Annotated in this window: 54 protein-coding genes, 1 pseudogene and 1 riboswitch (2 of these 56 running past the window's edge); of the genes and pseudogenes, 20 read left to right on the top strand and 35 right to left on the bottom strand. The window is 73.3% G+C overall.

From position 1 onward, the window contains the following. On the top strand, positions 1–286 hold the end of the coding sequence (locus I3F54_RS04785; RefSeq protein ID WP_240117309.1) for a GntR family transcriptional regulator. The gene continues 476 nt to the left of window position 1, outside the view; 286 of the gene's 762 nt are visible here — the last part of the coding sequence; the start codon falls outside the window, past its left edge; it ends in the stop codon at positions 284–286. A 289-nt stretch (positions 287–575) separates the two neighbouring features. Here the strand turns inward: I3F54_RS04785 and I3F54_RS04780 are convergent, their stop codons facing one another. Further along, entirely contained in the window at positions 576–1,733 is a 1,158-nt protein-coding gene (locus tag I3F54_RS04780; protein WP_240117308.1) for an ROK family transcriptional regulator, read from the bottom strand. 445 nt (positions 1,734–2,178) lie between these two features. Here I3F54_RS04780 and I3F54_RS04775 point away from each other — a divergent pair, with 445 nt between their 5' ends. Next, a complete protein-coding gene (locus I3F54_RS04775; RefSeq protein ID WP_240117307.1) occupies positions 2,179–2,619 on the top strand; it encodes a hypothetical protein in 441 nt (146 codons plus the stop codon). Between the two features lie 4 nt (positions 2,620–2,623). Here the strand turns inward: I3F54_RS04775 and mug are convergent, their stop codons facing one another. The 8 genes and pseudogenes from mug to I3F54_RS04735 all read right to left on the bottom strand — a co-directional run bounded on the left by mug (position 2,624) and on the right by I3F54_RS04735 (position 12,191). Then, positions 2,624–3,121, bottom strand: coding sequence for a G/U mismatch-specific DNA glycosylase (gene mug / locus I3F54_RS04770; RefSeq protein ID WP_240117306.1), 498 nt, complete (start codon positions 3,119–3,121; stop codon positions 2,624–2,626). A gap of 44 nt (positions 3,122–3,165) precedes the next feature. Further along, on the bottom strand, positions 3,166–4,608 hold the full coding sequence (gene purB / locus I3F54_RS04765; protein ID WP_240117305.1) for an adenylosuccinate lyase: 1,443 nt from the start codon (positions 4,606–4,608) through the stop codon (positions 3,166–3,168). Positions 4,609–4,681: 73 nt separating this feature from the next. Beyond that, complete coding sequence (locus I3F54_RS04760; protein ID WP_240117304.1) at positions 4,682–5,467, bottom strand: SGNH/GDSL hydrolase family protein; 786 nt, start codon at positions 5,465–5,467, stop codon at positions 4,682–4,684. Between the two features lie 203 nt (positions 5,468–5,670). Next, positions 5,671–6,687, bottom strand: a complete 1,017-nt coding sequence (locus I3F54_RS04755) for a hemolysin family protein (RefSeq protein ID WP_240117303.1) — start codon at positions 6,685–6,687, stop codon at positions 5,671–5,673. Beyond that, positions 6,684–8,027: a hemolysin family protein gene (locus tag I3F54_RS04750; RefSeq protein WP_240117302.1), complete on the bottom strand. Its 1,344-nt coding sequence runs from the start codon at positions 8,025–8,027 to the stop codon at positions 6,684–6,686. The genes I3F54_RS04755 and I3F54_RS04750 overlap by 4 nt, the downstream gene beginning before the upstream one ends. A gap of 221 nt (positions 8,028–8,248) precedes the next feature. Further along, a pseudogene (locus tag I3F54_RS04745) lies at positions 8,249–8,672 on the bottom strand (GNAT family N-acetyltransferase). 110 nt (positions 8,673–8,782) lie between these two features. Continuing rightward, positions 8,783–11,350: an ABC transporter permease gene (locus I3F54_RS04740; RefSeq protein ID WP_240117301.1), complete on the bottom strand. Its 2,568-nt coding sequence runs from the start codon at positions 11,348–11,350 to the stop codon at positions 8,783–8,785. Between the two features lie 4 nt (positions 11,351–11,354). Beyond that, positions 11,355–12,191, bottom strand: a complete 837-nt coding sequence (locus tag I3F54_RS04735) for an ABC transporter ATP-binding protein (RefSeq protein ID WP_240117300.1) — start codon at positions 12,189–12,191, stop codon at positions 11,355–11,357. 141 nt (positions 12,192–12,332) lie between these two features. Here I3F54_RS04735 and I3F54_RS04730 point away from each other — a divergent pair, with 141 nt between their 5' ends. After that, the gene (locus tag I3F54_RS04730) at positions 12,333–12,578 is read left to right on the top strand and encodes a toxin-antitoxin system HicB family antitoxin (RefSeq protein WP_240117299.1); all 246 of its coding nucleotides are present in this window, start codon (positions 12,333–12,335) and stop codon (positions 12,576–12,578) included. A 4-nt stretch (positions 12,579–12,582) separates the two neighbouring features. After that, positions 12,583–12,957, top strand: coding sequence for a fic family toxin-antitoxin system, toxin component (locus I3F54_RS04725; protein WP_240117298.1), 375 nt, complete (start codon positions 12,583–12,585; stop codon positions 12,955–12,957). An 18-nt stretch (positions 12,958–12,975) separates the two neighbouring features. Here I3F54_RS04725 and I3F54_RS04720 read toward each other — a convergent pair whose 3' ends face one another. From I3F54_RS04720 to bioB, 4 genes are all read right to left on the bottom strand, one after another. Further along, on the bottom strand, positions 12,976–13,662 hold the full coding sequence (locus I3F54_RS04720; RefSeq protein WP_240117297.1) for a class I SAM-dependent methyltransferase: 687 nt from the start codon (positions 13,660–13,662) through the stop codon (positions 12,976–12,978). Positions 13,663–13,802: 140 nt separating this feature from the next. Beyond that, complete coding sequence (gene bioD / locus I3F54_RS04715; RefSeq protein WP_240117296.1) at positions 13,803–14,528, bottom strand: dethiobiotin synthase; 726 nt, start codon at positions 14,526–14,528, stop codon at positions 13,803–13,805. Between the two features lies 1 nt (position 14,529). Continuing rightward, the gene (locus I3F54_RS04710) at positions 14,530–15,810 is read right to left on the bottom strand and encodes an adenosylmethionine--8-amino-7-oxononanoate transaminase (protein WP_240117295.1); all 1,281 of its coding nucleotides are present in this window, start codon (positions 15,808–15,810) and stop codon (positions 14,530–14,532) included. Further along, positions 15,803–17,020: a biotin synthase BioB gene (bioB, locus tag I3F54_RS04705; RefSeq protein WP_240117294.1), complete on the bottom strand. Its 1,218-nt coding sequence runs from the start codon at positions 17,018–17,020 to the stop codon at positions 15,803–15,805. The genes I3F54_RS04710 and bioB overlap by 8 nt, the downstream gene beginning before the upstream one ends. Before the next feature lie 149 nt (positions 17,021–17,169). On the opposite strand from bioB, the gene I3F54_RS04700 reads away from it, so the two are divergent. Further along, entirely contained in the window at positions 17,170–18,297 is a 1,128-nt protein-coding gene (locus tag I3F54_RS04700; RefSeq protein ID WP_240117293.1) for an 8-amino-7-oxononanoate synthase, read from the top strand. 51 nt (positions 18,298–18,348) lie between these two features. Here the strand turns inward: I3F54_RS04700 and I3F54_RS04695 are convergent, their stop codons facing one another. Both I3F54_RS04695 and I3F54_RS04690 read right to left on the bottom strand, forming a co-directional pair. After that, entirely contained in the window at positions 18,349–18,579 is a 231-nt protein-coding gene (locus tag I3F54_RS04695; protein WP_240117292.1) for a DUF397 domain-containing protein, read from the bottom strand. A 9-nt stretch (positions 18,580–18,588) separates the two neighbouring features. Then, on the bottom strand, positions 18,589–19,446 hold the full coding sequence (locus I3F54_RS04690) for a helix-turn-helix transcriptional regulator (protein ID WP_240117291.1): 858 nt from the start codon (positions 19,444–19,446) through the stop codon (positions 18,589–18,591). 214 nt (positions 19,447–19,660) lie between these two features. Between I3F54_RS04690 and I3F54_RS04685 the strand changes: the two genes are divergently transcribed. After that, positions 19,661–20,122, top strand: a complete 462-nt coding sequence (locus tag I3F54_RS04685; protein ID WP_240117290.1) for an ATP-binding protein — start codon at positions 19,661–19,663, stop codon at positions 20,120–20,122. A gap of 475 nt (positions 20,123–20,597) precedes the next feature. On the opposite strand, the gene I3F54_RS04680 is transcribed toward I3F54_RS04685, so the two are convergent. Continuing rightward, the gene (locus I3F54_RS04680) at positions 20,598–21,071 is read right to left on the bottom strand and encodes a C40 family peptidase (RefSeq protein ID WP_240117289.1); all 474 of its coding nucleotides are present in this window, start codon (positions 21,069–21,071) and stop codon (positions 20,598–20,600) included. Between the two features lie 3 nt (positions 21,072–21,074). After that, positions 21,075–21,277: riboswitch (cyclic di-AMP (ydaO/yuaA leader) on the bottom strand. Between the two features lie 962 nt (positions 21,278–22,239). Between I3F54_RS04680 and I3F54_RS04675 the strand changes: the two genes are divergently transcribed. From I3F54_RS04675 to I3F54_RS04650, 6 genes are all read left to right on the top strand, one after another. Further along, the gene (locus I3F54_RS04675) at positions 22,240–22,542 is read left to right on the top strand and encodes an urease subunit gamma (protein WP_240117288.1); all 303 of its coding nucleotides are present in this window, start codon (positions 22,240–22,242) and stop codon (positions 22,540–22,542) included. 10 nt (positions 22,543–22,552) lie between these two features. Beyond that, the gene (locus I3F54_RS04670; RefSeq protein ID WP_240117287.1) at positions 22,553–22,864 is read left to right on the top strand and encodes an urease subunit beta; all 312 of its coding nucleotides are present in this window, start codon (positions 22,553–22,555) and stop codon (positions 22,862–22,864) included. Then, positions 22,857–24,578 carry an urease subunit alpha gene (locus I3F54_RS04665; RefSeq protein WP_240117286.1) on the top strand — a complete coding sequence of 574 codons (1,722 nt, stop codon included), beginning with the start codon at positions 22,857–22,859 and terminating at the stop codon, positions 24,576–24,578. The genes I3F54_RS04670 and I3F54_RS04665 overlap by 8 nt, the downstream gene beginning before the upstream one ends. 21 nt (positions 24,579–24,599) lie before the next feature. Beyond that, complete coding sequence (locus tag I3F54_RS04660) at positions 24,600–25,274, top strand: urease accessory protein UreF (RefSeq protein WP_240117285.1); 675 nt, start codon at positions 24,600–24,602, stop codon at positions 25,272–25,274. A gap of 110 nt (positions 25,275–25,384) precedes the next feature. Then, a complete protein-coding gene (gene ureG / locus I3F54_RS04655; protein WP_240117284.1) occupies positions 25,385–26,062 on the top strand; it encodes an urease accessory protein UreG in 678 nt (225 codons plus the stop codon). Next, a complete protein-coding gene (locus tag I3F54_RS04650; RefSeq protein WP_240117283.1) occupies positions 26,050–26,823 on the top strand; it encodes an urease accessory protein UreD in 774 nt (257 codons plus the stop codon). The genes ureG and I3F54_RS04650 overlap by 13 nt, the downstream gene beginning before the upstream one ends. A gap of 131 nt (positions 26,824–26,954) precedes the next feature. On the opposite strand, the gene I3F54_RS04645 is transcribed toward I3F54_RS04650, so the two are convergent. The 6 genes from I3F54_RS04645 to I3F54_RS04620 form a co-directional block, all read right to left on the bottom strand. After that, complete coding sequence (locus I3F54_RS04645) at positions 26,955–27,674, bottom strand: 1-acyl-sn-glycerol-3-phosphate acyltransferase (protein ID WP_240117282.1); 720 nt, start codon at positions 27,672–27,674, stop codon at positions 26,955–26,957. Positions 27,675–27,859: 185 nt separating this feature from the next. Further along, positions 27,860–29,089 carry a PP2C family protein-serine/threonine phosphatase gene (locus tag I3F54_RS04640; RefSeq protein ID WP_240117281.1) on the bottom strand — a complete coding sequence of 410 codons (1,230 nt, stop codon included), beginning with the start codon at positions 29,087–29,089 and terminating at the stop codon, positions 27,860–27,862. A 36-nt stretch (positions 29,090–29,125) separates the two neighbouring features. Further along, positions 29,126–31,594 (bottom strand): SpoIIE family protein phosphatase, encoded by a 2,469-nt coding sequence (locus I3F54_RS04635; RefSeq protein WP_240117280.1) that lies wholly within the window; start codon positions 31,592–31,594, stop codon positions 29,126–29,128. Positions 31,595–31,933: 339 nt separating this feature from the next. Next, entirely contained in the window at positions 31,934–33,160 is a 1,227-nt protein-coding gene (gene rocD / locus I3F54_RS04630) for an ornithine--oxo-acid transaminase (RefSeq protein ID WP_240117279.1), read from the bottom strand. Continuing rightward, positions 33,157–33,978 (bottom strand): dimethylargininase, encoded by an 822-nt coding sequence (gene ddaH / locus I3F54_RS04625; RefSeq protein WP_240117278.1) that lies wholly within the window; start codon positions 33,976–33,978, stop codon positions 33,157–33,159. The genes rocD and ddaH overlap by 4 nt, the downstream gene beginning before the upstream one ends. A 121-nt stretch (positions 33,979–34,099) precedes the next feature. Then, a complete protein-coding gene (locus I3F54_RS04620; RefSeq protein WP_240117277.1) occupies positions 34,100–34,603 on the bottom strand; it encodes an Lrp/AsnC family transcriptional regulator in 504 nt (167 codons plus the stop codon). 88 nt (positions 34,604–34,691) lie between these two features. Between I3F54_RS04620 and I3F54_RS04615 the strand changes: the two genes are divergently transcribed. Genes I3F54_RS04615 through I3F54_RS04600 form a run of 4 tightly spaced genes read left to right on the top strand, consistent with a single transcriptional unit; the run spans position 34,692 to position 38,737 of the window. Then, positions 34,692–35,441, top strand: a complete 750-nt coding sequence (locus I3F54_RS04615; RefSeq protein ID WP_240117276.1) for a LytTR family DNA-binding domain-containing protein — start codon at positions 34,692–34,694, stop codon at positions 35,439–35,441. Beyond that, positions 35,438–35,803, top strand: a complete 366-nt coding sequence (locus I3F54_RS04610; RefSeq protein WP_275675720.1) for a hypothetical protein — start codon at positions 35,438–35,440, stop codon at positions 35,801–35,803. The genes I3F54_RS04615 and I3F54_RS04610 overlap by 4 nt, the downstream gene beginning before the upstream one ends. Positions 35,804–35,819: 16 nt before the next feature. Beyond that, complete coding sequence (locus I3F54_RS04605) at positions 35,820–37,535, top strand: cation acetate symporter (protein ID WP_240117274.1); 1,716 nt, start codon at positions 35,820–35,822, stop codon at positions 37,533–37,535. Continuing rightward, on the top strand, positions 37,532–38,737 hold the full coding sequence (locus I3F54_RS04600) for a sensor histidine kinase (protein ID WP_240117273.1): 1,206 nt from the start codon (positions 37,532–37,534) through the stop codon (positions 38,735–38,737). Before I3F54_RS04605 ends, I3F54_RS04600 begins: the two co-directional genes overlap by 4 nt. Before the next feature lie 6 nt (positions 38,738–38,743). Here the strand turns inward: I3F54_RS04600 and I3F54_RS04595 are convergent, their stop codons facing one another. The 7 genes from I3F54_RS04595 to I3F54_RS04565 all read right to left on the bottom strand — a co-directional run bounded on the left by I3F54_RS04595 (position 38,744) and on the right by I3F54_RS04565 (position 46,739). Continuing rightward, positions 38,744–38,914, bottom strand: a complete 171-nt coding sequence (locus I3F54_RS04595) for a hypothetical protein (protein WP_240117272.1) — start codon at positions 38,912–38,914, stop codon at positions 38,744–38,746. A gap of 13 nt (positions 38,915–38,927) precedes the next feature. Then, positions 38,928–40,781 (bottom strand): serine/threonine-protein kinase, encoded by a 1,854-nt coding sequence (locus I3F54_RS04590; protein ID WP_240117271.1) that lies wholly within the window; start codon positions 40,779–40,781, stop codon positions 38,928–38,930. A 28-nt stretch (positions 40,782–40,809) separates the two neighbouring features. Next, the gene (locus I3F54_RS04585) at positions 40,810–42,150 is read right to left on the bottom strand and encodes a DUF6777 domain-containing protein (RefSeq protein WP_240117270.1); all 1,341 of its coding nucleotides are present in this window, start codon (positions 42,148–42,150) and stop codon (positions 40,810–40,812) included. Between the two features lie 151 nt (positions 42,151–42,301). Beyond that, positions 42,302–43,252, bottom strand: a complete 951-nt coding sequence (locus I3F54_RS04580) for a cytochrome c oxidase assembly protein (protein ID WP_240117269.1) — start codon at positions 43,250–43,252, stop codon at positions 42,302–42,304. 171 nt (positions 43,253–43,423) lie between these two features. Further along, complete coding sequence (locus I3F54_RS04575; RefSeq protein WP_240117268.1) at positions 43,424–44,449, bottom strand: 6-phosphofructokinase; 1,026 nt, start codon at positions 44,447–44,449, stop codon at positions 43,424–43,426. A 305-nt stretch (positions 44,450–44,754) separates the two neighbouring features. Then, positions 44,755–45,483: a type 1 glutamine amidotransferase gene (locus I3F54_RS04570; RefSeq protein WP_240117267.1), complete on the bottom strand. Its 729-nt coding sequence runs from the start codon at positions 45,481–45,483 to the stop codon at positions 44,755–44,757. Positions 45,484–45,500: 17 nt separating this feature from the next. Then, positions 45,501–46,739 carry a MurT ligase domain-containing protein gene (locus I3F54_RS04565; RefSeq protein WP_240117266.1) on the bottom strand — a complete coding sequence of 413 codons (1,239 nt, stop codon included), beginning with the start codon at positions 46,737–46,739 and terminating at the stop codon, positions 45,501–45,503. Between the two features lie 147 nt (positions 46,740–46,886). Here I3F54_RS04565 and def point away from each other — a divergent pair, with 147 nt between their 5' ends. Next, on the top strand, positions 46,887–47,441 hold the full coding sequence (gene def / locus I3F54_RS04560; RefSeq protein ID WP_240117265.1) for a peptide deformylase: 555 nt from the start codon (positions 46,887–46,889) through the stop codon (positions 47,439–47,441). A gap of 32 nt (positions 47,442–47,473) precedes the next feature. Here the strand turns inward: def and I3F54_RS04555 are convergent, their stop codons facing one another. Further along, positions 47,474–48,118 (bottom strand): TetR family transcriptional regulator, encoded by a 645-nt coding sequence (locus tag I3F54_RS04555; RefSeq protein WP_240117264.1) that lies wholly within the window; start codon positions 48,116–48,118, stop codon positions 47,474–47,476. 169 nt (positions 48,119–48,287) lie between these two features. On the opposite strand from I3F54_RS04555, the gene I3F54_RS04550 reads away from it, so the two are divergent. Then, positions 48,288–49,517, top strand: a complete 1,230-nt coding sequence (locus I3F54_RS04550) for an acyl-CoA dehydrogenase family protein (protein WP_240117263.1) — start codon at positions 48,288–48,290, stop codon at positions 49,515–49,517. Positions 49,518–49,684: 167 nt separating this feature from the next. On the opposite strand, the gene I3F54_RS04545 is transcribed toward I3F54_RS04550, so the two are convergent. The 5 genes from I3F54_RS04545 to I3F54_RS04525 form a co-directional block, all read right to left on the bottom strand. Beyond that, positions 49,685–49,918, bottom strand: a complete 234-nt coding sequence (locus tag I3F54_RS04545) for a DUF6213 family protein (protein ID WP_240117262.1) — start codon at positions 49,916–49,918, stop codon at positions 49,685–49,687. 25 nt (positions 49,919–49,943) lie between these two features. Further along, on the bottom strand, positions 49,944–51,338 hold the full coding sequence (locus tag I3F54_RS04540) for an NADP-dependent succinic semialdehyde dehydrogenase (protein ID WP_240117261.1): 1,395 nt from the start codon (positions 51,336–51,338) through the stop codon (positions 49,944–49,946). A 76-nt stretch (positions 51,339–51,414) separates the two neighbouring features. After that, on the bottom strand, positions 51,415–51,882 hold the full coding sequence (locus I3F54_RS04535; RefSeq protein WP_240117260.1) for an NUDIX domain-containing protein: 468 nt from the start codon (positions 51,880–51,882) through the stop codon (positions 51,415–51,417). Continuing rightward, complete coding sequence (locus tag I3F54_RS04530) at positions 51,879–53,417, bottom strand: ATP-dependent DNA ligase (RefSeq protein WP_240117259.1); 1,539 nt, start codon at positions 53,415–53,417, stop codon at positions 51,879–51,881. Before I3F54_RS04530 ends, I3F54_RS04535 begins: the two co-directional genes overlap by 4 nt. Before the next feature lie 124 nt (positions 53,418–53,541). Further along, on the bottom strand, positions 53,542–54,528 hold the full coding sequence (locus I3F54_RS04525; RefSeq protein ID WP_240117362.1) for an NAD(P)/FAD-dependent oxidoreductase: 987 nt from the start codon (positions 54,526–54,528) through the stop codon (positions 53,542–53,544). Between the two features lie 264 nt (positions 54,529–54,792). On the opposite strand from I3F54_RS04525, the gene I3F54_RS04520 reads away from it, so the two are divergent. Continuing rightward, on the top strand, positions 54,793–55,365 hold the full coding sequence (locus I3F54_RS04520; protein ID WP_240117258.1) for a helix-turn-helix domain-containing protein: 573 nt from the start codon (positions 54,793–54,795) through the stop codon (positions 55,363–55,365). Positions 55,366–55,449: 84 nt separating this feature from the next. After that, positions 55,450–55,895, top strand: partial view of an NADPH:quinone oxidoreductase family protein gene (locus I3F54_RS04515; RefSeq protein WP_240117257.1) — the 5' portion only. 526 nt of this gene lie beyond the right edge of the window; only the first 446 of its 972 coding nucleotides appear in the window; it begins with the start codon at positions 55,450–55,452; its stop codon lies beyond the right edge, outside the window.

Below are 55,895 nucleotides of genomic sequence, written 5' to 3'. Positions count from 1 at the left end.
CCCCTCCGGACCGGCCCGCGCGCGAGCCGTGCTGCGTGAGCTGGAGCGCCTGCAGCTGGAGGGTGAGGACCGGGCCGTGGAGCTCGGGTCGGCGCGCGCCGACGACGCCAAGGAGCTGGACCGGCTGCCCGGGGCGCCCGTCCTCGTCGTCACGACGCGCTTCTTCGCCCAGGGCCGCACCGCGGCGCTCTCCGTCGCCACCTACCGCGCGGACACCTGCCGGCTGACGTTCGGCGACACCGGCGGCGTGGAGATCCACCACGGACCGGAAAGCCGGGCCTCCTAGGACGCGTGTCGACAGTGGAGCCCGGGCTGGGTGATCCCTCCCGGGAGGTGGCGGACGGCGACCCGGTTCACGGCTGATCGCGGTCCGGAAAGGGGCGAGGGTCCTCTGGTCCGGTGCGACCCGTGACGTCCGCGCCGGTGGAGGAAGGGCCCCCGTGCCCCACCGCTCAGCGCCCCCGACCGGGTCAGGCCGCCCGGCCGGGACACTGGTCCCTTGCCCCGCCCGCCCCACGGGTCGTTCCGCACGGGCGACGTGCACATGCCCGCACGCCCTCCGGCGCTCCGGCTACTCAGCGCCGCGCCGTCACCGTGCCCTCCACCGCGAACAACTGCTTCTCCACGTGGTCCAGGGCCAGCCGCAGCGCGCCCATCGACACCGCCGCCTCGCCCAGCAGGGACAGGGCGACCTTCGGCACCCGCAGGCAGTACCGCTCCAGTTCCCGCTGCAGCGGTTCCAGGACCCCGTCCAGCCCGGCCGCCCAGCCACCGATGACGACCAGCTCCGGGTCGAACGCGAGCACCAGCGCGGCCACGTCGTGCACGAGCCGATGGATGAACCGGTCCACCGCGGCACCGGCCCGCAGGTCCCCCTCGCGGGCCTGTGCGAAGACCTGCGCGACCGCTTGTTCGTCGAGGGGGTGCAGCGGCTGGTCGGTGGTCGACAGCAGCGCCTCCGGAGTCGCTTCCCGGCCCAGCAGGTGCAGTGCACCGATCTCGCCGGCCGCCCCGCCGAAACCGCGGTGCAGCCGTCCGCCGATCAGCGAGCCCGCCCCCGGGCTCAGCCCGGCCAGGACGTACACCACGTCGTCGGACTCGGTCGCGCAGCCCTTCCAGTGTTCGGCGACGACGGCGGCGTTGGCGTCGTTCTCGACGAGCACCGGGCACTTGAACGACCGGCTCAGCCGCTCGCCCAGCGGCAGCCCCGTCCACCCCGGCAGCGCCGTGCCCAGCCGCACGGTGCCGTCCGCCTCCACGATCCCCGGCGTGGCCACCCCGACCGCCCGCAGCGAGCTGCGCGGCACCCCGGCCCGGCGCAGCAGTTCGGCCACCGCACCACGCAACCGCTCCAGCCGCTCGTCGGCCTCGGCGGACTCCTCCACGTCCCTGGCCTGCGCGCCGAGCACCTTTCCGTCCAGGTCCGCCAGGAGCGCGGCCACCCGGTGCGGGCCGATCTCCAGGCCCAGCAGGTGCCCTGCCTCGGCCCGGAACCGGAAGCGCCGGGCCGGGCGTCCCTGCCGCCGGGCCGCGCCTTCCTCGGCCGCCGTCTCGACGACCAGACCGGCCGAGATGAGGTCCTCCACGACGCCCTCGACGGTCGGCCGGGACAGTCCCGTCACCCGGGTGACCTCCGTGAGCGTCGCACAGTCCGTGGCACGCAGCGCGTGCAGCACCACCGCGGAATTGATCCTCCGCAGCAGCGAGGGATCCCCGCCGGTCAGCCGCCCCACCGTCCGTCCTCCCAGCTCGTGCGCGCGTTGGGCGGATCGTACTCGGCGCGTGGGGCACCGGCGAGTGCCGGGCGGGGCAGCCGTGGATCACACAGCCCGGCTCTCACGCCGCGGCGGCCGTGTGAGCGCGCTCCCACGTCCTGAGCGCGGCCGGGGCGGTTCTCGTCCCGGGCCCGCACCGGCCGCGGGCCGCGACCGGCGGGCCGGCGATCCTCGCGGGCGCGGCCGGGAGCGCCCGCGGCTCCCGGCCTCCTCCCGGCCTCCTCCCGGCCGCTGTTCCGTCCCCGGCCGCCGGGCCCGACCGCGCGAAGGCGTGTGCCAGGGGCGGCGGTCCCGGCCGCGGCCTCGCGGGAGCCCGGTGCGGCAGGGCCCCGACCCGCCCCGCCGGGTCACGGCGTCCCTGACGCCCCACCAGTTGTCAGTGCCGGCAGGTTTACTGGAGCGCATGGCCATCGAGAAGTACCTCGTCGTCGCCGACGTGCTGTGCTCGCGGGAGTTCCCCGCCGAGGACGGCGGGTGGGACACGGGCATCGGCGGACCCGGGTACCGCACCGCCGAGTTGGCGGCCAGCCACGGGCTTCCCGTCGCGGATGCCGCGGTGCGCGCGATGGAGGCGGAGCGCCTGTACGAGGACCGGGAGGCGCTGGCCGCCGGACTCACCGAGCGCTGGGGAGAGCCGTTCCTGATGGGGCTGCAGACGATACGCCTGCGCATCGCGACGGAGGCGATACCCGAGCCGTGGGCACGCCTCAGTCACCTCGTGCCGGACGTGTACGTGTGGCAGGAACCGGAGCGCGGACGCTGGATCGTCCTCGGCGTCGCCGACCGTGACCGCGCCGACGAGATACGGCTCCTGCTGACCGTCACCGAGACGGATCCGCCGTGACCGGCTACGGCTGCGCCGCCTCGCGCAGCCGCGCGAACTCCTCCGCCATCGTCGTCGCGGTCCAACGGGCGTTGAGCCCACTGGGATTCGGCAGCACCCACACCCGGGTGCCCCCGACGACCTGTTCCTGCGGACCCACCCGCGCCTTCCGGTCGCCGAACGCCGCACGGTAGGCGGTCACCCCGACCACCGCCAGCCACCGGGGCCGCAGCCGCTCCACCTTCGCGGCCAGCAGCCGTCCGCCCTCCCGGTACTCCTCGGTGCCCAGCTCGTCCGCCCGTGCGGTGGCCCGTGCCACCACATTGGTGATGCCGAGCCCGTACGACAGCAGCTCCCGCTGCTCGGCGGGCTTCATCAGGCGCGGCGTGAACCCGGACAGGTGCAGCACCGGCCAGAACCGGTTCCCGGGGCGGGCGAAGTGATGCCCCGTCGCCGCCGTCATCAGCCCGGGGTTGATGCCGCAGAACAGCACGCGGAGGCCGTCCGCGACGACGTCCGGCACGAGACGGTCGCGGGCGGCCTCCAGGTCCTGCGGAGCGAGCCGGGTCAGAGGATCGCCCCCGGCGTGTAGCCGGCCGCCTCCGGGTGCTGCTTGACGATCTCGTCGATCCGGGCCACCACCGCGGCGACCTGGTCGGCGGCGGCACCCGTGAAGGACAGCTTGTCGGCCATCAGCTCCGCCAGCTGCTCCCGGCCCAGCGGCAGCCGCTCGTCGGCGGCCAGCTTGTCCAGCAGGTCGTTGCGCTCGGCCCCCTGCTCGCGCATCGCCAGGGCGGTGGCGACGGCGTTCTCCTTGATCGCCTCGTGCGCGACCTCACGGCCCACGCCCGCGCGCACGGCTCCCATCAGGACCTTGGTCGTGGCGAGGAACGGCAGGTAGCGGTCCAGCTCGCGGGCCACGACCGCCGGGAAGGCACCGAACTCGTCGAGGACGGTCAGGAAGGTCTCCATCAGGCCGTCGAGGGCGAAGAAGGCGTCCGGAAGAGCCACCCGGCGGACCACCGAGCACGACACGTCGCCCTCGTTCCACTGGTCGCCGGCCAGCTCGCCGGTCATCGACGCGTAGCCGCGCAGGATCACCATCAGGCCGTTGACGCGCTCGCAGGAGCGCGTGTTCATCTTGTGAGGCATCGCCGAGGAGCCGACCTGGCCCGGCTTGAAGCCCTCGGTGACCAGCTCGTGCCCGGCCATCAGCCGGATCGTCTTCGCCAGCGACGACGGAGCCGCCGCCAGCTGCACCAGCGCGGTCACGACCTCGTAGTCCAGCGAGCGCGGGTAGACCTGGCCGACCGAGGTGAAGGCCTGGGCGAATCCCAGGTGCCCGGCGATCCGCCGCTCCAGCTCGGCGAGCCTGGAGGCGTCTCCGCCCAGCAGGTCCAGCATGTCCTGCGCCGTGCCCACCGGGCCCTTGATGCCGCGCAGCGGATAGCGGCCGAGCAGCTCCTCCAGCCGGCCGTGGGCGACGAGCAGCTCGTCGGCGGCGGTGGCGAAACGCTTGCCGAGGGTGGTGGCCTGCGCGGCGACGTTGTGCGAGCGGCCGGCCATGACCAGCTCCCCGTACTCGCCGGCCAGCCTGCCCAGGCGCGCCAGGACGGCCACGGTCCGGTCGCGCATCAGCTCCAGCGAGAGGCGGACCTGCAGCTGCTCGACGTTCTCCGTCAGGTCGCGGGACGTCATGCCCTTGTGCACCTGCTCGTGCCCGGCGAGGTCGTTGAACTCCTCGATGCGGGCCTTCACGTCGTGCCGCGTGACCTTCTCGCGCTCCGCGATGGAGGCCAGGTCGACGGTGTCGAGGACACGTTCGTAGTCGGCGAGCGCCTGCTCCGGCACCTCGATGCCGAGGTCCCTCTGCGCCCGCAGCACGGCGAGCCAGAGCTGACGCTCCAGCCTCACCTTCTGCTCGGGCGACCAGAGTGTGGCGAGTTCGGCGGAGGCGTACCGTCCGGCAAGGACGTTCGGAATGCGGGGCTTGGCGGGCGCTGAAGTCACGTGCACAGATTCTACTGGCGGTTCGTGCAGGCAGGCGCCACACCCCGGTTCGGCGGAAGCTACGAGAGCGTGGTCACTCGGGGCCGGGCGCCGGGTACGGCAGCAGCTCCGGGCGCTTCGCGGGGCGGCCGTCGCCCGAGGAGCGGCCGGTGAGGCGGCGGCCGATCCACGGCAGCAGGTGCTGCCGGGTGAAGCGGACGTCGGCCGCGCGCCGGGTGAGCCAGGTCGGGGGCGGCGCCAGGGACGGCGCCAGGTGCCACTCGGGGTCCTCCGCCGGGTAGCCGAGGGTCTGCCAGACCGCCTCCGCGACGCGGCGGTGGCCCTCTCCGGTCAGGTGCAGCCGGTCGACGTCCCACAGGCGCGGATCGCCGAGCGAGGCGGCGCCGTACAGGTCGACGACGACGGCGCCGTGCCGTTCCGCCAGCTCGTCGACGCAGCTGAACAGCTCCTCCATGCGCGGCCGGAACCGTTCCAGGACCGGTCCCCGCCGGCCCGGGCTGCGCATCAGCACCAGCTGCTTGCAGGAGGGAGCGAGCCGTTCCACGGCCTCGGTCAGCAGCCCGCGGACCCGCCCCATGTCGCACTTGGGCCGCAGCGCGTCGTTCAGGCCGCCGACCAGCGTGATCACATCGGCGCCCATCGCCGCCGCCGGCCCGACCTGCTCCTCCACGATCTGCCCGATGAGCTTGCCGCGCACGGCCAGGTTGGCGTACCGGAAACCGGGGGCCTGCGCGGACATCCGGGCGGCCAGGAGGTCGGCCCAGCCGCGGTAGGAGCCGTCGGGCCCCAGGTCCGACATGCCCTCGGTGAAGGAGTCGCCGACGGCGACGAGGCTGGTGTGGGCGGGGTTCGTCTGCATGGCGCCACCGATGGTATCGGAGCTCCATACCCAGCGGTCGGTCACCCCTGATACCGCCCGCTGCACGCACCGTCCGGCCCGGGTCGTCCTGCCCGCCCGGACCGCCGTGCCCGGTCCCGGGCCCCCTCCGGTCCCGAACCGCGCCGCCGGGTCCCGGGCGGGGCGCGCCCCGCTGCACCCCCGTCCCGGGCGGCCCGGCCGTCTCAGGCCGCCGGCTGGCCGAACAGCTCGCGCAGGACGTCCTCCATCGTCACCAGGCCCGCCAGCCGCCCGTCGGCCCCCAGGACGGCCGCCACGTGGGTACGGCTGCCGCGCATCGCGGTGAGGACGTCGTCCAGCGGCGTGGTCTCCCGGACACGGGCGATGGAGCGCATGTCCCGCAGCCGGAACGGCACGTCCCGCCGTGAGGCGTCCAGCGCGTCCTTCACATGCAGGTAGCCGACGATGCGGCGCCCCTCGTCCACGACGGGGAAGCGGGAGAACCCGGACTCGGCCGACAGCCCCTCCAACTCCTCCGGTGTGACGCCCACCCGCGCGTACACCACCCGCTCCAGCGGGAGCACGACGTCCCGCACCGGTCTTCTGCCCAGCTCCAGGGCGTCGTGCAGTCGCTCCCTGGCCCGCTCGTCGATGAGGCCGGCCTCACCCGCGTCCTTGACGATCTGCGCGAGTTCGGCGTCCGAGAACGTGGCCGCCACCTCGTCCTTGGTCTCGATCCGCATCAGCTTCAGCAGCCCGTTGGCGAACGCGTTGATCGTGAAGATCACCGGCCGCAGCGCCCGCGAGAGCGTCACCAGCGGCGGCCCGAGCACCAGGGCGGTGCGCACCGGCTCGGCGAGTGCGATGTTCTTCGGCACCATCTCGCCCAGCAGCATGTGCAGATAGGTGGCCAGGGACAGCGCGATCACGAAGGACACCGCGTGGCCGGCGCCCTTCGGCACGCCTATGGCGTGGAAGACCGGTTCCAGCAGATGGGCGATCGCCGGTTCGGCGACCACACCGAGCACCAGCGTGCACAGCGTGATGCCGAGCTGGGCCGCAGCCATCAGGGCGGAGACGTGCTCCAGGCCCCACACCACGCTCCTGGCCCGCCGGTCGCCCGCCTCCGCGTGCGGATCGATCTGGGAGCGGCGGACGGAGATCAGCGCGAACTCGGCGCCGACGAAGAAGGCGTTGAGGACCAGGGTGGCCAGTCCGATCAGCAACTGCACGGCGGTCATCGGCCGGCCTCCTTCTCGCGCTCGTCCGTCTCGTCGTCGAGCGGCGCGTGCAGCAGCACCCGGGCGGCCCTGCGCCCGGAGGCGTCCACGACGTCCAGCCGCCAGCCGCCGACCTGGAGGGTGTCACCGACGGCCGGGATGCGGCCGAGTCCGGCGGCGACGAGACCGGCGAGTGTCTCGTACGGCCCCTCCGGCGGCTTCAGGCCGACCCGCGCGAGCTGGTCGACGCGGGCGGCGCCGTCCGCGGAGTACACGGCGCGGCCTTCCTGGTCGGTGCCGGCCGCGGCGAGGTCGGGCGTCTCGTGCGGGTCGTGCTCGTCGCGGACCTCGCCGACGACCTCCTCGACGATGTCCTCCAGGGTGGCCACGCCCGCGGTGCCGCCGTACTCGTCGATGACCACGGCCATGGTGCGCCGGCCCGAGAGCCGGTCCAGCAGCCGGTCCACGGTGAGGGACTCGGGGACGAGCAGCGGCTCGCGCATCAGCTCGGAGACCGGCACGTGCAGACGCCGCTCGGCGGGCACCGCCAGCACGTCCTTGACGTGCGCGGTGCCGACGACGGTGTCGAGGCTGCCGCGGTAGACGGGGAACCGGGACAGGCCGGTCGCGCGAGTCGCGTTCGCCACGTCCTCGCAGGTCGCCCGCGTGTCCAGGGCGATGACCTGCACGCGCGGTGTCATCACGTTCTCCGCCGTCAGGTCGGCGAGGTTCAGGGTGCGGACGAACAGCTCGGCGGTGTCGGCCTCCAGTGCGCCCTGCTTCGCCGAGTGCCGGGCCAGCGCCGCCAGCTCCTGGGGGCCGCGTGCGGAGGCCAGCTCCTCGGCGGGCTCCAGTCCGAAACGGCGCACCACCCGGTTGGCGGTGTTGTTGAGGTGGGCGATGAAGGGCCGGAAGGCGGCACTGAACCAGCGCTGCGCACTGCCCACCCGCTTGGCCACCGCCAGCGGCGAGGAGATCGCCCAGTTCTTCGGCACCAGCTCGCCGACGACCATCAGGAACACGGTCGACAGTCCGGTGCCCAGCACCAGTGCCAGCGAGCTCGCGGCGGACGCGGACACGCCCAGTCCCTCCAGGGGGCCGGCGATCAGCCTGGCGATCGAGGGCTCGGCGAGCATGCCGACCACCAGGTTGGTGACGGTGATGCCGAGTTGTGCGCCGGAGAGCTGGAAGGTCAGGTTGCGGACCGCCCTCAGCGCGCCGGAGGCGCCGCGCTCACCGCGTTCGACGGCCCGTTCCAGCTCACCGCGCTCGACCGTGGTCAGCGAGAACTCCGCGGCGACGAAGGCGCCGCAGGCGAGCGACAGCAGGATCGCCACCAGCAGCAGGAGCACTTCGGTCATCGGGTCACCTCCGTCCCATGATCGGACAGGGCCGGGAGGATCGCGCGACGTCGCGCACGGCGGTGGCAGGTCTGGCGACGTCGGGTCTGGCGACGTCGGGTACTGGGAGGCTCGCCCATGGGCGGACGCTCACACCTTTCCGTTGGGGACCGGTACCGGTCGGCTGCGGTCCGGAACGGGCTCCGGATCCGACCCCAATGGTAAAGGGTCGGCAAAAGTCCTTAGCCGACGAGGGGTTTGACCCAGCGGCGCCAGTGCTCCTCGGGCGCGTACCCGGCCGCGCGCCAGGCGTGGTGCGCGCGCGTTGCCCGTGAGCACCATCGCGTCCCCGCGCCGCCCGCCGAGCCGTACGAAGCGTTCCTCGGCGGCGGCGAGCAGGGCCGTCGCGATGCCCCGGCGGCGTTGCGCGGGGTGCACCGCGAGACGGCAGAGGTGGCAGCGCCAGCCGTCGAATCCGGCGACGACCGTGCCCACGACCTCCCCGCCCCGCTCGGCGAGCAGGAGCGCCTCGGGGTCGCGGTCCACCAGCCGCTCCACTCCCGCGCGGTCGTCGCTGATGCTCGTGCCCTCGGCGGCCGACTTCCAGAAGGCGAGCACGGTGTCGAGGTCGGCGGGCGCCGCGGCCCGTATGCGCAGATCGGACATGCCGCGATCCCACCACGCGGGGCGGACCTGGGCCGGGGATTCCACGATGCGGACCGGGGCCGGGCGCAGGGCGCCGGGTCCCGGCCCGCGAGCCGGGGCGACCGGTTGTCTCACTCGTGCGCGATGGCCGCCAGCACGTTCATGCGCGAGGCCCGCAGCGCCGGGAGCAGCGCCGCCGCCACACCGACCACCGCCGAGCCGACCACCACCGCCACGACCGTGCCCCACGGGATCGCCAGTGCCGTCATCCCCTGCAGGGCCAGCACCTGCTGGGTGCACACGCCCCAGACCAGTCCCAGCGTGAGGCCCAGCACCGCCCCGAACACCGCGATCACCACCGACTCCAGCCGGATCATCCGGCGCAGCTGCCGCCGGGCCAGCCCGATCGCCCGCAGCAGTCCGATCTCCCGGGTGCGCTCGACGACCGACAGGGCGAGCGTGTTCACGACCCCCAGCACCGCGATCACGATCGCCAGTCCCAGCAGGGCGTAGACGAGGTAGAGCAGGACCGCGATCTGGTCGTGCACGAGCTTCTTGTAGTCGGCCTGGTCGCGCGCCTGTACCTGCGGGTAGGGGGCCAGCGTGCGCTCCAGAGCGGCGCGCAGCGCGTCGGCGCCGGTGCCCGCGGCGGCGTTGACGTACAGCACGGAGTCCTGGCCGCCGGGAATGTACTTCTCGACCGTGGCGATGCCGAGGAACAACCCGCCCTGCGGGCCGAACCCCTCGGCCTGCTCCTGGTCGGTGAGCGCTCCGACCTTCAGCCGGGCCGTCCGGCCGCCCGGGAACTCCACCGGGACGACGCTGCCCGCCCGGACGCCGTGGTCGCGGGCGAAACCGGCGTCCATTCCCATGCCTCCGTCGGCGAGCGCCGCGGCCGAGTCGCCCGCGGTGTACGTGACGTGGGCGACCTCGTCGACCTGCGGGTCGTAGCCCGCCGCGGACGTCTCCACGCGTGTGCCGTCGGGCAGCCGTACCGCGACGGGCGCGAAGCGCTGCCGTACGACCAGGCCCACGCCGTCCGTGGCGCGGACCTTGTCGGTGATCTCCTGTGGGAACGGCATGAAGTTGGCGTTCTGGACGACGAAGTCGGCGCCCAGGGTCCGGTCGATCTGCCGGTCGAACGACTTCGACATGGAGGCGCTGGCCACCGACATGCCGCCGACGAGGGCGAGCCCCACCATGAGTGCGGCGGCGGTCGCCCCGGTGCGGCGCGGGTTGCGCAGGGCGTTGCGCTGGCTCATGCGCCCGACCGACCCGAACAGGGCGGGGAACGCCGCGCCCAGCACCCGGATCACCGGGCGCACCAGCAGCGGGCCCGCGATCACCGTGGCGATCAGCGTGAGCACGACGCCCAGCCCGAGCAGCGAGGCCGCGGACGCCGTCCTCGTCGACGCGACGCAGCCCGCCAGTGCGGCCGCACCGGCCGCGCCGACGACTCCGCCCGCCACCGCGCGCGTCCGCAGCGGCCGTCCCGCGCCGGCGGTCTCGGCGTCCTGGAGCGCCGCCATCGGCGAGACGGCCGCCGCGCGCCGGGCCGGCAGATAGGCCGCGACGAAGGTGACGCCGACCCCGACCACGTAGGCCGTCACGGGCGTGGGCCAGCGCACGACCAGTTCCGTGGCCCTGAGGTTCATGCCGAAGACGCCCATGAGGCGGATCAGTCCCACCGCGAGTGCGATCCCGACCGCCAGTCCCAGCGTGGAGCCGGTCACCCCCAGCAGCGTCGCCTCCGTCAGCACCGACCGCCGTACCTGCCGCCGGTCGGCGCCGAGGGCGCGCAGCAGACCGAGTTCGCGGGTGCGCTGCGCGATGAGCATCGAGAAGGTGTTGACGATCAGGAAGACGCCCACCAGGACGGCGATCCCGGCGAATCCCAACATCACGTACTTGATCACGTCGAGGAACGTGCCGAGCTGCTCGGTGGCCGACGCGGCCCGCTCGCCGGCGGTTTTCAGGGCGTAGTCGCCGGTGCCGATCGCCGCGCCGATGCGGCGCTTCAGTTCGGTGTCGGACACGCCGGGCGCCGCGTCCGCCGAGATGCTCGTGGCGCGGTCGGCGGAGCCCAGCAGCTTCTCCCCGGCCACCGCGGAGTCGAGATAGACGAGGGCCGCACCGGGGTTGGTGGTGGTGAAGGTGGCGATACCGACGACGTGCACCCGGAAGGAGCCGGGCTGGGCCAGTACGGTGAGGGTGTCGCCGATCCGCACGTGCTTGCGGTCGGCGGTGTCCGCGTCCACCAGGGCCTGGGCCGGGCCGTGCGGGGCGTGGCCGGACGTCAGCTCGACGGGGCTGCGGCCGGTGACCTGCCAGTCGCGGGCGATGGTGGGCGGGCCCGTGGTCGGCCCGATGGAGCGGCGCCGGCTGTCGACGACCGTGACGTTCTCCACGCTCACGTCCGCGTGTGCCGCGGCGACCCCGTCGACCCGTGCCACCTGCGCGGCGAGGGAGGCCGGCACCGTCGCGACCGCGCCGGAGGGCAGCTGCGACCGCAGGTCGTCCTCGGGGGCCACGGTCACGTCGGCGGCGGTGGAGGCGAAGAGGCGGTCGAACGTGTGGGAGACCGTGTCGGAGAAGATCAGACTGCCCGCGACGAAGGCGACGGACAGGACGACGGCCAGCGCGGACAGCGCCAGCCGGCCCTTGTGGGCCAGGAAGCTCCGGAGCGTGGCCTTGAGCACGGGCTCAGTCCTCTCCGGCCGTCTCGGGGACGCGTCGGACGTCCGCGCCGGCCTCCGCCGTCCGGGGGGAGCGCCCGGTGAACAGCCGCATCCGTTCCAGCACGGCTGCCGCGGTGGGCCGTGGCATCTCGTCGACGATCCGCCCGTCGGCGAGGAAGAGCACCAGATCGGAGTGGGCGGCGGCGCCCGGGTCGTGGGTGACCATCACGACGGTCTGGCCCAGTTCGTCGACCGCCTCCCGCAGGAAGTCGAGCACCTCCAGGCCGGCCCGGGAGTCGAGGTTCCCGGTGGGTTCGTCCGCGAAGACGAGTTCGGGGCGGGACAGCAGAGCCCGGGCGCACGCCACGCGCTGCTGCTGTCCGCCGGACAGCTGCGCCGGCCGGTGACCCAGCCGGTCGCGCAGGCCGAGGGTGTCGACGACCTGGTCCAGCCAAGCCGGGTCCGGCTTCCGGCCCGCGATGTCCATGGGCAGGGTGATGTTCTCCAGCGCGGTCAGGGTCGGGATCAGGTTGAAGGACTGGAACATGAACCCGATCCGGTCCCGCCGCAGCCGGGTCAGCTCGCGGTCCCGCAGCCCGGTGATCTCCGTGTCGCCGAGCCACACCCGGCCGGCGGATACGGTGTCCAGACCCGCCAGGCAGTGCATCAGCGTGGACTTGCCCGAGCCCGACGGGCCCATGACCGCCGTGAACCGGCCACGCGCGATGTCGACGTCCACGGCGTCCAGCGCCAGTACCGTCGTCTCGCCCTGTCCGTAGGCCTTCGTCAGCCCCCGGGCTCGGGCGGCGACCCCGTCCGTCGGGGTCTTCTCCGGGGCGTGCTCCGCAGCAGGTGAGGGCAAGGCTGCCTCCTCGCTCGGGTGGACGGTACGACTGCCGTGTCCCGCCCGAGCCTAGTGTGACCACGCCCACATCCGATATCCGCCCCCGAGGCCGGAGTCCGCCCTTGCCGCTGCTAGCGGTCCGGCGCTAGCGTCTAGGGTATGGCGAAGACCCAGCTGAACGTACGCGTGGACGAGGACACCGCCCGCGCCGCCCGGGAGCGCGCGCTGGCCCGCGGCATGAGCGTCAACCGCTACATCGAGGAACTGGTCAGACAGGACGCGGGGGAGGCGGGGCGCACTTTCGTGGAGGCCGCCGCCGACTTCATGAAGGGCTACGAATCCGTCTTCGCCGAGGAGTTCGGGACGGGCGGCCAGGCCCGGCACGGCGAGGGCCGGAAGCGCTGATCCGTTGAACGACCTCAGGATCGACCTCTCCTGGCTGCTCATGCTCGCCGAGCAGAAGACCCCCGGCGACCCCCAGGTCACGGACTGGGGAGCCCTCGTCGCAGCCGTCGCCCGGCACCGTGCCGACATCTTCGACGTGCCCGTCTACGACACCCCGCACGCGCGCGCCGCCGCGCTGCTCCAGTTGCTGATCCACGTGCCCGCGCTGGAGCGTTCCAACGCCCTGTTCGCCTCGGCCGTCGCCTACGCCTACCTCGTGGCCAGCGGACTGAAGGTCGCCACCACGCCCGAGCGGGTCCGCGAACTGGCCCGGCTGGTCAAGAGCGGCGAGGCGTCGGTGCACGTCATCGCCGAGGAACTGCGCCGCTGGACCGTCTGACCGGCCCGTGAGCGCCGATCAGTCCCGGTGCGGCCCTTCCGGCGGTGCCCACGCCGTGCCCAGCACGCAGTGGGAGGTCGGCAGCCGCGGTCCCTCCTGCGGCATCATCACCTGCCGGTACGGTCCCAGGGCGAAGCCGGCCCCGCGCAGCGAGGCGACGGGGTTCCGGGACACATGGCAGCCGCCGTTCAGCCACGGCCACACCGTGTGGTCCAGCGCACGCTGCGTGACGCGCATCGCACGGCCCCCGCCGCGGCCGTGCTCGAAGAACCGTACGACGCCGCCCGGCCGCAGCACCCGGCGCACCTCGGCCAGGGCCCGTGGCACGTCCCGCACGCTGCACAGCACCAGGGAGACCACCGCTGCGTCGAAGGCCTCGCTCTCGACCGGCAGGGCTTCCGCGACGCCCGGTGCGACATCGACGGGCACGCCGGCCCGCGGCGCGGCCGCCACGGCCAGGTTCCGCAGCAGGGGCTCCGGTTCGATCGCGACGACCCCGGAGACCGTCTCCGGATAGTGCGCGAAGTTCAGTCCGTTGCCCGCGCCGATCTCGATCACGCGTCCGGACAGCCCGGCGAGCAGCCGCTCGCGCATGCCGGCCATGCCCATGCGGGTCTCGGCCGTCACGCTGAGCCGCGCGTAGCAGCGGGCGAACAGCGGATGGTGGACGGTGCCCCGGGCCGCCTTCGCGGAGCCGGTGGACATGGGCGGTACCTCCCTGCTCGGACGGGGCGGGAGCGCGGTGGAGGCGCGAGGACCTCCGCAGCCGCGCGGGCCCTACCGCGATTGTCCCCCGTCACCGCCCCGGCGCACCTGCCGGCCGCCGGGTGCGCGCGGTCCCGGGCTCAGGGGGAGGGGGGCGCCTCCCGCACCCGGAACGCCTCCGCGTCCCACGTGCCGTCCAGCCGCGGTGACAGCCACCCCGGGGCCGCCGCCCGGAACGCGGTGGGGGTGAGGGTCCCCGCCCCGTCCGGCACGGCGCCGAGGAGCGGCGCCCCGGCGACCTCGGGCAGGTCGGCGAGGTTGCACCGGCAGGCGAGGTCGGGCTCGTGCGGCCAGCTGCCGATCACCAGCCCCAGCAACTCCGTTCCCTGCCCGCGAAGTTCACGCGCCGTCAGCTCGACGACATTGAGGGTGCCCAGACCGGCGGAGGCCACGAGCAGGACGGGCGCGCCCAGCATCCGGGCCGTGTCCGCCAGCGTCCCGCCGGCCTCGTCGAACCGCACCATCAGACCACCCGCACCCTCGACCAGCACCAGGTCGTGCTCGGTGGCGAGTTTGGCGGCGGCCTCGGCGACCCGCTGCGGGTGCACCGGAGCCAGGCCTGCCCGCCGCGCGGCCGTCGCGGGTGCCAGGGGCTCGGGATAGCGGGCGACCTCGACCGCGGTGACGCCATTGGCCAGCCGCGCCACCTCGTCGGCGTCCCCGCGCTCACCGGGCGCCACCCCGGTCTGCGCGGCCTTGAGCACGGCCACCGACCGGCCCGAGGCGACCGCGGCGGCGGCCGCCGCCGCGGTCGTGACCGTCTTGCCGACCTCGGTGCCCGTGCCCGTGATCACCAGTACCGACATGTCATCCCTCCCGTGCCGCGGCACACACCGCGCGCGCGATCCGTGCGACGTCCGCGTCACCGGTGACGTACGGCGGCATCGTGTAGACGAGGTCGCGGAACGGCCGCAGCCAGACACCCTCGCGCACCGCGGCCCGCGTGGCCGTCCGCAGGTCCACGGGGCGGTCGAGCTGGACCACCCCGATCGCGCCGAGCACGCGGACGTCCTTCACGCCCGGCAGGGAGGCCGCCGGTGCCAGCCCCGTGCGCAGCCCGGTCTCGATGCGCGCCACCTCGGCCCGCCAGTCCTGGCCGAGCAGCAGCCCGATCGAGGCGCACGCCACCGAGGCGGCGAGCGGGTTGCCCATGAACGTGGGGCCGTGCGCCAGCACCGGCACCTCGCCGCGGGAGATGCCCTCCGCGATCCGCGCGGTGCACAGTGTCGCCGCCAGGGTGAGGTAGCCGCCGGTGAGTGCCTTGCCCACACACATCACGTCCGGCGCCACGCCGGTGTGGCCGGCGGCGAACAGTTCGCCGGTGCGCCCGAACCCGGTGGCGATCTCGTCGAACACCAGCAGTACGTCGTGCGCGTCACACGCCTCGCGCAGCACCCGCAGGTACGCGGGGGAATGGAACCGCATACCGCCCGCGCCCTGCACCACCGGCTCGACGATCACGGCTGCCAGTTCGTGCGCGTGCCTTTCGACGGTCGCGCGCACGTGCTCGGCGTAGGCCTCGTCGTACTCCGCGGGCGGTGCCTCGGCGAACACCTGGCGGGGCAGCACCCCCGTCCACAGGTCGTGCATGCCGCCGTCGGGGTCGCACACCGACATCGGCTGCCAGGTGTCGCCGTGGTAGCCGCCGCGCCACGTCATCAGCCGCCGCTTCTCGGGTCGGCCCAGCGAACGCCAGTACTGGAGGCACATCTTGACCGCGACCTCGACCGACACCGAGCCGGAGTCGGCGAGGAAGACGTGCTCCAGGCCGTCCGGCGCGATGTCGACGAGCAGTTTGGCCAGCCGCACGGCGGGCTCGTGGGTGAGCCCGCCGAACATGACATGGCTCATCCGCCCCAGTTGGTCGTGCGCCGCCTCGTTGAGCACCGGGTGGTTGTAGCCGTGGATCGCCGACCACCACGACGACATCCCGTCGACCAGTTCGCCCGAGCCGTCGGCGAGCTTCAGCCGGACCCCGCTCGCCGCCTCGACGACGAGCGGTTCGGCCCGCCCGGGCATGGGTCCGTACGGGTGCCACACGTGCCGGCGGTCCAGGTCCAGCAACTCGGCCGTGCTCAGGTCAGGCATTGGGCGCGAGGTCCGTTCCTGCGCCGCGGCGGCGGACGGCGACCAGGTCGGTACGTGCATCGCCCGCCGCCTGCGCGGCAGCCGGGGCGGAACCGCAGACGCCGCCCTCGTGCGACCCGCAGCCCGCGGCCTCCTCGGACACGCAGCCCGCGGCGCCCTCGTGCGATCCGCAGCCGGCCGCCCCGTGCGATCCGCAGCCGCCCGCCGCCCGGTGCTCGGGCAGGGTGACCTGGTCGGCGCCCTCCACCTCGAAGCCGGCGTCCGCGATCATCTCCAGGTCGGCCTTGCCGGCCTGGCCCTCGCTGGTGAGGTAGTCGCCGAGGAAGATCGAGTTCGCCAGGTGCAGCGCGAGCGGCTGCACGGTGCGCAGGTGGACCTCGCGGCCGCCGGCGATGCGGACCTCCACGTCCGGGCACACGAACCGGACCATCGCCAGGATCCGCAGGCAGCGCTGCGGGGTGAGGTTCCACTCGGTGGCCAGCGGCGTGCCCTCGAACGGGATGAGGAAGTTGACCGGCACCGAGTCCGGGTCGAGTGCGCGCAGCGAGAACACCACGTCGACGAGGTCCTCGTCGCTCTCGCCCATGCCGGCGATCAGACCGGAGCACGCCGACAGCCCGGCCGCGTGCGCCTTCTGCACGGTGTCCACCCGGTCGGCGTAGGTGTGGGTGCTCGTGATGTCCCCGTACGTCGCCTCGGACGTGTTGAGGTTGTGGTTGTAGGCGTCCGCGCCGGCCTCACGCAGTTGCTCGGCCTGCCCGTCGGAGAGCAGCCCGAGGCAGGCGCACACCTCGACGCCCTCGTTCTGCTCCTTGATGGCCCGGATGGTGTCGGAGACCCGGTCCACGTCCCGGTCGGTCGGGCCGCGCCCGCTGGCCACCAGGCACACCCGCTTGGCCCCGCCGGCCAGTCCGGCGGCAGCCGCCTCGGAGGCCTGGTCGGGCTTGAGCCAGGTGTACTTCAGGATGTCGGCCTTGGAACCCAGCCGCTGGGAACAGTAGGAGCAGTCCTCGGGGCACAGCCCGGACTTGAGGTTGACCAGATAGTTGAGTTTCACCCGGCGCCCGAACCAGTGCCGGCGCACCCTTCCGGCCGCGGCCACCACGTCGAGCAGATCGTCGTCGGAGGTCGCGAGGACGGCGAGCGCCTCCTCACGGGTCGGCTGCTCGCGCCGCAGCCCCTTGTCCACCAGCGTCTTCAGCAGGTCCATGGGATCTGATCCTGTCCTACGCGACCGCCCGCGGCCAAGGAGGGATCGGACAACAGCAGACGCTTCGCCGTGTGGGTATTGCCACACCCTGGGCGGCTTGTCGGGCCGCTAGTGTCTGTGCGCTGCCTACAAAACGACCGGAGGGCCCCATGGTGTTCGGCTGGATCGACGAACAGGCGGAGCTGCGCCGCCGCGCCGGACTCGTACGGACCCTCAGGCCCCGCCCGTCCGAGAGCCCGCTACTCGATCTCGCGAGCAACGACTACCTCGGCCTGGCCCGTCACCCGGAGGTCACCGAGGGCGCCGCCCGCGCCGCCCGCGACTGGGGCGGCGGCGCGACCGGCTCCCGGCTGGTCACCGGCAGCACCGAGCTGCACACCGAACTCGAACGTGAGCTGGCCGACTTCTGCGGCGTCGAGGCGGCCCTGGTCTTCTCCTCCGGCTACGCCGCCAACCTGGCCGCGGTCACCGCGCTGGCCCCGCACGGCACCCTGATCGTGTCCGACGCCGGCAACCACGCCTCGCTCATCGACGGCTGCCGACTGGCCCGCGGTACCACCCAGGTGGTGGCGCACGCCGACCCGGACGCCGTGCGCAAGGCGCTGGGGACCCGCGACGGCGCCGCCGTGACCGTCTCCGACACGGTCTTCTCCGTCGACGGCGACGCGGCCCCGCTGGCGGAGCTGGCCGCGGCGTGCCGCGAGCACGGCGCCGGGCTGGTGGTGGACGACGCGCACGGCTTCGGCGTGCTCGGCACCGGGGGGCGCGGGGCCGTGGAAGCAGCGGGTCTCGCGGGGGCCGACGACGTCGTGGTGACACTGACGCTGTCCAAGTCGCTCGGCAGCCAGGGCGGAGCCGTCCTCGGCCCCGCCCGGGTGATCGACCATCTGGTGAACGCCGCGCGGACGTTCATCTTCGACACCGGTCTCGCTCCCGCGGCCGCGGGAGCGGCCCTGGCCGCCCTGCGGTTGCTGCGCCGCGAGCCGGAGCGGGCGGCGCGGGCGCGCGCGGTGGCGGGCGAACTGCACGCCCGCCTGACGGCCGTGGGCCTTGAGGCGGTGCGCCCCGACGCCGCGGTCGTCTCCGTGCGGGCTCCGTCCCCGGAGGACGCCGTGCGCTGGGCGGCCGACTGCCGCGGCGCGGGGCTCGCCGTGGGATGCTTCCGGCCTCCTTCCGTTCCCGACGGCGTCTCGCGGCTGAGGCTCACCGCCCGTGCGGACCTCTCCGAGGGCCAGATCGAACGCGCTGTACGAGTGATCGGCGAGGCGCGACCATGAGTCGGCGTACCACGGCCCTGCGTCGCCGGACGGGCAGGGGCGGGGCCGGGGTCAGAGCCGGTGCACCGCGGACGTGAACCGGGTCCAGCTTCCGGGGGAGAAGAGCAGTGCGGGCCCGGCCGGGTCCTTGGAGTCGCGCACCGCGAGCAGTCCGGCGAGCGGGCCCGCGGCCGGCCGGGCCGTCTCGACACAGTTGTTGGCCCCCGTGCTGTAGCTGCTGCGCAGCCACCGCACATCGGGCAGATCGGTCGTGGAAGGTACGTTCCGAGGCAGTGCGGTCATGGTGCCTCCTTACGTGCCGTCACCTGTTCCGGCGATGACGTCCAACGAGTCCTCGGGGGAGAGGGCGTGGATCCTGAGGGAGTCGAAGGCCTCGGTGTAGGCCCGGAGGTCTTCTTTCCGTTCGAGGTAGAGGCTACTCGTCAAGTGGTCGAGAACAACCACGTCCAGATCGGAAGTGCTCGGAAATGAGAAGATGACGAAAGGGCCGGTGATGCCGATATGCGCCCCCGCGGAGAACGGCAGGACCTGGATCCGTACCTGCGGCAGCCGCGCCGCCTCCACCAGCCGCGCCCGCTGACGGGCCATCACCTCCGGGCCCCCCACCTCCCGGTGCAGCACGGCCTCGTCCAGCACCGCGTTGAGCGTCAGCGGCGGCTCCGACCGCAGCACGTCCTGCCTGGCCAGCCGCACCTCCACCAGTGCGTCCAGCCGGTGCTCGTCCACCGTGCCCACGGCGGCACGGGTGACCGCGCGGGCGTACTCCGGAGTCTGCAGCAGGCCCGGAACGACGGAGGTCTCCAGGGTGCGCATCGCGATGGCCTGCGACTCCAGACTGATGAAGTCACGGTAGGTGGGCGGCAGCACCCCGCGGTAGGCGTGCCACCAGTGGTCCCGCCGGCCGTCCCGGACCCCGGACAGCACCAGCAGCAACTCCCGCAACTCGTGGTCCTCGACCCCGTACGCGTCCAGGAGTAACCGCACATCGGGCGGTTTCACGCCGCTCGCGCCGGTCTCGATTCGGCTGACCTTCGACTGATGCCAGCCCACCAGGCGGGCCGCTTCACCGCTGGTGAGCCCCGCGCCGGTGCGCAGGGCGCGCAGTTCGGCGCCGAGTTTGCGCCGGCGCACCGCGGGACCGTGCTGCATGGGTCCCTCCTTACTATGCCCGGGCCGCCCGAATACGCTCTGCCGTAGCAGAGTTCACCGCATCGAGCGACAGATATATGCACAACTTGGTGGATCGCCACCCGCGACCGGCTCGGTGATGGCAGTCTGACGGGCGAAGCACCAGTCCGGGACCGTACTCGAACCATCCGCCTCGTGTCGGACCGCGGTCCCGTGGGAAAGGGACGACGTCGCCATGGCAGACCACCTGGAAGCATCCGTCACTCTGCCGAGCGATCCCGCCTCGGTCTCCGCCGCCCGCTCCTTCGCGATCAGCACGCTCGCGGAGTGGGGCCTGCCGGCGGACACGGACGCCGCCGACACCGTCCGGCTGATCGTCTCCGAGCTCGCCACCAACTCCGTCCAGCACACCTTCGGGCAGTCACCCACCTTCACGGTGGCCCTCACCCTCGACCGCGACGAACAGCTGCACATCGGTGTGACCGACAGTCACCCCCGGTTCCCCAAACGGCTGCCCGCGGCCGTCCAGCAGGACAACGGCCGCGGAATGGTGATCATCCGCTGGCTGGCCGTGGAGAACGGCGGCAAGCTCAGCGTCCGCCCCACCCACGAGGGCGGCAAGACCGTCTCCATCGCCCTGCCGTGGACCGTCCCGGCCGAGCCGGTGGCGACGACGGTGGTGCAACCGGAGCCGTGACCCGCCCGGCGCACCAGGGGGCCCGGTCCCGCCCGGAGGTCCGGTTCGCGGTGAGCCCGGCGCGCGGAGGGCACCGGTGCGGTGCCGGGCTCCCGGGTGCGTCGAGGAGCCCCGGCCGGCAGCGCGGCCGCACGGGACCGGACGCCTCCCGTGGTGTCCGCGTGTCCGTGGCCGGTGGGTTCTCCCCGCCGCGGCCGACGGCCTTCCGCCCGGTGCCTCGTCCGCCGGGGCGGGTCCGCCGGTCCGGCGGCGGCCAGGCGTCACGCCGGGGAGAACCCACCGGCGGGGGCCACCCCCGTGGAACGGCTTCCCGGGCGCCCCTACGGCCCTCGCGCGCGCTCGGGCGGGGAGCCTCCCGGCCAGGGCACCCACGCGCGTCCTGAGGGGCCCGGGCGGGCCCCTCAGGGGCTCCCGGGCCCCTGAGGCGGTGACTGCACGTCAGGGGTGCAGTCACCGCCCCGGGGAGTTCACGGGCTCAGCTCACCCGCCCGTACCAGACGCTCCTGGTCCAGATCCTCTGAAGCCTGACCACGTCCCCGGTCTTCGGGGCGTGCCAGATCTTCCCGCGGCCGGCGTAGATGCCCACGTGGTAGACGTTCCTGCCCGAGTGGAAGAACACCAGGTCGCCCGCCCTGCGGTGGGTGGAGGAGACGTGCCGGGTCTTGTTGTACTGCTGCGCCGCGGTCCGCGGCAGCCGCTTGCCCGCCTTCTTGTACGAATACAGCGTCAGCCCGGAGCAGTCGAACCGGTGCGGTCCGGTGGCGCCCCACTTGTACGGGGCGCCCCTCTTGGAGGCCGCGACCTGGAGCGCCTTGGTGGCCGGCGTGGCGGCGGCGGCTTCGGAGACGAGATGGGGGACGGCGATCGTGCCGCCGAAGGCGGCGAGGGTGAGGGCCGAGGCGGTACCGGCACGGGCCATCAGAGACGGGACACGATTGAGCGCAGTCATGCGCAACCCTTCGTCAGCCGCCTGTGAAGGATGACCTGTCGGATTCGGGCTGGCGAAGTAGCCCGGTCGCGTCACCGCGACTTCACCCCAAGGGCCGCTCGGAACTGACGTCCCGTCGACCCGCCTTGCCTGGGTCCTCCACTCCTGCCGATCCACTCCTGTCGACCGGTCATCCGGGCGGCGGCAGGACTCGGCGTCCGCCCGGACCGCCCCGCCGCTTGTGGCGGGGGCTTGTCGTCAGACAGGGATCTTCACTCACATGTGTCCGAAAATCCCAATAGAACAGGCGGTTTGTGTTGTTGCTCACCACTCGCCCGTTCGGGTGGACACCTCCGCGTTCGGTCCGGTGTCCACCCCTGCGACCACCCCCGGACCAGCGGCGGAGAAGATCGTTTCGTCGTGCGGGCGAGCGGTGTGCGCAACCCCGGAGCCCCGGAAAACGGGGGTCCGGATACGCCGACGGTGGGACCGTCGTTCAGTCCGTTTCAAACCGGGGCCGACCGTCCCGTTCGGGCGGTACCCCTGCCGCTCACCGCTGCCGGTGCGTCAGTTGTCGGAGCGCGACGGCAGGGTGAGGCGCGCCGCGCGGCGCTCGCCGTCCAGTGCCCTGAGCGCCGGCGCGAGGGAGCCGGCGCGCAGTTCCGATTCATCCCGTCGGCGCCTCGCGCGGCGCGACCGCCCCCCCCCGGGCCGGTCCCCGGTCCACCGCGGCCCGCGCGTCGACGGCCCTGCCCCGGCGGTTCGGGTGCCCTCGCCCGGTCGGTCCACCCGTGCGGTCGGCCCGCCGCTGCGGGAAGCCGCCCGGCCGGCCCTCGGCGCCGTTGCCTGTGCCGCGGTGTGCCGAATCCCGGGAGCGAACCCAGGGGCGCCGATCGGGCTCCCGTCCGGTTCTCGCCGTCCGGTGGGGTCCGGGGCGGCCCGATCGTGTGCAATGCCCGGCCCGTGGTGCCTCGTAAGCCGGAGACCAGGGACGGGTCATGTGACGATCAAGGTCTGGTTAACGTCGCTGAAACTCCGGCGAACTAGCCTGCGCATCCACGCCACCAGGGGTTTTTCTTTCCTGATCGCGCTGAATCGCGCCATCTGTCTGTGTGTGACACCTGTCCCCGTCGCGGTGGCTGCGGCAGCCGGGCCCCGCACGGTCCGGAGCGAGGATGTGAGGTGGGACGTGCAACTGACCCCGCACGAGCAGGAGAGGCTGCTGATCCATGTGGCGGCCGACGTGGCCGAGAAGCGCCGGGCCCGCGGGCTGAAGCTCAACCACCCCGAGACGGTCGCCCTCATCACGTCGCACATCCTTGAGGGCGCCCGTGACGGCCGCACCGTCGCCGAGCTGATGTCCTCCGGGCGCAAGCTCCTCACCAGGGGCGATGTCATGGAGGGCGTCCCCGAGATGATCCATGACGTCCAGGTCGAGGCGACCTTCCCCGACGGCACCAAGCTCGTCACCGTCCACGACCCGATCGTCTGAGGAGGCCCCGATGATCCCCGGAGAGTTCCTCTTCGCCGACGGCCCGATCACCTGCAACGAGGGCCGCGAGGTCACCCGGCTCACCGTCCTCAACGCCGCCGACCGGCCCGTCCAGGTGGGTTCCCACTACCACTTCGCCGAGGCCAACCCGGGTCTGGAGTTCGACCGCGCCGCGGCGCACGGCAAGCGGCTGGACGTCGCGGCCGGCACCGCGGTGCGCTTCGAGCCCGGGATCCCCGTCGACGTCGAACTCGTCGCGCTGGCGGGAGCCCGCATCGTGCCCGGGCTGCGCGGCCGGACCGGAGGTGCCCTCGATGCATGAGGTCTCACGCGCCGCGTACGCCGACCTGTTCGGCCCGACCACCGGCGACCGCATCAGGCTCGCCGACACCGACCTGCTGGTCGAGATCGAGGAGGACCGCAGCGGCGGGCCCGGCCGGGCCGGCGACGAGGCGGTCTTCGGAGGCGGCAAGGTCATCCGCGAGTCCATGGGGCAGTCGCGCGCCACCCGCGCCGAGGGCGCCCCCGACACGGTCGTCACCGGGGCGGTGATCATCGACCACTGGGGGATCGTCAAGGCCGACGTGGGCGTCCGCGACGGGCGCATCACCGGCATCGGCAAGGCGGGCAACCCCGACACCATGGACGGGGTCCACCCGGACCTGGTGATCGGCCCGGAGACGGAGGTCGTCGCCGGGAACGGGCGGATCCTCACCGCCGGCGCGATCGACGCCCATGTGCACTTCATCTGCCCGCAGATCGCCGACGAGGCGCTGGCATCCGGCATCACGACCCTCGTCGGCGGCGGCACCGGGCCCGCCGAGGGCTCGAAGGCCACGACCGTGACCCCGGGCCCCTGGCACATCGCGCGGATGTTCGAGGCGATGGAGCAGTACCCGCTCAACATCGGCCTCCTGGGCAAGGGCAACACCGTCTCGCACGAGGCGATGCTCTCCCAGATCCGTGGCGGTGCCCTCGGGCTGAAACTGCACGAGGACTGGGGGTCCACGCCGGCCGTCATCGACGCGGCACTGACGGTGGCGGACCGGACCGGCGTCCAGGTCGCCATCCACACCGACACGCTGAACGAGGCCGGGTTCGTGCAGGACACCCTCGCCGCGATCGCCGGCCGGGGCATCCACGCCTACCACACCGAGGGCGCGGGCGGCGGACACGCGCCGGACATCATGACCGTCGTCTCCCAGGCACATGTGCTGCCCAGTTCCACGAACCCGACACGGCCCTTCACCGTCAACACGGCCGAGGAACACCTCGACATGCTGATGGTGTGCCACCACCTGAACCCCGCGGTCCCCGAGGACCTGGCGTTCGCCGAGTCGCGGATCCGGCCGTCGACGATCGGGGCCGAGGACATCCTGCACGACCTGGGGGCGATCTCCGTCATCTCCTCCGACTCCCAGGCCATGGGGCGGGTCGGCGAGGTCGTCCTGCGGACCTGGCAGACCGCCCACGTCATGAAGCGGCGCCGGGGCGCGCTGCCCGGCGACGGGCGGGCGGACAACCTGCGTGTACGGCGCTACGTCGCCAAGTACACGATCAACCCCGCGCTCGCCCAGGGGCTGGCCCGGGAGATCGGGTCCGTGGAGAGCGGCAAGGTCGCCGACCTGGTGCTGTGGGAACCGGCGTTCTTCGGGGTCAAGCCACACCTCGTGCTCAAGGGCGGGCAGATCGCCTATGCGCAGATGGGTGACGCGAACGCCTCCATCCCGACACCGCAGCCGATCCTGCCGCGGCCGATGTACGGGGCGATCGGGCGGGCTCCCGCGGCGAACTCGTTCAACTTCGTCGCCCCGGCCGCGATCGAGGACGGGCTGCCGGAGCGTCTGCCGCTCGGGAAGCGCTTCGTCACCATCGAGTCGACGCGGAAGCTCACCAAGGCCGACATGCGCCAGAACGACGCGCGGCCCGAGGTGCGCGTCGATCCCGACAGCTTCGCCGTGTACATCGACGGCGAACTGGTGGAGACGGAACCGGCGGTGGAACTGCCGATGGCGCAGCGCTACTTCCTCTTCTGAGGACGGGAGCGGGTCTTTCCGATGTCACGAGCAGCACTACTGGTCCTGGCCGACGGCCGGTTCCCCGCCGGCGGGCACGCGCACTCCGGCGGGGCCGAGGAGGCGGTCAAGGCCGGCCGGATCACCGGGGCCCCGAGCCTGGAGGACTTCTGCCGGGGGCGGTTGCACACGGCAGGGCTGGTCGCGGCCTCGCTCGCCGCGGCGGCGGCCCTCGGTGTCCCGGCGGCGGAACTGGACGCGGCGGCGGACGCCCGGACACCCTCGCCCGCGCTGCGGCTCGCCGCACGGCGGCTCGGGCGCCAGCTGATGAGGGCCGCGCGCGCCACCTGGCCGTCGGACGAACTCGACGCGCTCGCCCGGGAGTTCCCCAAGGGCGCACACCAGCCGGTCGTGCTCGGCGCCGCCGCGCGGTCGGCGGGGCTGGGCGCGGACGACGCGGCGCACTGCGCGGCGTACGAGAGCGTGAGCGGGGCGACGACGGCGACGGTCCGGCTGCTGGGTCTCGACCCCTTCGAGGCGACCGCGGTGCTGGCCCGGCTGGCCCCGGAGGCCGACCACGTGGTGGACCTCGCCGTGGAGGCGGCGGCCCTGGCGCAGGAGCAGGGGGCCGGGGTGCTCCCCGCGGCGTCGGCGCCGCTGCTGGAGATCGGGGCGGAGCTGCACGCGGGGTGGGCGGTGCGGCTGTTCGCGTCGTAGGGCCGCCCGGCCCCGTGCCCGCCCGGCCCCGTGCCCACCCGAACCGCCGGGTGCGTGCCGCACCGCCCCCTGCCGTCCCCTCCCCCCACCTACGGAAAGGATCACCTCCGATGCACCTCGACCACACCCACGACGGTCCCGGTGCCGTCAGCGCCGACGCCCGGCGGGCCGACGGGAGCCGGAGGGCTCTGCGGATCGGCCTCGGCGGACCGGTCGGATCAGGGAAGACGGCGACCGTCGCGGCACTGTGCCGGGCGCTGCGGGACGAGTGGTCGCTGGCCGTCGTCACCAACGACATCTACACACGGGAGGACGCGGAGTTCCTGCTGAAGGAGGCCGTGCTGCCGCCGGAGCGGATCAGCGCGGTGGAGACGGGAGCCTGCCCGCACACCGCGATCCGGGACGACATCTCGGCCAACCTGGAGGCGGTGGAGGACCTGGAGGACGAGGTCGGACCACTGGATCTCGTCCTCGTGGAGTCCGGCGGCGACAACCTCACCGCCACCTTCTCCAAGGGTCTCGTCGACGCGCAGGTCTTCGTGATCGACGTGGCCGGCGGGGACGACATCCCACGCAAGGGCGGCCCGGGGGTGACCACCGCCGACCTGCTCGTCGTCAACAAGACCGACCTCGCTCCCCACGTCGGCTCCGACCTCGACCGCATGGCCGCGGACGCCGAGGCGCAGCGCGGCGCCCTGCCGGTGGTCCTGCAGTCGCTCCGGAGCGAGCGGGGCGTCGCGGACGTCGCCGACTGGGTACGGGCGCAGCTGACCGCGTGGACGGCGTGAGCACCGTGGACGGCGGTGTGCGGGCCCGCGCGCGGATCGTCGCCCGGAGGGACGGCAGGGGTGGCACGTCCCTGCCGGTGCTGGAGAGCGACGGCCCGCTCGCGCTGCGCCGGACCCGCGGGAGCGACGCGGAGGCGCGGGTCGTGCTCGTCGGCGCGATGAGCGGCCCCCTCGGCGGGGACCGGTTCGGCGTCGACGCGCAGGCGGAGGAAGGCGCCCGGCTGCGCGTGCAGTCGGCCGCCGCCACGATCGCCCTGCCCGGGCAGAACAAGGGCGAGGCGCACTACGACGTGCGGGTGCGCGTCGCCGGCCGGGCGGAGCTGACCTGGTTGCCCGAGCCGCTCATCTCCGCGGGCGGGAGCGATCTCCGCGTCCGCACCGAGGTCGACGTCGCGGCCACGGGGCGGCTGGTGCTGCGCGAGGAGCAGGTGCTCGGCCGGGCCGGTGAGGAACCCGGTCGGCTCTCCAGCCGTCTCGCCGTGCGGGTCGGCGGCCACGCCGTCCTCGACCAGGAGCTGGCGTGCGGGCCGGGCGCGCCGGGTGGCTGGGACGGCCCCGCCGTGCTGGCCGGACACCGCGCCGTTGGCCAACTGGTGCTCGTCAGGCCCGAGTTCCAGGAGGACCCGGTCAGCCCCCGACGCATCGGCGATGCCTGCGTCGTCGTCCCGCTGGCCGGTCCCGCGGCGCTGGTCAGCGCCGTGGCGGTGGACGGGCTACGGCTGCGGCGGGCCCTGGACGAGGCCCTCGCGGCGCTGGGCTGACGTCCGCTGAGCAGACACCCGTCTCCGGTCGCCGGACCGGCGAAGAGGAACCGCAGGGTCCGTCCCCAGCCGACCCCACGGCAGCACCGAGGGGCGGGCGGGGGTCCCGGCCGCCCCTCCGTACCGGTGGCTCAGCTCATCGGCATCCGCGGGAACCTGCGCTCCTTCTCCGTGTCCGCCAGCCCGGCCTTGACGTCGGCCGCGTACCGGTCGACGTACTCCTGCTCGGAGAGCGACAGGATCGCGTACATGATCTCGTCGGTGACGGCCCGCAGAATCGCCTTCTCGTTCTCCATGCCGGCGTAGCGGGAGAAGTCGAGGGGCTTGCCGAAACGGATGACGACGGGGCGGAGGTTCGGGACGAGCTTGCCGGGCGGTTGCGCCTCGAACGTGCCGATCATCGCGCAGGGGACGACGGGGACCTGGGCCTTCAGTGCCATGATCGCGACTCCGACCTTGCCCTTGTACAGACGGCCGTCGTGCGAGCGCGTGCCCTCCGGATAGATGCCGAGCAGTTCACCCTTGCGCAGCACCCCGAGGCCCTCGCGGATCGCCGCGCGCCCGGCCTCCTTCCCGGAGCGGTCGACGGGGATCTGCCCGGCGCTGCGGAAGAACGTCGCGACCAGCCGGCCCTTGAGGCCCGAGCCGGTGAAGTACTCCGCCTTCGCGAGGAAGGTGATCCGGCGCTTGAGCATGGCGGGCATCAGGAAGTGGTCGGAGAACGACAGATGGTTGCCCGCGACGATGGCCGGTCCCGACTCGGGTACACGGTCCAGCCCCTCGATCCGCGGGCGGAAGAGCAGTCGCAGCAGCGGTCCCAACAGAACGTATTTCAACAGGTAGTAGAACAAGGGGGTCGCTCCTCACTCGGGCGGATCGGCAGAGCCGCCGCGTCCTCGCAGGTCAACCGGCCTGTCATGGGGTGCCAGTGTAGGGGGAGTCGGCGCAGTTGGGGATGGCTGCGGCACCAGCCAACCGCTACCCACGGGTAGTCATCAACCCCGGCAGCCCAGCCTGGCGCGATCTCTCCCACTGGTCACAGCCGCACGATCACCAGGGCCGTGTCGTCGGTCGCACCGCCGGGCGGCAGCAACTCCGTCAGCACCGCGTCGGCGAGGGCCTCGGGATCGGCCGACCGGTGCCGGCGCAGGGAGTCGGCCAGACGGCCCAGGCCGACGTCGATGTCCTCGTGCCGGCGCTCGATCAGCCCGTCGGTGTACAGCGTGAGCGTGGCGCCCTCGCCGTAGCCGGTGGTGGCCTGGACGCGGGGTATCGGGTTCGGGTGGGCGTCCAGCGGCGTGTCGGTCGCCTGGTCGAGGAACTCCACCCGGCCGTCGGCGTGCACGAGGATCGGCGGCGGGTGGCCGGCGCTGCTGTAGGCGATGGTGTGGTCGTCGAAGTCGATGAACGTGGTGACCGCGGTCGCCGACTCGGCGCCGTCGACGACGTGCGCGTACCGGCCCACCACGTCCAGGGCCTGCGCGGGGCCCGCGGCGACCCGGGACGCGGCGCTGAGCGCGCTGCGCAGCTGGCCCATGACGCAGGAGGCCTCCAGGCCGTGCCCGACCACGTCGCCGACCGACACGCCGAGACGGTTGCCGTCGACCAGGTCGACCAGGTCGTACCAGTCCCCGCACACGTTGAGCGCTCCGACCGCCGGCCGGTAGCGCACCGCGGTCCGCCGGTGGCGTACCTGCCGGCGGGTCGGCAGCATCGCCTCCTGCAGGGCCAGCGCCACCTCGCGCTCGCGGGCATGGGCCCGGCGCAGCCGCTCGTTGAGCTCCTGGAGTTCACGGGCGCGCGTGTACAGCTCGGCCTCCAGGTGCCGCGGTCGGTCGGTGCCCGGCCTGCCGCGGGCCCGGATCAGCTCGGTGACCTCCTCCACCCGGTTCACCAGCAGCTGCACCGTGCCGTCCGGGCCGCGCACCGGGGCGTTGACCGGGCTCCAGTAGCGCTCCTCCCAGTCGCCGGGGCTCTCGGTGTGTTCGAGGTCGTAGCGTTGCAGGGCCATGGTGTCGCGTTCCCCGGTGGCCAGCACCCGCTGCAGGGAGGCCTGCAGGTTGCGTCTGCCGGTGGCCGACGGGTCGTTGGGGTTGTCCGGGAAGACGTCGAAGAGGTGGTGGCCGACGACCTCCTCGCGGCGGCGGCCGGTGGTGCGCAGGAAGTCCTCGTTGACGTCGGTGAACACCAGGTCGGGCGTCAGGAGCGCGACCATGCCGGGCAGGGCCTGGAACACCGCCTGGTAGTCGATTGGCGTATCACTCATGGCCCACGTCCCATTCACTGCTTTCGTGCCATTTTGTCAGGTGGTCGGATGTGGGGGACGGTCACGCCCGGCACCTGTCAGCGACTGTTCGGCCCAGAGGATCTTCCCGTCGGGGACGAAGCGCGTGCCCCAGCGCTGGGTGAACTGCGAGACCAGCAGCAGCCCGCGCCCGCCCTCGTCGGTGGTACGGGGATGGCGCAGATGGGGTGCGGTGGCACCGGCGTCGAAGACCTCGCAGACCAGGCTCCGTTCCCGGATCAGCCGCAGCCGGATCGGGCCGCCGGTGTACCGGATGGCGTTGGTGACCAGCTCGCTGACGACCAGCTCCGTGGGGAACGCCAGCTCGTCCAGCCCCCACTCGGCCAGCTGCCGCACCGCGGTCCTGCGGGCGTCGGCGACCATGGCGGGATCGTGCGCCAGTTCCCAGGTGGCGACCTGGTGCGCGCCCAGCCGCCGGGTGCGGGCCATCAGCAGTGCCACGTCGTCGTGCGGACGCGACGGCACCAGCCCTTCGACGACGGCCCGGCAGTTCAGCTCCAGCGACTCGGCCCGGCGTCCCAGCGCCCGTCCCAGCCGCTCCCGGTCCGCATCCACGGCCCACCGTTCACCGCGCGCCAGCAGCCCGTCGGTGTGCAGGGCCAGCGTGCTTCCCTCCGCCAGGTCCAGCTCGACCGACTCGAACGGCGGACCGCCCACGCCCAGGGCCGGGCCCTGCGGCAGCTCCACGAACGTCACCGCGCCGTCCGGCGCGATCAGCGCGGGCGCCGGATGACCCGCGGCGGCCATGCCGCACCGCCCGTCGACCGGGTCGTAGACGACGTACACACAGCACGATCCGACCGCCTGGGCGTCGGTGCCCGCGGCGTCCGGCCGCACACCCTCCTCCCAGGCCGTGCTGGAGACCAGGTCGTCGAGGTGCGCCAGCACCTCCTCGGGCGGCAGATCCAGCGCGGCCAGCGTGCGCACGGCCGTCCGCAGCCGGCCCATCGCCGCCGCCGCGCCGATGCCGTGGCCCGGCACCTCGCCCACCACCAGGGCGACCCGCGCCCCCGACAGCGGGATCAGGTCGTACCAGTCGCCGCCCAGGCCGATCAGTTCGTCGGCCGGCCGGTAGCAGGCGGCGGCTTCCACCGCCTCCAGCTCGGGAAGCCGGTGGGGCAGGAGGTTGTGCTGGAGCACCAGGGCGGCGTCCCGCTCGCGGGTGTAGCGGCGTGCGTTGTCCATGCAGACCGCCGCGCGGGCTACCAGGTCCTCCGCGAGACCCAGGTCCTCCTCGTCGAAGGGTTCCTGTCGGCGGCGCCGGAAGAACGTGGTCACGCCCAGCGTCACGCCCCGCGCCCGGATCGGCACGATCATCGCGCTGTGCAGGCCCAGCTCCAGGAAGGTCGCCCCACGGCCGGCGGGTATGTGCGTCGCCCACCTCCGGGCCGGTGGGTCGAGCCTCTCCTTGCGCCAGGACCGCCCCGAGACCAGGGCACGGACCGGCGGGGAGCCCGGCCGGTACGACGCCACGTCGCCGATGCCGACCAGCGCCTCGGGCACGTCCGGGTGCACCGACTGCTGACCCGCCCGGCGCAGCGGTACCGTCTCGGTGGCGCCCGGGGCCTCCGCGCCGTGCAGCACGCAGTCCAGCAGGTCGACGGTGACGAAGTCCGCGAACTCGGGCACCGCCACCTCGGCCAGTTCCTGCGCGGTGTGCGTGACGTCCAGGGTGCGGCCGAGCTGCTCACCGGCCCGGTCCAGCAACGCGAGACGGCAGCGGGCGCGGTACCGGTCGGTGATGTCGACGACGGTGTAGTACACACCCATCGGCTGGCCGTGGTCGTCGTCGAGCCGGGTGAACGACATCATGTGCGCGGTCTCCCGGTGCGGCGCGGACCGCACCCGCCCCAGGTGCTCGTAGCCGACGACCGGTTCGCCGGTCGCCAGCACGCGGTGCATCTGCGCCTCGATCCCCTCGGCGTCCAGGCCGGGCTGCACCTCCCGCAGGCGCCGGCCCAGCCGCTGAGCGGGCGGTCCGCCGCCGAAGCGCGCCAGTGCCGGGTTGGACCACACGTACCGCAGGTCGGTGTCGACGACCGCGATGCCGACCGGGGATCCGGCCACCATCTGCTCCAGTACCCGGCGGCTCATGTCCCAGCCGGGCGCCCCGCCCATCTCCGACAGCAGCACCAGGCAGCGTGCGGGGCCACCGGTGTCCAGCGCCGAAGTGATCCTCGCCATCACGCGCAGCGCGCCGCCGTCCCGGCGGCGCACGGTGAGCAGCCCGGCCCAGCCGCCGCCGGCGCGGCACCGCTCGACCAGCTCCGGGACGCGTGCCGCGTCCCCGTCGGCCAGCAGGTCGGCGAAGGCGCGGCCGACCGCGTCGGCCGGGCCGTATCCGAGCAGGCGCGCGGCGTCCCCGGTCCACGCGGCCACCGCGCCCCGTTCGTCCAGCAGCAGGGGCGCGGCATCCGCCACGTCGAACCACCGGCGGACCACGTTCTGCTCGTCGAATGCGCCCACGGCGGACCTCTCTGTCGCTGAGAGTGGTCTACCACCACTTGTCCCCATCTTCACCCCGCGCGATCCGGAGCGCGGATCGCGTCCACCGGCCCGAAGCCGCCACGGCGGGGCCCGGCGCCGGTCACGGCGGGTGACGAGACGGCCCGGGAACGCGTCGGGGGACCCCCTACGGGCAGCGGGGGCGGAGGGCGGCGCGGAGGAGCCCGGGGAGCGGAGGAGCCGAGGGGCCGGGCGAGCGGGGCGGCGCGGGTGCGGGAGGAGCGGCGCTCCCCGCCCGGTCGGCAGCGTGGTCCTCGGCGCCGCTCTCGCCGGTCCCGCAGACCGCCGCCCCGGTGGCCGTCAGGCTCCCCGCGCCAGGACCTTCTCCAGGGACCCGAGCGCCGACTCCAGCTCCGCCCCGGTGATGGTCAGCGGCGGGGCCAGCCGGATGGTGGAGCCATGGGTGTCCTTGACCAGGACGCCCTCGCGCATCAGCCGTTCACTGATCTCACGGCCGGTGCCGATGGCCGGGTCGATGTCCACGCCCGCCCACAGCCCGCGGGCGCGGAAGTCGACGACACCACGGCCCACGAGAGCCTTCAGCCCGCCGCGCAGCACCACACCCAGTTCCGCGGCGCGGCGCTGGTACTCGCCCGACTCCAGCAGCCCCACCACGGCCGACCCCACCGCGGCGGCCAGCGGGTTGCCGCCGAAGGTCGACCCGTGCTGGCCCGGATGCAGCACGGACAGCACCTCGCGGCGCGCGACCACCGCGGAGACCGGCACGATGCCGCCGCCGAGCGCCTTGCCGAGCAGCAGGACGTCCGGCACGACCCCCTCGTGCTCGACGGCGAGGGTGCGGCCGGTGCGGCCCAGTCCCGACTGGATCTCGTCCGCGATCAGCAGGCAGCCCGCCCTGCGGGTCAGCTCCCGGACGCCGGCCAGGTAGCCGTCGTCCGGGATGATCACGCCCGCCTCGCCCTGGATCGGCTCCAGCAGCACCGCGGCCGTGGTCTCGTCGACCGCCGCCTCCAGGGCCGCCAGGTCGTTGTACGGCACGATCCGGAACCCCGGGGTGAAGGGGCCGAAGCCGTCCCGCGCCGCCTCGTCCGTGGAGAAGCTGACGATCGTCGTCGTCCGGCCGTGGAAGTTCTCCGCCGCGACCACGATCGTCGCCCGGTCGGCGGGGACGCCCTTGACGTCGTACGCCCACTTGCGGGCCACCTTGATGCCGCTCTCCACGGCCTCCGCGCCGGTGTTCATCGGCAGCATCATGTCCAGGCCGGTCAGGGCGACCAGCCGCTCGGCGAACTCCGCCAGCTGGTCGTTGTGGAACGCGCGCGAGGTGAGCGTGAGCCGGTCCAGCTGGCGGTGGGCGGCCTCGATCAGCACGGGATGGCGGTGGCCGAAGTTCAGTGCCGAGTAGCCGGCCAGCATGTCGAGGTACCGGCGGCCCTCCACGTCCTCGACCCAGGTCCCCTCGGCACGCGCCACGACCACGGGCAGCGGGTGGTAGTTGTGCGCGAGGACCGGCTCCTCCGCACGGATCAGGTCGGCGGACGAGCGGGCGCGGGCGGGTGCGGTCATGAGCGGATCTCCTGGGTGCAGCACTTGATGCCGCCGCCGGCCTTGAGGAATTCGGACAGGTCGACGGGGACGGGGACGTAGCCATGGGCGTCGAGACGGGTGGCGAGTGCCTCGGCCTGCGGGGCGATGAAGACGTGGCGGCCGTCGGACACGGAGTTCAGCCCGAAGGCGAGCGCGTCCTCACGGGTGGCGAGCACCGCGTCCGGGTACAGCCGCTCCAGGACCTCCCGGCTGCCCGGGGAGAACGCCTCCGGGTAGTAGGCGATGTTGCCCTCGCCCTCGTCCTCCAGTACGAACAGGGCCGTGTCCAGGTGGTAGAAGCGCGGGTCCACCAGCGTCAGGCTGACCACCGGATGGCCGAAGAACTCCTGCGCCTCCCGATGCGCGTCGCGGGTCGTGCGGAAACCGGTTCCGGCCAGCACGTACCGGCCCGTCCAGACCAGGTCCCCCTCGCCCTCGCAGACGTTCTCGGGCCGGTACACGTCGTAGCCCGCCGTCTTGAACCACGTCTCGTAGTGCGTCGACTCCGGACGCCGCTCGGGCGCGTGGAACAGCGAGCCGAAGACACGGCCCGCGACCACGACCGCCGAGTTGGCGGCGAACACCATGTCGGGCAGGCCGGGCACCGGCTCCACCGCGGCGACGTCGTGGCCGTGCGCCCGGTAGGCACGGATCAGCGCCTGCCACTGCTCCTGGGCGAGGTCGACGTCGACGGGGGTGTCGGGATGCATCCAGGGATTGATCGCGTACTGCACACCGAAATGTCTGGGTTCACAGACGAGGAAACGCCGTCGGCGCGGCACACGGCTGTCGGTCACAGAGGGTTGCCTCCGCTTCCTGATGTCGACTGGGATTGACACAAAGGTAGGAAGTGACCGAGACGGGCGACAAGAAACAATGGCTGCGTGTTGACGCACCAACGCTGCGTCTTGGCGCTGCTCAGCGCACGTCTGCTGCGCTCTGCGGCGCGGGCTGGCTGGCGCCCGCCTCCGGACTCTCCGGGATGAGATGGGACAGCACCATCACGCTGATCGTCTTCCGGATGAACGGCTCGGTACGGATCCGCTCCAGCACCTCCTCGAAGTGTCCCACGTCCCTCGCCCGCACGTGCAGCAGTGCGTCGGCGCCCCCGGTCACGGTCATCGCCGCGGTGATCTCCGGATGGTTGCGCACCACCTCCGCCAGCCGCCGCGGCGGCGCCGCCCCCTCGCAGTACACCTCGACGTAGGCCTCCGTGCGCCACCCCAGGGCGGACGGCCGCACCGTCGCGGTGAACCCGGTGATCACCCCTGTGTCCCGCAACCGGTCCACACGCCGTTTCACAGCCGTCGAGGAGAGTCCGATCGCCGTACCGATCTCGGCGAAGCTCGTGCGGGCGTTCGCCATCAGGGCAGTGATGATCTTCCGGTCGAGCTCGTCGAACGGGGCGGTCCTGCTGTTCATGCGGGCACTGTATCCAGCGCACATCCTGCGGGAACGGCAGCGGCATGCGCATGTCCAGCGCCGCTGATTGCTCCTACACTCACGGTTCATGCTGCGCGCCCTCGCCGTCGACGACGAACGCCCCTCGCTGGAGGAACTCCTCTACCTGCTGAGCGCCGACCCGCGGATCGCCGGCGCGGAGGGTGCCGACGACGCCACCGCGGCACTGCGCCGCATCAACCGGGCCCTGGAGTCCGGCCCGGGCGGGCCCGACGCCGTCGACGTCGTCTTCCTCGACATCCAGATGCCCGGCCTGGACGGCCTCGACCTGGCCCGGTTGCTCTCCGGGTTCGCCCATCCCCCGCTCGTCGTGTTCGTCACCGCCCACGAGGACTTCGCCGTGCAGGCGTTCGACCTCAAGGCCGTCGACTACCTCCTCAAACCCGTCCGCAAGGAGCGTCTCGCCGAGGCCGTCCGGCGCGCCGCCGAACTGCGCGGCACCACGTCCCGCATCCCCGTGCACGAACCCGACCCCGACCACATGCCGGTCGAACTCGGCGGCGTGACCCGATTCGTCGCCGTCGACGACATCACCCACGTCGAGGCGCGGGGCGACTACGCCCGCCTGCACACCGACAAGGGCAGCCACCTCGTCCGCATCCCGCTGTCCACCCTGGAGGACCGGTGGCGCGCCCGCGGCTTCGTCCGCATCCACCGCCGCCACCTCGTCGCCCTGCGCCACATCGGCGAGCTCCGCCTGGACGCCGGCACCGTCAGCGTCGTCGTCGGTGGCGAGGAGCTCCAGGTCAGCCGTCGCCACGCGCGCGAACTGCGGGACCTGCTGATGAGGAGGACCTGACCGTGCCGCAGGACCGCACCGAGCGCCGTGTCGTCGTCACCGGCCCGCCCCGGCACACCCGTGGCACCCTCGGGCCGTACCGCCCACGCACCGAGATCGACGAGCAGACCACCCTCGGCCACACCTACGTCCGCTCCCTGATGCGCACCCAACTGCGCGCCGCCCTCGCCGCCCTGGCCGTCCTCGGGCTGCTCGTCGGCCCGTTGCCGCTGCTCTTCGCGGCCATGCCCGGCACCCGCCGCCTGGAATGGGCCGTCCTCGGCTTCTGCCTGTACGCGCCGCTCGTCCTGCTGGGCCTCTGGTACGTCCGCCGCGCCGAGCGCAACGAGCGGGACCTCGTACGCCTGGTCGAGGACGGATGAGCCCCACCGAGGACCGATGAACCCCGGCTACGCCGTACCCGCCGTCGCCCTCGTCGTCGTGGCGACCGTCCTCGTGGGCGCCTTCGGCCTGCGGATGTCCCGGACCACCTCCGACTTCTACGTCGCCTCCCGTACCGTCGGCCCCCGCCTCAACGCCGCCGCCGTCAGCGGCGAGTACCTCTCCGCCGCCTCCTTCCTCGGCATCGCCGGGCTGCTCCTCGCCCAGGGACCCGACATGCTCTGGTACCCGGTCGGTTACACCGCCGGCTACCTCGTCCTGCTGCTCTTCGTCGCCGCCCCGCTGCGCCGCTCGGGTGCCTACACCCTCCCCGACTTCGCCGAGGCCCGCCTCGCCTCCCGGCCGGTACGGCGGCTCGCCGGCACCTTCGTCGTCGGCGTCGGCTGGCTGTACCTGCTGCCCCAGCTCCAGGGCGCCGGACTGACCCTGACGGTCCTGACCGGCGCGCCGGACTGGCTCGGCGGAGTGACCGTCGCCGCCGTGGTGACCGCGGTCGTTGCCGCGGGCGGCATGCGCAGCATCACCTTCGTCCAGGCCTTCCAGTACTGGCTCAAGCTCACCGCCCTGCTCGTCCCGGCCCTCTTCCTGGTCGCCGCCTGGCACTCTGACGGGTCCCCACGGCACGCCTTCGAGGAACCGGCCGCCTTCCGCGACCACCGCACCGTCCGGGTCGGCGACCGCCTGGACCTGAGGCTGGACCGCCCGCTCACCGTCACCGTCGACGGCACCGTGGACGGACGCCCCCACCAGGGCACCCGGCTCACCCTGTCCGCCGGAACCCACCGCATCGAGCACGGCACCCGGCTCATGTTCGACCCGGGCACCCCCGTCCCCTCCGCCCACCGCGCCCCCGGCGACGCCCTCACCCCCTCGCACGCCGAGAGCCGCGGCGAACGCCCGCTGTACGCCACCTACGGGCTGATCCTCGCCACCTTCCTCGGCACCATGGGCCTGCCCCATGTCGTCGTCCGCTTCTACACCAGCCCGCACGGCGTCGCCGCCCGCCGCACCACGGTCGCCGTCCTCGCCCTGATCGGCGCCTTCTACCTGCTCCCGCCCGTCTACGGCGCCCTCGGACGCCTCTACGCCCCCGAACTGACCCTCACCGGCGACGCCGACGCCGCCGTCCTGCTGCTGCCGGGCCGGATGATCGGCGGCGTCGGCGGCGACCTGCTCGGCGCGCTGGTGGCCGGGGGCGCCTTCGCGGCGTTCCTGTCCACGGCCTCCGGGCTCACCCTGGCCGTGGCCGGTGTCCTCACCCAGGACGTCCTGCCCTCCCGCGGCGTCCGGCACTTCCGCCTCGGCACCCTGATCGCCATGGCCGTGCCGCTCGCGGCGAGCGCCCTCGTCGGTGGGCTGCCGGTGGCCGACGCCGTCGGCCTCGCCTTCGCGGTGTCCGCCTCCTCGTTCTGCCCGCTGCTCGTCCTCGGCATCTGGTGGCGCGGGCTCACCCCGCCCGGCGCTGCGTCCGGCATGCTGGTCGGCGGCGGATCGGCGTTCGCGGCGGTCGCCGCGACCATGGCCGGCTTCCCCGGCACCGGCACGGCGCACGCCCTGCTCGCCTGGCCGGCGCTCTGGTCGGTCCCCCTGGGTTTCCTCACCATGATGCTGGTGTCCCTCGCCACCCCGGGCCGTGTCCCGGCGGGCACCGCGGCCGTCCTGGCCCGTTTCCACCTGCCGGAGGAACTGCACACGGAGGTGACGACCGGGTGAGCGGCTTCCTCGCCGGACTGCTGATCGCGGCGCTGCCCCTGCTCGCCGCCGGGTTCTGGCTCGGCCGGCGCACCGGCCGTCCCGCCGGACTCGGCGGACTGGGCACGCCGGTGGAGCACGCCACCTTCCAGACCCTGCACACCGCCTCCCTCGCCGCGCCGCCGCTGCGGGCCGGCCTGACCGAGGAGACCGCCCGCAGGTCGGCCCGCCGCCTGCGCTCACTCCTCGGCACGGACGCCCTCTGCCTGGCCGACGACCGGCAGATGCTCGTCTGGGACGGGGCGGGCGCCCACCACCGCGCGGAGGTCATGGAACGGCTGGCGGGCCCCCTGGAGACCGGCCGCGGCGAGGCGTTCCCGCTGGGCTGCCACACCCCCGACTGCCCGGTGCGCTGGGCGGTGGTGGCCCCGCTCACCGTCGACGACCGCGTGCACGGCGCCCTGGTCGCCTGCGCGCCCCGCGAATCCGCGGTACTGGTCCGGGCCGCGGGCGAGGTGGCCCGCTGGGTCTCCGTCCAACTGGAGCTCGCCGACCTGGACGCCTCCCGCACCCGTCTGATCGAGGCCGAGATCAGGGCGTTGCGGGCCCAGATCTCCCCGCACTTCATCTTCAACTCCCTCGCGGTGATCGCGTCGTTCGTCCGCACCGACCCCGAGCGCGCCCGTGAACTCCTGTTGGAGTTCGCGGACTTCACCCGCTACTCGTTCCGCCGGCACGGCGACTTCACCACCCTCGCCGACGAGCTCCACGCCATCGACCACTATCTGGCGCTGGTCCGGGCCCGCTTCGGGGACCGGCTGTCGGTCACCCTGCAGATCGCCCCCGAGGTGCTGCCCGTCGCCCTGCCCTTCCTCTGCCTCCAGCCGCTCGTCGAGAACGCGGTGAAGCACGGCCTGGAAGGCCGCACGGACGACTGCCACATCCGGATCACCGCGCAGGATGCCGGCGCCGAGGCCCTCGTCGTCATCGAGGACGACGGCACCGGCATGGACCCCGCGCTGTTGCGCCGCATCCTCGCCGGAGAGGTCAGCCCGTCCGGCGGCATCGGCCTGTCCAACGTCGACGACCGGCTGCGCCAGGTGTACGGCGACGACCACGGCCTCGTCATCGAGACCGCCCCCGGCGCGGGCATGAAGATCACCGCCAGGGTGCCGAAGTACCAGCCGGGCGTGCACTCCGCCGGCCGTCCCACCGGGACGTGAGCCGGGTCAGGCGTTGCGCGTGGCTATCATCCCCAGGGTGATCAGCCCCAGCACGATCCAGCCGAACCACAGCCAGCCGTTGCTGCCCAGGGCCACCGTGTAGGCCGTCACGACGACGAGCCCTCCGATGGTGAGCGCTCCCATGGTCTTGGTGGAACCGGGCGTGGGTCCGGGCATCGCGACACCCTCCTCATGGCTCGTCTCCCTCCATGGTGCCCCCGTTCCGCCTCCGCACGGTGCAGACGGCATAACGCGTTCCCGACTTCCACGGGCCCTCGCTGGTCCAGGACCCCGACCCGTAGACGGAAGGGTCGAATCCGTAGTCGGCCGGCGGCACGTCCCGCGCACACGCTGCGTCGGACGCGGTACGGGCCCGCCTGAACGTCACCGCATCGCCCATCCGGGTGAACCCGAGCACCATCTCGTCGTGCGCGCCCGCGCAGGACACCAGCCGGGCGCCCCGGCCGGACCGGGTCTCCAGACAGTCCCGCCGCTGCATCGTCTCGACCTCGGTGAACGCGGAGCCCAGCCTGCGGTGCCTGTCCAGGGGGCCGTAGACCGGCCCGTGGGCGCCCAGCAGCAGACACGCGGTCCGCCGCCCGGAGGCCTCGAAGCCCTCGGAGGTGGGCAGGACGGCGACACTGCGCACATCCGCCAGCCTCTCCCGGACCTGCCGGGTCCGTTCCTCGCACTGCTGCGGCCCCAGCCTGCGCGCCTCCGCGGCCGACACGGCGGTGACGAACGCCATCACCTGCCCGTCGGGCGCCTTGTCCCGGCAGGTGGGGTCCAGTGCCAGCCGGGGCGTCCCGGCGAACCGTGCCCGGCCGCTCCAGTCGGCCAGCACGCAGTCGCCGTCCCGCAGCGGCCCGGCGAGCCCCACGACGTCGCCGTACGGCCTGGCCGGTCCGCCGGGCGACTGGTGTGTCAGGGCGTACCGGACGCCGCCCAGCGCGAGCACCGAGCCGAGCAGACCGGCCAGGACTGCCCGCCGGACCCGGACCCGGACCCGTGCGGGGCGAGGCCCGGACCCCTGCGGGGGCGGCGGCCCGGACGGCGGCCCGGAGGCCGACGGGGGTGGCGGCCCGGGCGCCGGCCCGGGCGGGGGAGGAGGCCGGGGCACGCTCCAGTGCGGCAGCGAGCCGGGTTCTGTCGCCGTCCGGGCGTACGGATCCGGCCGCGGTGCCACGATCAGTGCCAGCGCGGCCTCCGCATCCGCCGCGCCGATCCGCTGCGCCGGGTCCTTGGCGAGGAACGCGGCCAGGACCGGGCCCAGCGCACCGGCCCGCACCGTCGGGCGCGGATCCTGGGTGACGACCGCCGTGATCTCCGCCAGGTGCGACGCGCGCTCGAACGGCCCGCAGCCCTCGACGCCGTAGTACAGCGTGCAGCCCAGTGAGAACAGGTCCGCGGCGGGCGTGGGCGGCCCGCCGGTGGCCCGTTCGGGCGCCAGGTAACCGGCCGTGCCGACGAGTACCGAGCTCATGGTGTAGCGGGTCTCCCCGGCGTCGGGTTGCAGGGAGATGCCGTAGTCGGCGAGGAGGACCCGGCCGTGGGGCGAGCCGGTGCGTTCGGGCGCGAGCAGGATGTTCGCCGGTTTCACGTCCCGGTGCAGCACGCCCCGCTCGTGCCCCGCGGCCAGCGCGTCCAGCACGGCCAGTCCGACGCGCGCGCACTCGGCCGGGGAGAGCGGCCCGCGCCGGGCGACCAGCTCACGCAGGTCGACGGCACCGGGGACGTACTCCATGACGATCCACGGCAGCCCCTCGTGCTCCAGGACGTCGTGCACGGTCACCACGTGCGGGTGGCCGCGCAACCCCGCCGCGTGCCGGGCCTCCGCGCGGGCCCGCGCGACGCGCTCCTCCCGCTCGGTCCCCGCCTCGTCCGGGTCCCGGAAGGCGATCTCCTTCAGCGCGACGTCGCAGGCCAGTCTCCGGTCGTGGGCGAGCCAGACATGACCCATCCCGCCACTGCCGAGCCGGTCCAGCAGCAGGTACCGGCCGGCGACGAGCCGGCCCACTCCCGATGGCGGTGATCCTGAGGGCATCCGGTGACCTCCGGTGTCTGCGGCGGCCCTACGGCCGAGGGGCGGGACCCGCGGATACGGCCGCCCTCGCGGCGCCGGTGGCGTCCGGAGACGGCTTCGCGGGGCCGGAGCCGGACCCCGGCGTCGATCCGGTGCGCCCCGGACCGCTGCCGCCGCGCGGCGGGGCGGAGCCCGTCCCGCGCGGCGGGTCGTCGGTGACCGTCCGCTCCGGCGGCCGGTCGGGGGAGGACGGACCCGGAGCCGGCGGCTCGCCGGTCGGCGGCCGCGCCGTGAAGGTCGGCAGCGGCGCCGTGAAGGTCGGCGGCGGGCCGGGGGAGGGAGCGGACGACCTGGACGGGGCCGTGGGCGGAGCGGGTGACGGGGACGGGGAGTCCGACGACGGGGCAGGACCCGGCGACCCCTCCGACGGCGGCCCGCTCCCCGGTCCTGGTGAGCCCGGACCGCCCGTGTCCGGGTCCGGTGGTCCGGGGCTGCCCGTGTCCGGTTCGGAGGGCCGCGGACCGGCCGGGGGAGGGGAGACGGCGGTGTCGTCCGGCCGTGCCACGTTCAGGGTGACGTACTCCCCGAACCGCAGGGCGGTCCCCGCCGGGGGACGGGACCCCGTGACCCGCGCGGAGTCGGGCGGCGGTTCACGGCCGGTCCAGGCGACGGCCAGCCCCGCCCGGGTCAGGCTCCGGCCGGCCTGGCTGAACGTGGCCCCGGTCACGTCCGGCACGGCATGAGGCTGCTGCGTGTCGAACGCCGCGTCGTCCCCGCCCGTCGACCCCACCGGCCGTTCGATGCCGCGGTCCGGATCGTCGACGTCGACGAGGGCCAGTCGCTCGAGCCGCCGGGGTGCCGGCCGCACGGCGACCACCGAGGAGGGATCGTAGTCCCGCCATTTCCTGTTGCCGTCCGTGAAACGGACGGATATCCGTCCGGTGTCACCGTTGAAGGGGCGCAGCGGATTTCCGCACGAACACTTCACGGCCGGAAGTCCCTGCCGGTCGACGAGCACGGCGATTCCGGCCTGCAGCAGGGAGTCGAAGGGGACGGCCCTTTCCTGCTTGTAGTCGTGATTCCGCACGAGAGTGTCGTGGCGGAGGAGGACGGGAGTGAGCCGGTCCAGATATTCCGAGATCTCGTCCGTTCGAATTCCCAGGACCGCTGCCCACACCTGCGCCTTGCGGCGCTGGGCGGGGTCGGTGAGGAACCGTTCGAGCCTGTCGACGTCACAGACGGTGGGCTGCCTGCTGCCGCCGTAGAGACCTGGTGTGTCACCCTGCTGCAGGGTGCCGCCGGGGGCGGGGCGCGCCCGCACGCCGGCGTCCCGGCCCAGCCCGTCGTTCTCGTCGAAGAAAGGCGCGAGCGAGGGCACCCCGGAGGCCACGGCTCTCACCACGGACACGCGACTGGCCCGGTCGCACCCGCTCAGCGCCAGAATGCAGACCAATATCAAGGTCCGGATCGCACGCAATGTCATGACCGCTCCCCCCGGCGGTTACCGCATTGCGCGTCATGCTACTGAATGGAAAAGCCTTTCACTGCCCGCGCGCGTTCAATGAGGCCAAATAGGCATTGTACGCCTGGAGTTCCTTGTCGCCGTCGCGGTCGGCGGCCCGATCCGAACGCCGGGCCTGCCGCTGTTCGGAGCGGTACCACTGGAACAGCAGGGCGAGCAGCACCAGCACCGAGGGCACCTCGCTGAACGCCCAGGCGATGCCGCCGGCCGCGTTCTGGTCGGCGAGCGCGTCGATGCCGAGCGAGGCGGAGGGGTTGTCGAAGGTCTCGACCATCACCGTCGACGCCATCATCAGCGCGATCCCGAAGAACGCGTGGAACGGCATGCCCGCGAACAGCTCCAGCATCCGCATGAGGTGGCCCGGCCGGTGCGGACCGGGGTCGACGCCGATGATCGGCCAGAAGAACACCACGCCGACGGCGAGGAAGTGCACCATCATCGCGATGTGCCCGGCGCGCGAGCCCATCAGCAGGTCGAACAGCGGGGTGAAGTACAGCCCGTACAGGCTGGCGATGAACATCGGGATCGTGAACAGCGGGTGTGTGATGACGCGCATGTAGCGGCTGTGCAGCAGCGCCAGCAGCAGCTCGCGCGGCCCCCTCCGTCCACGCCCGGCCACCGGCAGGGCACGCAGCGCCAGCGTCACCGGGGCGCCGAGCAGGACCAGGATGGGGGAGAGCATGCTGATCACCATGTGCTGCACCATGTGCACGCTGAACATGACCATCCCGTAGTCGTTCAGCCTGGTGCACATCGTCAGCCAGACGGTGAGCACACCGATGACGTAGGACACGGTCCGCCCCACGGGCCAGCTGTCCCCGCGCCGCCTCAGCCGCACGACGCCCCAGCCGTAGAGGGCCAGTCCGAGGAGGCAGGCCACCAGGAAGAACGGGTCCGCCGAGAAGCCCAGAGCCCGCCCGAGCGTGAACGGAGGCAGATCCATGGTCATGCCGTGCCCGCTGTGGTCCATCCGCCGGCTCCTGATTCGTGGGGGGTTGTGCTGTGTGTCCGGACCAAGACTAGAACCGCCCCCGGTCACGCTCGTGACCGGGGGCGGGTGCGATCGGCCCGGGGCGCGGGGCGGACGCGGCCGGACACGCGCCCACCCGGCGACCGGGCGGGCGTCCTGGGTGAGGGGCGGCTACAGCACGCACTCCGCTTCCGCGTACCGCTCCGTGGGAACGGTCTTCAGCGTCTCCACGGCCTGGGCCAGGGACACCATCGCGATGTCCGTGCCGCGCAGCGCCGTCATCATCCCGAACTCCCCGCGGTGCGCGGCCTCCACGGCGTGCCAGCCGAACCGCGTCGCGAGCACCCGGTCGTACGCCGTGGGCGTCCCGCCCCGCTGCACGTGCCCGAGGATGACCGGTCGCGCCTCTTTGCCGAGCCGCTGCTCCAGCTCCACGGCGAGCTGGCGGGCGACCCCCGCGAACCGCTCGTGTCCGTAGATGTCCTTGCCGCCCTCGTCGAAGGCCATGGTGCCGGGCTTCGGCTTGGCCCCCTCCGCCGCGACGACGATGGCGAACCGCTTGCCCGCCTCGAACCGCTCGCCCACCTTGCGGGTCAACTCGTCGATGTCGAAGGGCCGTTCCGGTACGACGACGGCGTGGGCGCCGGCCGCCGTGCCCGAATGCAGCGCTATCCAGCCGGTGTGGCGTCCCATGACCTCCACGATCAGCACGCGCTGGTGGGATTCGGCGGTGGTCTTCAGCCGGTCCAGGGCCTCGGTGGCGACGCCCACGGCCGTGTCGAAGCCGAAGGTGACGTCGGTGACGGCGATGTCGTTGTCGATGGTCTTCGGCACGCCGACGATCGGCAGGCCGTTGTCGGAGAGCAGCCGGGCCGCCTTCAGCGTGCCCTCACCGCCGATCGGGATGATCGCGTCCAGCCCGAGTTCCGCGACGTGGCCCCGCGCCCGTTCCACGCCGTCCCGCAGGTGCTCCGGGCGGACCCGGGAGGATCCGAGGATGGTGCCGCCGCGGGCGAGGATGCCACCCACCGCGTCCAGGTCGAGCTTGAGGTAGTCGCATTCCAGGAGGCCTTTCCAGCCGTCACGGAAGCCGATGACCTCGTCGCCGTGGTCGACGACGGCGCGGTGCACGACGGACCGGATGACGGCGTTCAGGCCGGGGCAGTCGCCGCCGGACGTGAGGACACCAATGCGCATAGCCCGAAAAACCTTCTCCACAGGGGGCCGGGACCGGACCGCGCTGTCCGGCTCGATCCCCGCCACCCTAGCGGCAACGGGTGGGGGTGCCGAACCATGCGTCCGCCTGCTGGACCAGGCCGCTCACCTGTGCGGATGCATCATCAGACGGGCCGCGCGGATCCTTTGGCCCGACCGCGTGCGGGGCGGCGGGGCGGATGCGGCTGTGGGGGAGGAGGGGACCCGGACGGGCGCCGCGGTGACCGGGGCGGCCCACCGGCCGTCTCGTGGGCCGGCCGGCCCTCCGGCCACCGCACCGGTCCGCGTCAGGCGGGCTGCTGCGCGGACGCGATGCGCTCGCTGCGCAGCGCCTCGTACCAGCGGTCGTCGGTCGGAGGCAGCGCGTTCACGTCGAGGGCCAGCTTCAGCAGAAGGTCCGCGACGAGCGGGTTGCGGGCGAGAACCGGCCCGTGCATGTACGTGCCGAAGACGGTGCCGTTGTACGCGCCTTCGGTGCCGTCGCCGGTGCCGTTGCCGTTGCCCAGGCGCACCTGGGCGAAGGCGCGCGCGGTCGGGCCGAGGTGGGTGACGCCCTGGTGGTTCTCGAAGCCCGTCAGCTGCGGCAGGCCGAGCTGCGGGTCGATGTCCCCGAGGACGTCGCCGACGCACCGGTCGCCCTCGCCGCGCACGGAGACCACGTCGAGCAGGCCGAGGCCGGGCTCGCGCTGGCCGAGGTCGTTGATGAACTCGTGGCCGAGGATCTGGTAGCCGGCGCAGACGGAGAACACGATGGCGCCGTTGTCCACCGCCCGCTGCAGACCGCCGTCGCGGCGCAGCCGCTCCGCCGCGAGGCGCTGCGGACGGTCCTCGCCACCCCCGACGAGGTAGATGTCGCCGGAGGTCGGGATCGGCTGGTCGCTGCGCACGTCGAGCCGGGCCACGTCCAGGCCGCGCTGGCGCGCCCGGCGCTCCACGACGAGGACGTTGCCCTGGTCACCGTAGGTGCTGAGCAGGTCGGGGTAGACCCACACGACCCGCAGGCTGTTGTCGCTCACGAAAGTCCCCTGGTGTCTCAGTTGCCGACCCGGCGGCGCAGGTCCTGGAAGGCGGTGTAGTTGGCGATCACCTCGACGCGTCCCGGCGGGCACATCTCCACGGCCTGGTCGAGGTTGTCGCAGACCTGGAAGTGCTGGTTGGCGACTTCCAGGCGGACAGCGAGGTCGAGCTTTCGGTCACCGATGACGAAGATCGGGTGGCCGGTCAGGCGGGTGTAGTCGACGTCCCACAGCCAGGAGGTGTCGGTGCCGTCGGCGCCGCGCGCGTTGACCGACAGCACGACCGGGGCGGGCGGCGGATCGATCAGCGAGAACGTCTCCAGCCAGCCGGCGGGGTTCTTCGCGAGCAGCAGCCTGAGGTCGCGGTTGTGGAACTGCACCACGTCGTAGCGGCCGGCGACGGCCTGCACCTGGTACATGCGCTCCAGCGCGACCTGCGGAGGCACCCCGAAGACGGCGGCGACGGCCGCGGAGCTGGCGGCGTTGGCCTTGTTGGCGCGGCCGGGCAGCTGCAGGTGGATCGGCCAGGCGGAGCCGTGCGGGTCGAGGACGTGGTCGCCGTTGAGCACCCAGCTCGGGGCCGGCCGGCGGAAACCGCAGTCGCCGCAGAACCAGTCCTCGCCGGGCCGCTGCATCACGCCGCCGCACGACGGGCAGGACCAGGCGTCGTCCTTCCACATCTGCCCCGCGGCGACCCAGATCACATTGGGGGAGGAGGACGCGGCCCAGACCACCAGCGGGTCGTCGCAGTTGGCGACGATCACTGCCTTGGAGCCCGAGAGCCCCTCACGCCAGTTCTCCGCGAGCATACGGGTCTCGGCGGCACGGTCCAGCTGGTCGCGGGAGAGGTTGAGCAGGGCGATGCACTTGGGCTCGGTGTCCCGGGCGACCCCGGCGAGGTACTTCTCGTCGACCTCGATGACCGCGAACTTCGCCTCGGTGCCGCCCGCGAGCGCCGAGGTGATGCCGGCGGGCATGTTGGCGCCGAGGGCGTTGGAGACGACCTGGCCCGCGGCGCGCAGCGCCTCGGCGATCAGCCGCGTGGTGGTGGTCTTGCCGTTGGTCGCCGACACCAGGACGACGTCCAGGTGCTGGGCGAGTTTGGCGAGCAGGTCGGGATCGAGCCTGAGCGCCACCCGGCCCCCGATCACCGAACCGCTGCCGCGTCCCGCGGCGCGCGATGCCGCAGCGACCGCCTTGCCCGCGGTCACGGCCAGCTTGGCCCGCGGCGTGAGCGGGTCCGAGTTGCCTGCCATCAGTTCTCGATCCTCCTTGCGTACGCGCCGCGCCTGAAGCCTGACGGCCACGTGGTGTGGACCTCAGCCTATCGAGATCCCTTCGCACTCCTGAACCTCGGTCCACGTGCGGCGGGCGTGGACCCAAGGCACCGTACCCTTGCCGCCATGCGACACGGCTCGATCCCGGGCGCCCACGGGCGCGTCCGGCCCCTCACCCTGCTCGGCGACCCGATTCTGCACCAGCCCTGCGACGAGGTCACCGCCTTCGGCCCGGAACTGGCGGCGCTGGTCGAGGACTTGTTCGCCACGATGTACGCGGCGCGTGGCGTGGGACTGGCGGCGAACCAGGTCGGCGAACCCCTGCGGGTGTTCGTGTACGACTGCCCGGACGACGACGATGTCCGGCATCTCGGCCATGTGGTGAATCCGCGGCTGGTCGAGGCCGACGGCGTGGCGGTGAGGGGACCCGAGGGCTGTCTGTCGCTGCCGGGGCTGGAGGCGGGGACGGAGCGTTACGACCACGCCGTGGTCGAGGGGCGCACGGTGGCCGGGGAGCCGGTCACCGTGCACGGGACGGGTTTCTTCGCCAGGTGCCTGCAGCACGAGACCGACCACCTGGAGGGCAGGGTCTACGCGGACCGGCTCGCCGGGCTGCGCCGCCGCAGGCTGATCCGGCGGATCGGCCGGGCCTCCTGGCACCGGGCGGGCACGCCGGGCTGACCTGCCGCCCCGCGTGCGGGAGCGGGGCCCGGTCAGAACCCCGGGCCGCCCACCCTGTCACCGGCCGCGGCGAGCCGGCCCCACAGCAGGTCGGCCAGACTCCGCACCAACTCGGCGCGCGAGCAGGGTCGTTCACCGAGCCACCAGTCCCCGGCGGCGTGCATCATGCCGACGATGCCGTGCCCCCACACCCGGGCGAGCCGCTGGCCCTCCGGGCCGAGATCGAGACGTTCCTCGATGACGGTGGCCAGTTCCTCGCCCATCCTGCGGAGCAGCGGCGCCGAGTGTCTACCGACGTCGAAGCCCTGTTCCCCGCTCTGGCCGGCTTCCGCCGGATGCATCAGGAAGCGGTAGACCTGGGGGCGGGCCTCGATGGCCGCAAGATAGGTGTCGAGGGTGGACTCGACGCGCTCCCGGCGGTCCGCGGGGGCGTCCAGTGCCGCCCGCAGCGAGTCGAGCAGTGCGTCCGTGTGCCGTTGGGCCAGTGCCGCGTACAGGCCGCCCTTGTCCCCGAAGTGCCGGTAGAGGATCGGCTTGGTGATGCCGGCCTCCGCTGCGATGGCGTTCATCGAGGCCTGCGGTCCGTCGCGCAGCACCACCCGGTCGGCGGCCTCCAGCAGTTGGCGCCGTCGGCGATCGGCGGACCGCTGCTGCTCGGTCCGCTGCGTGGTGTCCATGTGCTCTCCCCACCCGTGCTGTTTCGGTGACGCCTGCGCAAACTAACACTGACGGCCCTGTCCGGCTCGAACGGGTTGCCGACGAGTCGTCAGGAGTTGACATTGCCTACCGACCAGTAACACACTCTTGTTACCGCAAGTAACATGCAGGCGCGCCGCTGGAGGGGACATGGCCGGGTTCACCATGGAGCTCAACGACGAACAGAGGGAGGTCCGGGACTGGCTGCACGGCTTCGCCGCCGACGTGATCCGCCCCGCCGCCGCCGAATGGGACGAGCGTGAGGAGACTCCCTGGCCGGTCATCCAGGAGGCCGCCAAGGTCGGCATCTACTCGCTCGACTTCTACGCCCAGCAGTACTTCGACCCCACCGGTCTGGGCATCCCCATGGTCACGGAGGAGCTGTTCTGGGGCGACGCGGGCATCGCCCTCTCCATCGTCGGCACCGGCCTCGCCGCCGTCGGCGTGCTCGCCAACGGCACCGAGGAGCAGATCGGCACCTGGATCCCCCAGATGTACGGCGACGTCGACGACGTCAAGGTCGCCGCGTTCTGCTCCTCCGAGCCCGACGCCGGCTCCGACGTCGCCTCGATGCGCACACGTGCGGTGTACGACCAGGCCAAGGACGAGTGGGTGATCAACGGCACGAAGACCTGGGCGACCAACGGCGGCATCGCCAACGTCCACGTCGTCGTCGCCGTCGTCGACCCGGAGCTCGGCTCCAAGGGGCATGCCTCCTTCCTCGTCCCGCCGAACACTCCCGGCCTGTCCCAGGGGCAGAAGTTCAAGAAGCACGGCATCCGCGCCTCGCACACCGCCGAGGTCGTCCTCGACGACGTCCGCGTACCCGGATCCTGCCTGCTCGGCGGCAAGGAGAAGCTGGACGAGCGGCTGGCGCGGGCCCGGGAGAGGGCGAAGGCGTCCGCGGGGGAGCGGGTGAAGAACGCCGCGATGGCGACGTTCGAGGCCTCGCGGCCCGCCGTGGGGGCCATGGCCGTCGGCACCGCCCGCGCCGCCTACGAGGTCGCCCTCGACTACGCCGGGACCCGCCGGCAGTTCGGCCGCCCGATCATCGACAACCAGGGCGTCGCCTTCCAGCTCGCCGACATGCGCACCCGGATCGACGCGGCCCGCCTGCTGGTCTGGCGCGCCTCCTGGATGGCGGTCAACGGCAGGCCGTTCACCGCGGCCGAGGGGTCGATGTCCAAGCTGTTCGCGAGCGAGACGGCGAAGGCGGTCACCGCCCAGGCGATCCAGATCCTGGGCGGCAACGGCTACACCCGGGAGTACCCGGTGGAGCGCATGCACCGGGACGCGGCGATCTACACCATCTTCGAGGGCACGAGCGAGATCCAGCGCCTGGTGATCGCGCGGACCCTGTCCGGGATGCCGATCCGCTAGCGACGCGACCGGCGGCGCGGTGGGCCGCCGCCCTTGCACGGCCCGGCCGGTGCCCGCGCGCGGAACCTCCCGTGCCGCGGCGGGGCGAGCCGGATCCGGGCGAGTGGGGGCGTCGGTCCTGCGGGGAGGGGCGGCAACGCCGGCCGGGTGGGGGCGTCGGTGACCCCCTACGGCGTTCCGCTGCTGTGCGCGATGCAGGCCACGTCGATACGGTCGGCCAGCTTGGCCAGTTCGATGGTCAGGGCCGCGACGGTGTCCTCGTCGAGCTCCTCCTCGCCGTTCTCCACCAGCCGAAGCCAACGCCCGCCCAGTGTGCGCAGCAGCTTGCTCACGTCGGAGGCGGCCACCTGCAGGGCCCCGCGGTCATCGACGATCAGAGGCAGAGTCACTTCGCGGTTCACACCCGCGATCGTAGCCGCGGAGCGCTCACGCACCGTGCCAAACCGTGGTGATGTTGCAGAACTCCCGGATTCCGTGCCCGGACAGCTCACGCCCGTACCCCGACCTCTTGACCCCGCCGAACGGGAACGCCGGATGGGAGGCGGTCATCCCGTTGACGAACACGCTGCCCGCCTCCATGTCCCGCACGAAACGGTCCACATCGGCCTCCTGGCGCGTCCACACGTTGGAACTCAGCCCGAAGGGCGAGTCGTTGGCGATCAGCACCGCCTCGTCCACGTCGCCCGCACGGTAGAGGGTGGCGGCGGGCCCGAAGGCCTCCTCGCGATGGATGCGCATCTCGCGGGTGACGCCGGCCAGCACGGTCGGCGGGTAGTACCAGCCGGGCAGTTCGGGCCGGCGGATCCGGTGTCCGCCGCACAGCGCGGTCGCGCCGCTTCTCAGGGCGTCGTCGACCAGCTCCTCCAGGTCGTCCCGCCCCCGCTCGCTCGCCAGCGGGCCGACGTCGGTCTCCTCGTCCATCGGGTCGCCGACCCTGAGCGCCTTCATGCCGGTGACGAACCGTTCGGTGAAGGCGTCGTACACGTCGGTGTGCACGATGAACCGCTTCGCGGCGATGCACGACTGGCCGTTGTTCTGCACGCGGGCCGTCACGGCGACCTGCGCGGCCCGGTCGAGGTCGGCCGAGGGCAGTACGACGAACGGGTCGCTGCCGCCGAGCTCCAGCACCGTCTTCTTGATCATTTCCCCGGAGGCGGCGGCGACGGCCCGGCCGGCGGGCTCGCTGCCGGTCAGGGTGGCGGCCTTCACACGGTCGTCGCGCAGGATCTCGTCGACCTGTGCGGAACCGATCAGCAGGGTCTGGAAACAGCCCTCGGGGCAGCCCGCCCGGTGGAACAGGTCCTCCAGGTACAGCGCGGTCCGGGGCACGTTCGAGGCGTGCTTGAGCAGACCGACGTTGCCGGCCATCAGCGCGGGCGCGGCGAAGCGGATCACCTGCCACAGCGGGAAGTTCCACGGCATCACGGCCAGCACCGGGCCCAGGGGGCGGTAGCGGACGCGGACCCGAAGGGCGCCGGATTCCCGGACGTCGGACTCCGCGGGCTCCTCGTCGGCGAGGAGCGCCTCGGCGTGGTCGGCGTACCAGCGCATCGCCCTGGCGCACTTGGCGACCTCGGCCCGCGCCTGCCGGATGGGCTTGCCCATCTCGGTGGTCAGCATCCGGGCGGCGTCCTGCACGTCCTCGTCGAGGAGGTCCGCGGCCCGGTGGAGCAGACCGGCGCGTTCGGCGAAGGTGCTGGTCCGGTAGGTGCGGAAGGTGGCCTCGGCGAGCCGGAGCCGGCGTTCGAGTTCCTCCTCGCCCATGGCCTCGTACGTCCTGAGCGTCTCGCCGTTCGCCGGATTCACCGTCGCGATGGGCATGACCGACCTCCCTGGGAGCGGGCTGTGCTTCGACCTTCGCGCGCCGCGCGGGCCACCGCAACGCGTGGACGTCCTGTCAGGGCGAGTGCTCCGCCAAGCGGTCGAGAAACGCCGCCTGGGCGCTGACGATCACCGTGCGCGCCCGGTCCAGGCCGAACCAGGCGACCCGGTCCAGCTCGGGGAACTCCCGCAGCCGCCCCGATCGCGGCGGCCACTCCATCCGGAAGGTGCCGGGCACGACCGCCGCAGGGTCCAGGTCGGCCTCCATCGCCCAGGCCGTGACCAGCTTGCCGTTCCTCTGCCGCACCTCGCCGAGCGCGACGGCGGTGCCGTCGGGCGGCTCCAGGCCGAGTTCCTCCCGGAACTCCCGTCGGGCCGCGTCCCAGGGCGTCTCCCCGTCCTCGTACTCGCCCTTCGGGATCGTCCAGGCCCCGGCGTCGCGGCGGGCGAAGAACGGGCCGCCCATGTGGCCGAGGAGCACGTCGAGGCCGTCCCCCGTGCGCCGGAACAGCAGCAGTCCCGCACTCCGCCGCGGTGTCGTCACGGCCGTACCTCCGGGTGGGCGGCGAGCAGCCCGGCGACCGTGTCGGCGTCCTCGGGCCGCTTGTCCTCCCGGTAGCGGACCACGCGGGCGAAACGGAGGGTGACGCCGGCCGGGTATCGGGTGGAGCGCTGCAGCCCGTCGTAGGCGATCTCGACGACCAGCTCGGGGCGCACGGTGACCACACGGCCGTCGTCCTCGACGGCGAGCCGCCCCAGGCGCTCGGTCTGCCAGGCCAGCATCGCGTCGGTCATGCCCTTGAACGTCTTGCCGAGCATGGCGAAGCCTTCGTCGGCGGTGCGGGCGCCCAGATGGAGGTTGGACAGCCGGCCCGTGCGGCGGCCGTGGCCCCACTCGGCGGCCAGGACCACCAGGTCGAGGGTGTGGACGGGTTTGACCTTCAGCCAGGCCGCGCCGCGCCGTCCCGCGCTGTAGGGGGCGTCCAGCGCCTTGACGACGACGCCCTCGTGCCCACGGGCCAGGGCCTCGGCGAGGAACCGTTCCGCCTCGGTGGTGTCCCCGGTGCCCGAGGCCACCGTGCGGCGCACCCGCATCGGCTCCGGTACCAGCCGCGCCAGCGTCGCGTGCCGTTCGGCGAGGGGCAGGTCCAGCAGGTCCCGCCCGCCGGCCGACAGCACGTCGAAGAAGACCGGGGCCACGGGCACCTCCGCGGCCGCCCGCGCCACGTCCACCCGGGAGCCGACCCGGCCCGCCGTCTCCTGGAAGGAACGGGGCCTGCCGTCCGCGTCGAAGGAGACCACCTCGCCGTCCAGGACGAACCGCTCGCCGGCCAGCCCCAGAGCGGCGGCGCAGACCTCCGGCAGCCGGTCGGTGATGTCGTCCAGGGTGCGGGTGTGGATCCGCACCGTGTCCCCGTCCCGGTGGACCTGCACCCGGATGCCGTCCAGCTTCTCCTCCACCGCGCAGGCGCCCAGCTTCTCCACCGCCTCGGCGACCGAGGAGGCGCTGTGCGCCAGCATCGGCAGCACCGGGCGGCCGACGGTCAGCCGGAATCCCTCCAGCGCCTCGGGCCCGTCGGCGAGCAGCGACCGCGCCACCGTCTGGAGCGAACCGGCCAGCATCACGGCGCGGCGGACCGCCGCCGGGTCCGCACCGGTCGCCCGGGCCAGCCCCTCCACGGCGACGGCGTCCAGGGCGCCCTGCCGCACCTCGCCCGTGAGCAGGCCGAGCAGGAAGCGCTGCTCGCTCGCGGTGGCCGCGCCCATCAGCTCGCCGACGATCCGGGACCGCTCCGCCTGGGACCCGGGCCCCGACACCTTGTCCAGCTCGGTGAGGCGCGCGTCGACCTCACGGACCGTGAGGGAGGGTGCGGTGGCCGGGGGGACCGGGCGGCCGAGAACCTTCCAGCCGACCCCGAGCCGTCCCTGCGGCAGCCGCCCGGCCAGATACGGGATCACGATGGGCACGTCGTCGGCCTCCGCGTCCCCGAACAACTCGGCGAGCAGGGCCGTCTTGCGGGAGCGCGCGGCGGTCGCGGCGACCTCCCCGGAGACCTCGGCGAGCCGGTGCAGCAGCATGCAGCCATGGTGCAACGCCGTGGCCCGGGGCACACCCGGGCCACGCGGGCGGGTCGGGGTGCGCCCCGGGCCGCCTCTGCCGTGTCGACGCCTGTGCCGCTTCCGGGCGAGGGCCGGCCTCCGCTCAGCCCTGCTGGGCCGGCTCGGCCTGTACGACCGCGTCCAGGTCGGTGAACAGCAGCTCCCCGTTGATCGCCGCGCCCGCCCGGTAGCCGCGGCTCGCCGCGTTGACCACCTGTTCGGTGAAGCCGGTCGCGTTGCCCGCCGCCCAGAGCCCCGGCACGCTCGTCAGGCCCCGTTCGTCGACCACCGGGTACGCGCCGGACGGGGTGTCCCGCATCTCGGCTCCCAGGCTCTCCAGCAGGCCCGTGTGCGGGACGGCGCGCGGCGCCGTGAACACGACCTCGCGCCGGTGCACCGTCCCGTCGGCCAGCCGCACCCCGGTCAGGCGATCGTCCTCGGTCACGATCCCGGCCACCTCGCCCGGTACGACCGTCACTCCGGCCACCGCCAGGCGCCGCCGGTCCTCGTCGGCGAGTTCCTGCTCGGCGACCGTGTGCAGGAACAGCGTCACGTCCTTGGACCACTGGGTGACCATCAGTGCCTGGTGCGCGCTCAGGGGGCTCGTCGCGAGCACCCCGAACGCCTGGTCACGCACCTCCCAACCGTGGCAGTAGGGGCAGTGGAGGACGTCCCGCCCGAACCGCTCGGCGACGCCGGGAACGGCGGGCAGCTCGTCCGTGAGCCCGGTCGCCACCACCACGTGCCGCGATCGGGCCGACCGGCCGCCCGCCAGGGTCACGGTGAAGACCGTGCCCCCGTCGGACCGGCTCACCTCCACCGCGCGGTCGCGGAGCAGTTCCACGCCGTAGCGGGCGACCTCCTCGCGCCCCACGGCCAGGAACTGCGCGGGAGGCATCCCGTCCCGCGACAGAAAGCCCTGCATGTGTGCCGCGGGCGCGTTGCGCGGCTCGCCCGCGTCGATGACCAGGGTGCGGCGCCGCGCCCGACCCAGGACGAGTGCGGCGGACAGCCCGGCTGCTCCGCCTCCCACGATGATCACCTCGTACCGGCCGGCCCCGGGCTGCGCGTCGGTCGTGTCTCGGGCCATTGCCGTGTCGTGGGTTCCAGCCATGCGGTGCGCTCCCGTCGTGCGGTGTGGTTCGGCCGCGTCGCGCGGTTCGTCCGCGGGGTGCGGTCGTGTCGTGCGGTGTGTCTCGTTCTCGCGGTGCGTTCCGGTCGGGCCGTGCGGTGCGCCCGAGCCGTCGGGCCCGGTCGGGCCGTCTGCCTCCGCCATGCTGACCACCTCCTCCGGAGAGGCTCGCCCGGACGCCGCGGGATTGACAAACGATGTTGCCGAACCTGCAATACGCCCATGACCACGGACGAGGTACTCGCGGGCGTCGGCCCCAGACTGCGGCGGATACGCAAGGAGCGGGAGGTGACGCTGGCGGCGCTGTCCGCGGCGACCGGCATCTCCGTCAGCACCCTGTCGCGGCTGGAGTCCGGTCTGCGCAGGCCGGGCCTGGAACTGCTGCTGCCGATCGCCCGGGCCCACGGCCTCCCGCTGGACGAACTGGTCGGCGCGCCCGCCGCGGGGGACCCGAGGGTGCGGGCCGAGCCGATCCGGCGGGGCGGGCGGACGGTGTTCCCGCTGACCCGGCAGCCGGGCGGGCTCCAGGCCTACAAGATGGTCGAACCGCGGCGCAGGGCGGAGCCCGACCCGCGCACCCACGAGGGGTACGAGTGGCTGTACGTGCTGTCCGGGAAGTTGCGGCTGGTGCTCGGTGAGCACGACGTGGTGCTCACCGCCGGGGAGGCCGCGGAGTTCGACACCCGGGTGCCGCACTGGTTCGGTTCGACCGGTGAGGGGCCCGTGGAGTTCCTCAGCCTGTTCGGGCCGCAGGGGGAGCGGATGCACGTCCGCGCGCGGCCGGCGCGCACGTGACCCACGCGACTGTTCCCTGATGGGCAAGCGACTGCTTAGTATGCCGTGAACCCGTCGGACGAAGCAGTCGCGTGGAGGCACCGCATGCAGGCATGGCAAGTGCACGTGAACGGCGAGCCGGGCGAGGTGATGCGACTCGAGGACGTCGAGCGGCCCACGCCCGGTGACGGCCAGGTCCTGCTCAAGGTGCGCGCCGCCAACATCAACTTCCCGGACGCGCTGCTGTGCCGGGGCCAGTACCAGGTCCGGCCCCCGCTGCCGTTCACGCCCGGTGTGGAGATCTGCGGTGAGACCGAGGACGGGCGCCGCGTGATCGCCAATCCGGCCCTGCCCCACGGCGGTTTCGCCGAGTACGCCGTCGCCGACGCCGCCGCCCTCCTGCCGGCGCCCGGGACGCTGGACGACGCCGAGGCCGCCGCCCTGCACATCGGCTACCAGACGGGCTGGTTCGGCCTGCACCGCCGGGCCCACCTGGAAGCCGGCGAGACCCTGCTGGTCCACGCCGCCGCCGGAGGGGTCGGCAGCGCGGC

It is taken from the genome of Streptomyces sp. MUM 2J (genome assembly GCF_022414535.1).
Taxonomy (GTDB): domain Bacteria; phylum Actinomycetota; class Actinomycetes; order Streptomycetales; family Streptomycetaceae; genus Streptomyces.
The sequence above is the reverse complement of the archived record's forward strand: the minus strand, read 5'-3'. Positions and strand labels throughout refer to the sequence as shown.

What these genes read in the sequence shown, in the direction of transcription:
- I3F54_RS04775 (WP_240117307.1), top strand. Translation starts at nt 2,179, where the DNA reads ATGGCCATCGAGAAGTACCTCGTCGTCGCCGACGTGCTGTGCTCGCGG.
- I3F54_RS04760 (WP_240117304.1), bottom strand. Translation starts at nt 5,467, where the DNA reads ATGCAGACGAACCCCGCCCACACCAGCCTCGTCGCCGTCGGCGACTCC.
- I3F54_RS04755 (WP_240117303.1), bottom strand. Translation starts at nt 6,687, where the DNA reads ATGACCGCCGTGCAGTTGCTGATCGGACTGGCCACCCTGGTCCTCAAC.
- I3F54_RS04750 (WP_240117302.1), bottom strand. Translation starts at nt 8,027, where the DNA reads ATGACCGAAGTGCTCCTGCTGCTGGTGGCGATCCTGCTGTCGCTCGCC.
- I3F54_RS04730 (WP_240117299.1), top strand. Translation starts at nt 12,333, where the DNA reads ATGGCGAAGACCCAGCTGAACGTACGCGTGGACGAGGACACCGCCCGC.
- I3F54_RS04720 (WP_240117297.1), bottom strand. Translation starts at nt 13,662, where the DNA reads ATGTCCACCGGCTCCGCGAAGGCGGCCCGGGGCACCGTCCACCATCCG.
- bioD (WP_240117296.1), bottom strand. Translation starts at nt 14,528, where the DNA reads ATGTCGGTACTGGTGATCACGGGCACGGGCACCGAGGTCGGCAAGACG.
- I3F54_RS04710 (WP_240117295.1), bottom strand. Translation starts at nt 15,810, where the DNA reads ATGCCTGACCTGAGCACGGCCGAGTTGCTGGACCTGGACCGCCGGCAC.
- bioB (WP_240117294.1), bottom strand. Translation starts at nt 17,020, where the DNA reads ATGGACCTGCTGAAGACGCTGGTGGACAAGGGGCTGCGGCGCGAGCAG.
- I3F54_RS04700 (WP_240117293.1), top strand. Translation starts at nt 17,170, where the DNA reads ATGGTGTTCGGCTGGATCGACGAACAGGCGGAGCTGCGCCGCCGCGCC.
- I3F54_RS04695 (WP_240117292.1), bottom strand. Translation starts at nt 18,579, where the DNA reads ATGACCGCACTGCCTCGGAACGTACCTTCCACGACCGATCTGCCCGAT.
- I3F54_RS04690 (WP_240117291.1), bottom strand. Translation starts at nt 19,446, where the DNA reads ATGCAGCACGGTCCCGCGGTGCGCCGGCGCAAACTCGGCGCCGAACTG.
- I3F54_RS04685 (WP_240117290.1), top strand. Translation starts at nt 19,661, where the DNA reads ATGGCAGACCACCTGGAAGCATCCGTCACTCTGCCGAGCGATCCCGCC.
- I3F54_RS04680 (WP_240117289.1), bottom strand. Translation starts at nt 21,071, where the DNA reads ATGACTGCGCTCAATCGTGTCCCGTCTCTGATGGCCCGTGCCGGTACC.
- I3F54_RS04670 (WP_240117287.1), top strand. Translation starts at nt 22,553, where the DNA reads ATGATCCCCGGAGAGTTCCTCTTCGCCGACGGCCCGATCACCTGCAAC.
- I3F54_RS04665 (WP_240117286.1), top strand. Translation starts at nt 22,857, where the DNA reads ATGCATGAGGTCTCACGCGCCGCGTACGCCGACCTGTTCGGCCCGACC.
- I3F54_RS04660 (WP_240117285.1), top strand. Translation starts at nt 24,600, where the DNA reads ATGTCACGAGCAGCACTACTGGTCCTGGCCGACGGCCGGTTCCCCGCC.
- ureG (WP_240117284.1), top strand. Translation starts at nt 25,385, where the DNA reads ATGCACCTCGACCACACCCACGACGGTCCCGGTGCCGTCAGCGCCGAC.
- I3F54_RS04640 (WP_240117281.1), bottom strand. Translation starts at nt 29,089, where the DNA reads ATGAGTGATACGCCAATCGACTACCAGGCGGTGTTCCAGGCCCTGCCC.
- rocD (WP_240117279.1), bottom strand. Translation starts at nt 33,160, where the DNA reads ATGACCGCACCCGCCCGCGCCCGCTCGTCCGCCGACCTGATCCGTGCG.
- I3F54_RS04620 (WP_240117277.1), bottom strand. Translation starts at nt 34,603, where the DNA reads ATGAACAGCAGGACCGCCCCGTTCGACGAGCTCGACCGGAAGATCATC.
- I3F54_RS04615 (WP_240117276.1), top strand. Translation starts at nt 34,692, where the DNA reads ATGCTGCGCGCCCTCGCCGTCGACGACGAACGCCCCTCGCTGGAGGAA.
- I3F54_RS04605 (WP_240117274.1), top strand. Translation starts at nt 35,820, where the DNA reads ATGAACCCCGGCTACGCCGTACCCGCCGTCGCCCTCGTCGTCGTGGCG.
- I3F54_RS04595 (WP_240117272.1), bottom strand. Translation starts at nt 38,914, where the DNA reads ATGCCCGGACCCACGCCCGGTTCCACCAAGACCATGGGAGCGCTCACC.
- I3F54_RS04590 (WP_240117271.1), bottom strand. Translation starts at nt 40,781, where the DNA reads ATGCCCTCAGGATCACCGCCATCGGGAGTGGGCCGGCTCGTCGCCGGC.
- I3F54_RS04580 (WP_240117269.1), bottom strand. Translation starts at nt 43,252, where the DNA reads ATGGACCACAGCGGGCACGGCATGACCATGGATCTGCCTCCGTTCACG.
- I3F54_RS04575 (WP_240117268.1), bottom strand. Translation starts at nt 44,449, where the DNA reads ATGCGCATTGGTGTCCTCACGTCCGGCGGCGACTGCCCCGGCCTGAAC.
- I3F54_RS04565 (WP_240117266.1), bottom strand. Translation starts at nt 46,739, where the DNA reads ATGGCAGGCAACTCGGACCCGCTCACGCCGCGGGCCAAGCTGGCCGTG.
- def (WP_240117265.1), top strand. Translation starts at nt 46,887, where the DNA reads ATGCGACACGGCTCGATCCCGGGCGCCCACGGGCGCGTCCGGCCCCTC.
- I3F54_RS04555 (WP_240117264.1), bottom strand. Translation starts at nt 48,118, where the DNA reads ATGGACACCACGCAGCGGACCGAGCAGCAGCGGTCCGCCGATCGCCGA.
- I3F54_RS04550 (WP_240117263.1), top strand. Translation starts at nt 48,288, where the DNA reads ATGGCCGGGTTCACCATGGAGCTCAACGACGAACAGAGGGAGGTCCGG.
- I3F54_RS04540 (WP_240117261.1), bottom strand. Translation starts at nt 51,338, where the DNA reads ATGCCCATCGCGACGGTGAATCCGGCGAACGGCGAGACGCTCAGGACG.
- I3F54_RS04530 (WP_240117259.1), bottom strand. Translation starts at nt 53,417, where the DNA reads ATGCTGCTGCACCGGCTCGCCGAGGTCTCCGGGGAGGTCGCCGCGACC.
- I3F54_RS04525 (WP_240117362.1), bottom strand. Translation starts at nt 54,528, where the DNA reads ATGGCCCGAGACACGACCGACGCGCAGCCCGGGGCCGGCCGGTACGAG.
- I3F54_RS04520 (WP_240117258.1), top strand. Translation starts at nt 54,793, where the DNA reads ATGACCACGGACGAGGTACTCGCGGGCGTCGGCCCCAGACTGCGGCGG.